The organism is Candidatus Gracilibacteria bacterium (assembly GCA_010119145.1).
Classification (GTDB): domain Bacteria; phylum Patescibacteriota; class Gracilibacteria; order BD1-5; family UBA6164; genus JAACSU01.
On the sequence record JAACSU010000009.1, the window covers coordinates 57,672 to 98,280 of the forward strand.

The following is a 40,609-nucleotide window of genomic DNA, read 5'->3' on the forward strand; positions in this document are numbered from 1 at the left end:
TGGTGTAGCCATATGTGATTGTAATATTACAGAAAAAAGCTTCTAGAGAATCCTAGAAGTATAAATGTGGTGTGATATACTTATAATTTCGTATATAGTTTTTAATTGAATTTGAGAAATACTATCTCTTTTTCGTGATGTATTCTATGAAAAACGTCTAAAAATGCAAGAGATTTTTTTTGAATTCTCTATTTTAAATTATGCTTTTTTGCTGTTTGTAATAGTTCAGAATATTTTACAAGAGCCTGAGAATCTCACTGGTTAATTTTTTGTTTATATTTTTCTGTGAGTTGTTTATAAAAAATTCTATTTACTTGCAGTATAGCAGAGTGTAGGGCTCAGAGCATATCCTCTGGATTCGTGTATTTTTGAGAGTTTTGAAAGTTTAATGCTTTGAGTGTTTCTTTTTTTTGTAAGTCAAGTGAAGAGAAAAATTTTTCAGGATTCTCAAGTGCTGATTCAAGTACAGAGCTTTTGGCTTCAGGGAATAGTAGTCAGTTTGTTACTATTTCAGCAGCATCATAATTGTCATATACGAAACTCAGAAGTATTTCATCTGTAGAAAGTTGTATTTTTGGAGCTTTTTCTGCGACCTCCTTTTGAGTATTTCCTCTTTTTTTATACATCTCATAAATAAGAGCAAGGGGAGTTTTACTCAGTTTTGATATTTCTTGGAGGTACATATCTTGTTCTATAGAATCAGAATAACTCGAAATAGTTTCAAATATTTCACTCAAAAACTTCTTCTTTTCGTCTATACTTTCTAAATTATAGCTTGTTTTTTGAATGAGATATTGAATTGGAGTTATTGCTGAATCTATAAGTATTTGGAAATTTCATCCTCATTCTAAAAATTCATCTGGATCTTTTGCTCAAGATATTTCTATTATTTTGACCTCTAGTCCTTTGTTTTTTAGGAGCTCGAGAGATAATTTAGTTGCTTGTTCACCAGCTTTGTCATTATCAAAGCAGAGATAAATTTTATGCGTGAGTCGTTTAATAATGGTGATGTGTTTTTCTGTGAGTGCGGTTCCTGAAACGGCTACGGTTTGTAAAAAGTTGTATCTATGAAGCGCTATAGTATCCATGTATCATTCAGTCACTATGATTTGATCTGATGTGGAGATAGCTTTTCTTGCTTTGTAGAGACCATATAAAATAGACGATTTATCATAAATATCACTGGCTGGTGAATTGAGATACTTAGGTTCTCACGATCAAATAATTCTCCCAGCAAAAGCAACAGTATCACCTCTGAGATTTTCAATTGGGAAAATAACTCTTCCTATAAATTTATCCTTTTTTTGTCTGATATCGAGAAATATATGTGATTGCTCGATTTGTTCATCCTGATATCATTTGTCTTTGAGATAGTTATAGAGGGACACTCAAGAATCTGCGTATCAAAAAGCAAAATTTATTATATCATCTTCACTGAGACCTCTGTCCATGAGGTATTTTTTTATTTCCGGATTTTCTTTGAGTGACTTTTGATAATACACACTCGCATCTTTATACAGTGAGTAGAGGTTTTTTTTGATTTGGATAACTTCTTTACTTTCAGTAAATCACTGTATTTCTCTTCCCGTGATATTTCATAGGATTTGAACAGCTTCACGAAACTCAGTTGCTTCCATATCCATAATAAACTTTACTGGTCACCCTCATCTGTGACACCCAAAACAATAGGCTATTTGTTTTACAGGACTTACCACAAAACTCGGAGTTTTCTCGCTATGACCAGGAAAAGGACAATGAGCTTTGTAACTTGCTCCTGCCTTTTTAAGTCTCGTATATCTCCCAACAAGATCGACGATATCTATACTTTGTTCTAAATCATCTACGAAACTCAATAGCTAATTTTAAATATTATTTTTTCTATTTTATAGATATATTGAAGATTGTAAACCTCTAAAATATTGCGAATATAAAACTTTTGTATATATTTTGAGTATATAAATAAAAAATATATGAAAAATATATGAAAAAAATATGAGATGAAGGGGAAATTATTGCCATTAAATATCTACAAAAACATGGATTTGTTATAAAAGACACCAATTTCAAGTTCGGAAGATTTTGAGAAGTTGATATTGTTGCAGAAAAATGATCGAGATATTATTTCATAGAAGTAAAATATAGATCACATACCTTATTTTGACTTCCAGAAGATGCAATAATAGCTCGAAAGTTGCGAAAATGTCTGAGAACCATGCAATTTTACTGCAAAATACATAAAGTACCTCTCGAAAATATACAGTTTGATGTTATCACTATACTCAGAGAAATAAGTTCGCACAAAATTACGCATTACAGAAATATAGAAATGTACTAATACAACATATGAGTTATTTCGCAATCAAACTTAGCAGTCATTATTACCTTTGAACCCAAAAATGTAGTAATATATCTTAAGTATTTAGCGATAACCACCAATATGAATAAATATTCTTCAAAAAAAGCAGTGACACTTTTAGAGCTCGTAGTCGTTATGACTATCTTTTCAATTTTATCTACCATTGGTTTCATTTCTTTTTCTAGATATACCTCTGAATCTAGAGATACCGCTCGTTTAAAAGATATATCTTCCGTCAATTCAACCTTGAATATATTTTTTGCACATTCTGGTTATTTTCCTGAGCCAACCGATGCAGTTGAAATAACATTTGATGGTGCTGTAGCATGGGTCCAATGAGTTTTTTGAAAAAAATCATGAGACGAAACGGGGAAAATTTTTGGTGACTTAAAAGATCCATTGTATGGGAACCAATATACATATTCAATTACTAAAAATAAAAAGGAATATCAAATAGCTTATGTTTTGGAATGATCGAAACAATCATGGATGGATTTGACACAGCAATCAACATTTAATTTTAAAGACATTGATCCACTTGTGTCTAAAACGTACGCAGCAGGATTTTATAACCCTGGATTATTAAATCCTACAATTTGGTTAGATGCTGATGATGTAAATGGAAATGGAGATACAACTGATAATCCTGCAGATGGCTCTGTGGTAACAACATGGGTAAACAAAGGTACCAAGGGTATCACGTGAAATCCGACAGTCACTCATGGGCAAGTAACGTATACGAAAGATTCAGTAAATAATATAAATGGTATATTTGTAGAAAAAGCAGATGGACTGCGATTTGATGGATCTAATATCTCACAATGAGAAGTCTATTATGTATTGCATGATTCTGGGGGAAAAGCTAGTGGTATAGCATTACAGGGTACCAATAAAGGTTATATAATTGGTTCATATTCCAATTATAGAAATGCTCTTAAAATTTGATCAACACCGTCGCATATCAATACAGCACCTGCCATTAAAAATACGAATAAAAGAGCTGCATTTTTCTATTCTTTTGTTACCGATGGGATAAATTATGAGTTTTTAAATAGTTGAAATTTAATATCTCAGTGAGCTACAAATCCAATCACAGGTGTTACTTGGGCACTTAATAAGGCTGGATGATATAATAAAAATAATGAGCTCGCTGATTGGGGAATTTGAGAAGTTATAATATTTGATACCACTCAATCAGATGATGTCAGATTTCAAATGGAAGGGTATCTTGCACATAAATGGGCTTTGGTAGATTATTTACCAGCTGATCACCCATATAAGAATGAAGCCCCAGTAAATAGTTGAACTGAACCAGTTCCAGTTTTACCGGAAATTGAATCAAGCGAATTTCCCAATAGCTCTGTTTTTGTACAGGGGAATTATAATAGACTCTTTACTCACGGACTTAATACGGCTGGAAATCATGTTGTTTTTACAACCCCATCTATCATTGCAAGTGATATCTCAAACACAGATTTTATCAATATCATACAAAATAATAAATTAGTATATACTTGATACAATAATGCTCCATCATCGTACACAGCGACAAATTTTAAAAGCTCTGGTTGATTTAATTTACATCTAGAGTCACCAATTGCTTTCTCTTGATCAAAAGACGATATCTCTTCCTATAAATGAATCAAAGAAATTGACGGAGTGCTAAGAACTTCGTATCAACACTCTTCAATTTATAAAGACTTTTCCAATTATTTTGATAATTATGGAACGTATTATGTTGAAAATCTTCTGTCAGAAGTAGTAGGTATAAATCCTATTAAACCGTATTTCTGTAGTGAAATACTCGATCAAAAACTTATTTATAATATTGCTCCCGAAGCATCAGTAGATGCGACTCCAACAAGCCCGGATTCTTGAGTGCAATGACCTGGTGGAATAAATAATCAAGTAAAACTTACTGAATGAAATCTCAACTTTGAGTATCAAGCCAATCAAAAAGGGTGATATATAGAATTGAGATGGGATAATGCAGTCCCTTTATGATTTTTAAGAATATATAATACGATATCAGATTTATCTTGAGATATGTCGAAAGCTGAAATTCAACTCTTTACGGAGTACAATGATCCAATACCAGTATATACTCATACTCTTTGGGATACATCAGAAGATTATATTATAGATTTAGACTTAGCTTGAATTGGAGAATTACATGATATAAAATTACTAAAGATTTTTGCTGCAAATTGAAAAACTATAACTATTAGAGAGATAGAAGCCTACGCATGAGGGGATATTAAATCTTGATCATATACTGTTGATAGTGATGGAATTGGTGGAAAATTACCATACAAGGTGTATTGTGATATGACTACTGATTGAGGATGATGGACAAAAGTGTGAGATAATTTTATAGACCACTGAGACTTTGCATTATTGCAAGACCCAAATAGTTTTGGATGATATGTATCTACTTGATCAGTTAACAATATTTTTGAAAACAGTGTACGAAGTGATCTTACTCCTCCAGCTACTACTCCAAACTCAAATATACTTCGACATGAATGATGAGTTAATTCATATTATGAACTAACTTTTGATGAAATTCCTTTTGTAGAAAGCGCTTCTGAAATCAGACTATCTGCATCCATTAAATGAACAACACAAACTCCATTTTATTATAGTATGAAGTATGAGGGGCAATCTGAGATAACATATCAGGCATTCTCTGATGCAAGCAATGGATCAGTTTGGAGAGATGATACATTACGAATCCCCATCACTGGTATTTTAGAAAGCTTCAGTTGGAAAATTTGAAGATGAATTAATGGGAGTACAACTCCAGTTGATTTTACAAATTTATGATTTGAATTATTTTATAAATAAAACATGAATAAAAAAGCATTCACACTCGTAGAACTTTTGGTTGTAATGACGGTACTGAGTATATTAGCAACCATATCTTTTATTTATTTTTTTAATAGTTTTGCAGAAACGAGAGATTCTTCACGACTTTCTGATTTAAATAATATGGTGACAAACTTAGAGTTGTATTATACTCAAGAGTCCAAACTTCCTATTCCTGATACTCCAGTTGAAATTGAATATCAATGATCAGTTGCTTGGACTCAATGATTATTTTGATCTGGAGTTGTGAACAAAATAAAAAATTTCTGACTCAATATACCAAAAGACCCAAAATTTGAAATTGAGTATGCATATTCAGTAACAAATAATGAGAAAGAATATCAAATTTGAGCACTATTTGAAAAGCTTAAATCTGATGATAGTCAGTCTTGAATAGCTCAAACAAATTCCAGCATCCCAACAGCTTTAGTTAAATGAAATTTTAATCAAGTAATGGTGAGAGCTATTGTTTGAAGTGATTATCACTATATTGCCAGCCCATCAATTATTGCAAGTGACTTATCCTCATTGAATATAAATGATATTATTACTCAAAGAAAATTGGTTTATAGTGAATTTTTTAATCTCCCAAGTAGTTATTTTTGATTAGTTGAGACAAATAATTGATTTAATTTTAATGTAAGTGATCCAATAATATATACAGGGAGTGTAAGTAATCCTAAGACCAAGGATGGACTTGATCAATTTGTAAATAAATTAAGATATATTTACGCTACTACTCCCACTGAGAGTTTTGATAAGTATATTTCATTTCTTCAAGAGGATTGAGTTAATAAAATAAAAAAGTTTTTAAAAAAGCAGTATAATGTTGATTTTCCATATTCATTTAGTTGTAATGGTTTATTACTATCTGGTGACGCTTTAGAAAACTGATTTTATAATATTGATCCTGATGGAGATGGCCCTCTGCCAGTGCAAGAAGTATATTGTGATATTTGAGATGATAATAAAGCGTGGACGAGAATTGACGGAAGTCACTTAGGTCCTGTAGATGGAACGTTTTGAACCTGAACTGACATATCTACGTATTACCATACACTTTACAACACCTATGGAGATACATCAATCATAAGTTTAGCAAATCCAAGCTCATCATGATTTGTGTGACATTTGGTATGAGACCAACTGAGTAACTACGAAGTCCATTTTGATGACTTCACGGTTGTAGATGCGTGAGATAAAATTCGTATGACTTTATGGGTGACAGATGAATCAGACGGTTGATGGTCCAACACTACCTCATTAAACCCAAAAGCTTCATACATGTTCCACAATCGAATATATTATACTGACGGAACATTCTCAATTAATTGAGTTGAAAAAGTTCTTGAAACAGTGAATATTTGATGAAAAGTTTGGAAAAAAATAAGAGTAGAACATATAGTGAAAAAAACACCTCAAAGTTTTGCGTGGTATATCTGATTAGATGCGGAGGATATAAAAGATTTATATTTTTCTTGAGTAGAATTAGAGCTCTATCGATTCTAATAATTATTAAAAAAAGTCCCGAATGAGTCGGGGCTTTTTTTAATAATTACTTTCAGAGATAGTAGAAATAGAGTAGATAATATAATCTTTCTCATCAAACTTTTTTTCTTGTAATTTATTTTTGAGTATTTCAATGAAATCAGAACCAGTGAGTATTTTAGGAGATATGTTTGGAAGAATCACAGCGAGTTTATCATAATCTCTTTTTATTGCTATCACTCAATACTTTACAGGATCTAGATTCATCATCTCTGATTCTGATATGACCTTTCTGTCCTCAATAATATCAAGTCGAAATTTGAGAGATTCAGCTTCCGTGAGCGTAAGTGGTTTAAAACGTTTGTCTGTTGTAAGTGCTTCTATTGTATTTTTATAAATATCTTGAGCCATAGTTCAAGATATTTCTTTTATGTTTCCAGCAGATCCATGCACATCTCAGCTTAAGTAGAGCGTAACAAAACTACATCACTTTTTTTCTATATCTATATTATGACTCAGAGTAAGTTCTTCAAAAAGAGGTTCTCTCATTTTTTTGAAATACAAAGAGAGGGTTTGTTCTACGATTTCTTTCATAGGAGGGTATTAGAGAGTATTTTTTTCTTCTTCAATTCGCATGTCTTCGGCTTCATTTTTTTCTATTTGGTAGAATATATCTCAAAGTTGATCAAGGTTTGAAAAGAGATAATACTTATAATATAAGAGCTCAAAGAGTCCTTTAAAAAATATCAGCAATGTGTTAATAATAGGGAGCAGTATAAGGAGAGACAAGAGTTTTGCGTATCCATTTTCAATATTTTGAAATATAAATACTACAATGATACTAGTAAAAAATAGTCCTACAAAACTTCCATAAAATCAAGTCAAAATGTATCTATAATTTGTCAGTATTTCCAGTAAAAGAGAAGTTCCAAAAGTAAGAAATATAGTATGGACGATAAATATTGTAAGAATATTTTGGTAATCAAGAAGCCCCATATAAATATAGAGAGGAGTGACACAGAGGTACATCAATATTCCAAAAAAAGCTATTTGTCCATAGATGACAGTATTTTTTTTATATCGTTCGTTATCTATGAGTGTGAGTATTTTTACCGTTAAAAATACCATTAACATCGTACTAATAAATGTTATAAAAGAGAGTATAAATGGGAAAAGAGGATTTGTATCAGATATGCCTATATTTGATGAAAATGCAGCAGGAATATTGATTACAGTCGATACAACAAATACTATAAATACAATTAGGATACTCGCTATAAATCCAGAGATAAGGGCTCAAAGAGAATTAAGTGCAATATCTTGTATTGTTATCTTTCTTGGTCAAAACGACATTTTTTAATAATTATGGAGTATACTTCCAGTAATAATACGCAAGTCATAGGGCTCACAAACTTATAAAACTATCAGCAAGATTAAATATAGCAAATCATTGGAGTGATATAAAATCAGTTACATAGCCAATAAATATTCTTTCCCATGCATTTCAAAGAGCTCAAGCAAAAATAAGAGCAAAAGAAAAATGTAGGAGGGTATTATCTTTGTGTGATTCGTACTTCCAATAATAGTAAAAAATTCAAAAAATCAAAGCAAGAGTCACTATTTTAAGCAAGATTCATTCTAATGGAATAGAAAAAGCTATTCCTGTATTTTGAGCATACACCAATGAAAGAATATTTGGTATAATCGTAATCTTTTGTTGCAAATAATACAGTGCATAATACTTTGTGAGGGCATCTAGAATCACTAAGACACATACTCATGGTATCAATACCGGTAGAATGTATTTATTTATATGAGAATTCATTGTATGATATTATTTCTTTGTAAAGTCCCTGATTCCAGTCTAAAATTCGTTTCATTTGCTTCGATATAATTCTCAGTCCAACCTGAGAATGTATCGCCTCTCACTTTTTCAACGAGTACTTGAAATCGTTTTCACTTCTCAGAGGCTAGGAAGTCACTTCTTACCGTGTCAGCAAGAGTCATAAGTTCCTGCATTCGTTGTTTTTTTATTTCATCTGAAACCTGATTTTTGAACTTCCCAGCTGGTACAGATTCTCACATAGTATGAGCTGAAAATGGAAAAGCGTGGACTTTTGTAATATTGAAATCCTTCACTAACTTATAGGTATCTGTAAAATCCTCTTCTGTTTCTCATGGGAATCATACTATGAGATCAGCTCAAATACTGATACTTACTCCATCGTCCCTTTTAATATCCTGAGTTTTTTGTAATAAATCTCGCATATAAGCTCAGTCATAGTGTCGAGCCATAGACCGTAACACATCTGTTGATCCACTTTGAATAGAAAAATGAAAATGAGGATAGATTCGAGTATTCCCCAGTATTTTTAACACTGCATCATCTACAAACTCAGGACCAAGAGAGGATATTCGTATTCTCGGAATACTTGTATTTTCTAATATGGCTTCAAGTAGTTTTGCAAACTGTGATCCTTGTCATTTTTGACCGTTTTTTTCTAAACTTTGAGAGAAATTTTTTGTTTCATGGGTATTTTGTAATCCCCAGGCTGAGAGATTCACTCACGTGAGGACGACTTCTTTTCCTCACTCTTGTTCATATTCAAGTATTTCATCTATTATATCCTCACTTGACCTATAGTAATGTCGACCTCTTTTTTGGACCGTAAGACAAAAGGTACAATAACTGTCACATCCTCATTGAATCAGAAGATATTTCCGAGTATAGATGCTTGAGTTTTGTAATTTCTTGAGTTTAGAGAGATCAATTTTTGTTGTAGATTTTGATGATTCGTCTCTTTTAATTTCCTCAGCTCGCAGTGACACTTCAGCAGAGTTTTCCTGCGGAGCTTCATCGAGAACTTCTATTTTTTCTTGAAATCCTGCTAAACTTGGATACAAATCAAAAAAATCATCTTGAGCCTTTCAATCTTTAAAAGCTCCACATCATGAGATATAGACTTTTTGCTCTGAATCAAGGATTTCTACTTCTTTTTTTACAAATCGTACCCACTTTCTCTTTGCACTATCTGTTACGACACAACTTGCTACAAAAGTTCCAGATTTATCACTGAGATACTCTGAATTCAGCCACTTATCAGTATAGTATTTGTTGACCTTGCAGCCAAAAACTTTGTATTGCATTTTTTTTCTTCTTATATCTAAAATCTATTTTCTCATAAATCTACTTTCGAGTAAACTTTTTGCTACTGTTCATTTCATTTTTATAACTCCAGCTGGAATATCTCAGATATATACTTGGTAATAGTTGTTATTATCTGAAATATTTTTACTTATAGAATCTATAATTCACTCAGTTTCTTGTCATTTGAAGAGGCTATCTATTTCTGAGTCACTCACTTTAATCGAATTTTTTGAAAATATTCAAAAATGGGTTCACAAGAAAAAGTTAGGTTCAAAGACTCCGTTATCTAGTTTCCCAATTTTTACTCCTACTTTGAATAAAAAGAAGTTTTCCCAGAAAAAGTCTATATTTTTTTCAGTATAATATATCTCATTTCTATAGGTATAAAACTTACCCGTAAGGAGTAATCCAAAAGTATGTAACAGGAAGGTCTCAATAATCTTAGAATCAGTATTTGAGACTCTTTCAAATCACTGGATATTTTTTTGAAGCTTTCTTTTTTTTGTTGTATCTGGAAAGGGAGTCTTTTTCCTCAATTTTACGACAAAAAATCATCAAGTTTTTTCCTTATGTGGCCACGCTCGGATGAGAGGTTTCGTCAAATCATCTGAGAGAGAGACAACGTTAAAATGTTCACCATATTTGCCAGTAAGCTTATTAATGATTTCTTCATTTTCAAGTCTATTAAGCGTACAGGTTGAATAGACGAGTTCTCCTCACACCTTAAGTGAAATCATTGCAGACTCAAGTAGTTGAAATTGGAGCTTTGCTATTTTTTTAATATTTTTAATATTCCAGTATTTGAGAGCATCATCAGATTTATAAGCTGTTCCTTCTCCACTGCAGGGAGCATCCAGTAATATTTTATCAAATAATTCTTCGTAATTTGCAAAGAATCTCCCGTCATAGTTTGTTACAAAGACATTTTTAGTACCAAGTCTGTCTGTATTTTCATGGAGTTGTCGCATTCGAGATTTATCTATCTCATTTGCGATTATAACTGAGTTAGGATAATACTCAGCGAGTTGAGTTGTCTTTCCTCCAGGGCTCGCTGACATATCCAGAATAGTATACTCAGTCTCATCTACTATATCATCACTCAGATAATAGGGTGAGCTTGAAGCTGCGAGTTCTTGGATATAGAAGTATCCTGTTATATGTTCGAGGGTATTTCAAAGAGCCAGTGAAGTATCCTCTCTATCTATATAAAATGTATTATTTCAAAGAGGAGTTTCTGAAAGTTGCCAATTATTTTTTAGAGCCAGAAGTTTGAAATCTGAAACAGATATTTTATTTATATTTACTCGGAGAGTTTTTTTAAGAGGCTGAGTTAAGGCACACGAAAACTCCGTCATTTCGGACGGAGAAAACTGGAATGTTTCTTGTATGTAATCGAGAAAGTCTTGTTTCATAGTTATTTTCTAAAACTTTCTAATATTTCTCTCGCTACTTCTTTTCAACCGATTCAAAATGCGAGTCAAAATGCTATGGTGATAGTAGTTATAAATCCTAGAAAGAGGGAATTAATAATAAACTGATCTACAATTTGTATGTAGTTGAGCATAATCATAAGTGTAAAAAACATAATGATTATTTTTGCTCACATTGCTATGATACTGCTTGTTTTTTGTTTTGTAAGCTCCATTGCTTGAAATATAATATCGTGAACAGAGTTTGCAAATCGTATCCCGAAGAATCATATGAGTATTCATATAAAGAGACTTGGGAGGTAGGCAAGTAAATCCTGCATAAATTGCTCAATTTCAGTAATTCCAAGTATCACAACGGCCCATCTGAAGAATAATAGAAAGATATAGTAAGAAAAAGATTTCGCTGTAATCTTGTCATACCTGATTTTTTGCTTATTTTGATTTATTTTATTAAGCTTTTCAATATTGTCATCTATATTTTTATCCACAATTTGAGTTGTTTGTTCCTCAAATCCAGCCCACATCCTATCAATGAGATCCATAATATGGAAATTTTTAAAGATGAGCATGGTTATTTTATATGTTGCGTACGCTATAACTCACCCAAGAGTCAGTACAATTATGGCAGCAATAATCTTAGGCCCAAGCTTATCGAGGTAGTACATCGTAGAAAATATAAACCTCTCAAAAATATTATAAATAAATTCAATACTCATAGTATGGTAACAATAACAAAGTAATCGCTTCTAATATAAGCTCTTTGAGGGAAAATGCAAAAAATAAATTTGACAGTTTTGGCTATAATTCATATACTCTTCACGCTTTAAATTTTTGCGGGGGTAACATAAAAGAGTGAGTGTACTAAGGCTTCAACCCTTGGGTGTGCCAGTTCAAACCTGGTCCCCCGCTCCAATATGATTTAGACATAAAAACTGCTTTAATTAGCAGTTTTTTTGATGTTAAAAAGCGATACCCCTAGCGAAGTTAGAACTCTTGCCTCATAATTAAAACTATGCTACAATATATCTACCATATTGTAGTTTTTTATATGCCATTTTGAATGAAGAAAACCTGAAAAATGCAGTAAGACAGAGCTTGTTTCTAAACATTACTATGAAACAGCAGATTTTAAAGTATTTTAAAAAGCTTTCGGAGAAACAAAAATGAGTTATAAGGCAAGGGATACAAGCAGAAAAATCTTTGATGTTGAATTTCTTGAAGCAACTCAAAAATAAACCTGAGATGAAAGTTAGTAGGATACAAGAATATTATAAAAAGCACTATTCAAGAATCAGAAAAGGTGAAGAACTTAGAGAGAAACTTCATAAACAAGAAGAACTTGAAAATTTATTATTAGAACTAGGAAACATATAATGGCTGGAGAAGCACTACATTCATCCTTAGATCAAGCTGTAGGTCTAGATACTCATCAAAAAACTGCTGATGAGATTTTATCAAAGCTTGATGATGATGCTATTGCAAGTCTAGCTGAAAGTTGAACAGTAGAAGATGTGAGAGAACAGTTTTCAAATTGAAATGATAATTCAACTCTTTGAAATGCAATGCAATATTTGAAATATAATTGACTTGAACATTCTGATTTACATGCAGCAAATTTTATGAGAGCAAGGGATGGAACTATATATATAATTGACTTTGGTAATGTAAATATAAAATAATATTATGAATACAGTAAATACTAATACATCATCACAATTCATTGAATGAATTGAAATAATTGAACCAGATAATATCTCTTCATCAGGTTATGTTGATGTTATTTTAGGACTAAATGGAAAATGAAGATATGCAGAGAGAGAAGTAGCAGATTTTTGAGTTTATTCAGTTTCTGAAATGGGTTCAGTATTTTTAGTAGAAAGCTCAAGTTATGAAGATATTGAAAATATAAGAAAATTTTGGGAAAATACATTTGAAGCAAAAAATGCTATTATTTCAGAACTAAAAAATGGGAGAGAAATTCCTAAATATTCAGGATATTTTCAAAAAGATGGAAAATATTATATTATGTGAGCATTATGCTATTCTTCTGATAAAAGAAATCTAGGAGAAGAAGAGGGTTCTTATAATGGTATTTTATGGAATCAAGAAATTTCACATACATCTCAAAAACAAGTAGATGATTGAGCTAATAAACTAAAGATATTTTAGGTTAAGAATAAAATAATATTAAAGATACATCATCTCAGTTCTCACTTCCTTCACTAGGGTGCTCCAATATAAAAGTAAACGAAAAAATCTCTAGATATAGGGATTTTTTTGATGGTAAAAAGTGACACCCTTACAATGGTGAGAACTCTTGCCTCAATATTAAAACTATGCTACAATATATCAACCATATTGTAGTTTTTTTATATGCCATTTTGAATGAAGAAAACCTGAAAAATGCAGTAAGACAATGCTTGTTTCTAAATATTACTATGAAACAGCAGATTTTAGAGTATTTTGAAAGGCTTTCGGAGAAACAAAAATGAGTTATAAGGCAAGGGATACAAGCAGAAAAATCTTTGATGTTGAATTTCTTGAAACAACTCAAAAATAAACCTGAAATAAAAGTTTCTCAGATACAAGAATATTACAAAAAACACTATGTAAATACCAGAAGAAACACTGAATGTACAGAAGAATTACAAAAACAAGAAGAACTAGAAAATTTATTACTAGAATTAGAAGACACTTTTTAAAACTATGCTAGAAGCTGCAGCAATTAGATGACCTGAAGAAACAGAGTGATTAGATACTCATCAAGAAACAGCTGATGAGATTTTATTAAGACTAGATGATGAGGCTATTGCTAGTTTAGCTGAAACAGGAACAGTGGAAGATGTAAGAGCAGTAGTTGAAATGCTTATAGAAGATAACCCAGAACTCAGACCCTACCTCATAGAATTTCAACAGGCTAATAGTGCTACTCTAGCAGCAGAGCTCCAAAGAGTAGCAGTTAATGATAATGAAGAAATAGGGGCTGATGATGAAGTACCAGAAGAAGAAAGCCGTGAACTTATACAGCAAGCTCAAAGCTACCTATATGAATCTCTAGATATAGATGAAAACCATGCAAATAATGGAGCTCTTACAAACTTTGCAAAAGGAATAGTAGATACCCTCATATTTGAAAATGTAGAGCTTGCAGTTGAGGTTATAGAAACCAGATGAGGAGTGATACTTGATGCCCTTAAACAAATCGCAACTTGGAAAGGGATAAAATGAGTTCTATCTGCACTATGAGAAAGTATCTGGGATTTATTTTCAGGAGATGCTTATGAGAAATGAAAATCAGTAGCAGACTTGGGAATAGTAGCTACCTGAATAGGAGTTGCAGCAACTGTTTGAAGAAAGGCTATAACAGCAGCAGTGAGACAAATGGATACCCCATCTCCAAATAATTTAGATAGAACTCTTATAGATGATATATCTAAACTTCCAGATACTGAGAGACTTGAGGCAGCAGGAGTATTCTTATGAAAGGATTTTATTAATAATCCAGATTTTGAAACTCAAAGACAAGCTATTTTAGATGCTCATAATTTCTGAGAAAGGCTAGATGATGGAAACTATTCACTCTGAGACCTCAGAGAAAAAACTAGAATTCTTAGAGAGGCTGGTCTCACGAGCTGAGAAATTAGAACCCTTTTTGATAATAATATCTGTGGAAAGGAATTTCCTGAGTTTCGAAATATATATGAAGACCCAAGATTTGATTATTTGGCTGAGTATAGAGATATACTCTGAGAAATTACAGAAGCAGATATTATTTCAGATAAATGAACTCAAGCAGTCATTATTCAACACCCTACAGATGAATGACAAATAATAAAAATTGCTAAACCATGAGAAGTTGATGATTTAAATATTGAATTTGAAAACCATCAAAGATTTTATGATATCTGGGAGCAAGGAGTAATAAATGGTGATATACCTAAAAATGTTATTATTCCTAAAGTTATTAAGTGAGATAGAGATTGATATTTTTATATGGATAAAATAGAATGACAAAGTTTATATTGAGTCACTCTAAGAGAAAAATATAGTCATGTTTTAGTTGATGAATCACCAGAATTTTTAAAAATGCTCTCTGATACACAGTTAGAGAGATTATTATTAGATGAATATAAACAGTATCCTTGATGAATACAATCTACTATTGATGATTGGTCAGGTGATTATTTGTGAGAAGCTTTATGAATGAGCTATAGTTACAGAATGGAACATTGAAGAACCTGAGGTACACCACTTCATATAGCTATAGAACACTTAAGAGAACAATGATTAGTACATAATGACATGCATCCATGAAACATCATGGTAGATAATTCTTGAAATTTCTATATAATAGATTTTTGAAGAGTAAGAATTACGGAATAATATAAATATTTTAATATAAAAAAATGAGTATTCATACTACAGATACTAGATCATTAACAGATATTGAACCTATAACTTTTCAGTGAAGGGAAATTATTTTTTATGATTTAAAAGTGACCTGAAATTTTGCTAAAGCAGTAGAGCAAATGGTAATGGGAAACTATTTTTTCACATGACCTAAAACTCAAAAAATAGAGTTTGATAATGGCAGAAATATTTTTGATATTTGAAATAATCATTTTGTAGTTGAGTATGCTAATGAAGATGAAAGAAATAGAGATATTTCTGTATTTCAAGATAGATTTCAGCAAGATGAAAAAACTACCCAATCTATTTCAGCAAGAGAGTGAAAACAAGAATATATTCCTGAATATGATGGAAAATTTGATTATAATGGAAAATTTTATAATTTTCTCCATGCTAGACACAAACTTTGAGAAACTGATACTGTTAATGGTATATATAGGTGAATGATAGTAAATACAGATTCATATTTTTCAGAGGAAGCTCAAAAACAGGTGAATATATGAGCTGATGCTGCAAAGAATATTCTAGATTGAGAAGTATAAATTATGACTATTATAAATACACTTAATACATGAACTTACACTCAAAACTTTTGATGAGTAGATATATATTGAACTCAAACATGTTTTTCTAGAAATATGTATGAAGCAATGGTTTGAGCAGCTCAAATTGATTTTAGTGTAGATTTTTGAGATGGGCTCAAATTACAGGACTGAGTTTGGAATCAGGAACTTTTATTAGAGTGTGATATTGATAACTTAGATAGATTAATACATGATATCCATAAAAGATTCAGTTTAGCATCAAATAAATATAATTCTAATTCAATTGACTCTGTAAGACAAGTATGAGAATATGCTGGAAGTTTTAGATATGAAGGGAAATGATATATTATATTATTTCCTAGAAACTGACTAACTGATGAAACACTTCTAGAAAAAGGTATATATAAATGAATAATTGTAAATCCTGAACTGTATTTTTCAGATGAAGCTCAAGACCAAGTAGATGATTGAGCTGATGCTGCAAAGAGAATTCTAGATTGAGAATAAAATAATATCTAAAGAGTCACTATCTCAGTTCTCACTTCCTTCACTAAGGTGCTCCAATATGAAAGCAAACGAAAAAGCTTCTCGAAAGAGGAGCTTTTTTTTGTGTTTAATAGACGTGAAAAATACTTTTATATTTATATTTGAAGTATTTGCTACATTGAATAAATAGCATTTATCAGTAAACTTTAAAAAAATTTAAGAAATTCAAAAATTATTGAATGTTACAATATTACAAATCCTGCACTCAGTGCCAATGACAAGGAAAAATAAAACTAAGTATCTGAAAGCGAGCTCGTCGTCGTCACGCGAAGCTTTTAGAACAAATTGAAGAGGGAGTGATCGAAATGACAAAAGTAAAACCACTCATTCCTCATATAGATAATTGTTCATATTGTGCTGGTACTGGGCTAGAGCAATCAGATAATTTCCCCGAAGTAGATACTATTAATTATCCTAATGTTGCGATAATTGGAGGATGAATAGGATGAATAGCTCTTGCTCTTGCCTGTCTTCACCGAGGAATTCCTTATACGCTCTATGAACGAGATGAGAGTTTTGATGCTCGTTCTCAAGGTTATGGCTTAACACTTCAACAAGCTAGTAAAGCTATAGAATGATTAGGAATTTTTGAACTAAAAGATGGTTTAATTTCAACAAGACATGTGGTTCATAATACTCAAGGGACAATTATCGGAGAATGGGGGAGGAGAAAGTTATGAGATATAGGTATTTTAAAACCATGAAAGCGAAGAAATGTACATATTTCAAGACAAGCTCTACGCTCTGAATTACTTGCGGGCTTGCATAATGATAGAGGAATAGCATGGGGGTATAATCTAAAAGAACTAACCTATAACTCTAAATCGCAGATTGAGTTAGAGTTTCAGGTAGGTGACAGGAAACTTATATCCATGGCTGATTTAGTGGTTGGAGCAGATGGTATACGCAGTCGGATACGGAGTGTAACAATAGGAGAAGATATATCACCACTCCACTATCTGGGTTGCATAGTTATATTAGGTATTTGTCCTCTAAAGTCACTGAGTAATCTAGAAAGTTCACTTCTGGACTCTGCAACAGTTTTTCAAACAGTGAATGGACATGAGCGAATATATATGATGCCATATGATAAAAATAATATTATGTGGCAAATGAGTTTCCCAATGACTGAAGCGGACGCAAAAGTATTGAGTAAAAATGGACCAGAAGCACTCAAAAAAGAAGGTATAAATAGACTCTGAGATTGGCATACTCCTATTCCTGAAATATTACATGCAACAGACGCTTCTAGAATTACAGGTTATCCGGTATATGATAGAGAAGTGCTTGAACCCGAATTTATGAAAAATTTCTGAAGTATAACCCTTCTTTGAGATGCAATGCATCCCATGAGTCCTTTCAAGTGACAATGAGCAAATCAGGCAATTCTCGATGCATTAGATTTGGCACGAGACATTACGTTAAAATGTGGTCCAGATTCGCAGTGGAGAGAAAAATGACTTAGAACAACTCTGCTGGAAGATTTTGAAAAGCAAATGATAGAACGAAGCGCTCTAAAGGTTCTAGATTCAGCTCTGGCAGCTAAGTTATTGCATTCTGAGTCTGTATTACATGATGGAGATATGCCAAGAGGACGTGGAATATAAGTGTCTAAAAGCATATTTAGTAAATTCTAGATATGCTTATTTTGTTTTCATTACACTATTTATACATAAAATAGTTAATATGAATGTATTTTATCTTCTGATTATTTTTTATGATTGAAGTTATAAAGTCTGTTTTTCAATATTTTCCCAATTTACTTCTAGCAGTTGTAGTTGGACTGGTTGGACTTCAATTACTATTGCGTATATTTGGAAAAAGATCTCTCGCAAAAATAGATTGAATAGATTTCGCTTCCACGATTGCCATTTGATCTGTCCTTGCAACCATGATGGTGAGTGAAACGACATCTGTATTACGATGAATCTCAGTTATTGCTATTATATTAGCTACTCAGTCGGCTATTTTGCTTATGTATAAGTATGTTCCAAGCATAAAGTCTATTTTTGCTAATTCTCCATATATGCTTATAGAAAATGGAAAAATACTACAATCAAACCTAGATTCATCAAATCTTACGAAAGAGAATCTCATGGAGCAATTAAGAATAGCATGAGTACGACATATCCATGATGTTGACGCGTGCGTATTTGAAACCACTGGTGATATTTCTGTCATCAAAAAATCTGATCAGTCATCTGATCTAATTGACGAAGAACTATTCAGTTGAGTAAAGAGATAATTTCAAATTCTTGTTTAGATCTAAGTATCTACTTACTAAAAAACACATAGAATAATTGGCTTAAATATAAATTAGGAATATAATATATATTCCTAATTTATGAGAACTCTATGATACAAAATATTAAAAAACTTCTTCTTTCACCTTTATTTTATCTCTGATTTATAGTCTGAGCTGCAATAATCCTGTTCCCAAGCTTGTATTTCACGAATTCAGAGCTCATTATTTGAAATTTGGGCTATAAATATTATATTACAGAAACTATTCTTACGTATACTATTGCCTTACTCTTTGGTATATTTTTCGGATCAACTCTCTATAAAATAAAAACATTTTCAGCTTGAAACTCTTGAGTGGGAGTTGTTGGATGATTCCTAGGTATACTTGTTGCTGGATGTCCCGCTTGTTCAATTACCTTGGCTTCTTATATTTGACTCGCTAGTATAGTCTCCGTATTTCCATTTTATGGTATGGAACTTAAATTTGCATCTATCCTATTCCTGCTCTACGCAAACTACTCTATAATAAAGGATTTAAGTGTATGTAAGATAAAAAAATAATATCTCAGTTGAGATATTATTTTTTTTATCTATTTTCAAATATATTATTGAGTCGTAATATCTTTCAGAAAAGCGAGTGCGTTGAGAAGATCGAGCTCAGAAGTTACTTCGTCTGCATATTCAATATACTGTATAACATTATTTTCATCAACAATCATAATAGATCGAGTCAGGAGTCCATAATCCTCCATGTAGAGACTATTTTGTTTCCCAAATTCTCGAGTCCGCGCGTCACTCATAACCTGGAGATTTTCTATTTTATTAGCAGCGCAAAATCTTTGTAGTGCAAAGGGAGTGTCATTAGAAATAACAATAAATGTCACATCCTCAAATTCTCCTGCAGCAAATTCTAATTGTTGAGTTTGTAAAGTACAAACAGGTGTATCTAGCGAAGGAACGGTTTCTATGAGTTTATAACCAGAGTAATCGTTGATGGATCCAGTTCATACTGTATCAAAAAAATCAGCTCGTTTGTCTAATGCTATGTCAGTAAGTACGTCTCATACAATGAGTTTGTCTCCACTGAGTTGTATCTCATTTCCATTTACGGTGATAGGATTTGAGTTATCAACTTGTGTAAATATAGCAGGTATCTCAAAACTCATAGTAGACTTAGATTCTACTACTTCATCAGTGCAAGCTATGAGACTTATACTTAGAAGTGATAATACGGCTACATGTTTCATCATCTATTAGTATTAGAGTGTAAATTTATAATATTGTAATGAGATTTATAAATACATAAAATTTAAAATTTACTTGAAGCTTACCGTGTTCTTATGTAAAAAATTACAGTTGATATTTGAAATACTCGGAATATAATATGGATATGAAAAAAATAATAACATCTTTGTTCACTCTTTGATTGTTCATGGCATTTCTCCTCGTGCCTATTTTTTTGATGTTACAAAGTGCTCATATGAATCATTGAGATGTAAATAACAACAATTGTATCTCGCATTGTCTTGTCTCAACAGATTCAATTCAAGAAAGTACAGTTAATAGCTTGTTTGTGTATCAAGAGTTTATAATCTCTGTTACAGTATTTCATTCTCTCTTGAAGCAAGATATTTTTATATCTGCTTTTCTTATATTTTTTCTCATCTTTGCCCCTCCAAATGTATGGAGAGTCATTAAAAACTATCAATATCACTCTTTAGTTTGAGTGGTTAAACTACTCAATTAAATATAATACTCAATTCATGCTATCCTTTTTAGAAGCGTATTTTTTAGGTATTATTTTTTAAATCAAGCGAAAATGAATAAAAATTATATATTATATTCTATAATTTGAGTATTAATACTTATTATAGGAGCGGGTGCAAGCTATATATTTATGTCACATATGAATATGAATATGGAAGGTATGGATATGGAAAATGGAATGAACATGTGAACTGACACATTTCCTTGATATGACCAAGGGATGGCAGATCATTGTGTTATGATGGCAGAAATGGCTGGATGTGAGCCATATAATGAACTAAGAAATAAAAATGCATCAGGAGATCCTATGAAAATGGATACTTCATTTATGGATATAGATCCAGCAACTCTTCCAGATGCTCGAAAAGTTGAAACCGTAGAACTCAAAGATGGAGATAGCTATAAAATGGAAGTGACACTTGTGAAAAAAGATATAGGAAACAATAGTGTTACCATGCTCGCTTATAATGGCTCAGTTCCTGGACCAATTCTCAAGGCTCCAACGGGTGCTAAAATAAATGTAGAGTTTGTAAATTCTGTTCCTTGACTTGAAACAACGCTGCATTCGCATGGATTACGATGAGATTACACGATGGATGGAGTACCAAAGGATATGGGTGGAACACAAGATGTTATGAATACGTGAGATAGTTTTACATACGTACTAGATTTTCCAGATACAGGAGTATTTTGGTACCACCCTCACGTTCGTGAAGATATGCAACAAGAACTTGGTTTATACGGAAATTTTATTGCTGAACCAACTTCAGCTGATTTTTATAATCCAGTCAATAAAGAATCTACTATCATCTTGGATGATATCCTTATGGAAAATGATAAAATAGCGAATCTACCAGATGATTTTGCGAACTATGCGATTATGGGAAGATTTGGAAATACTATGCTCATTAATGGTGAGACAGACTTCAAACTTCAAGCAAATGCTTGAGATGTGCAAAGACTCTATCTCACGAATGTTGCAAATACCAGAGTATTTAACTTTGAAATACCAGGCGCGAAGATGAAACTCGTTTGAGGAGATATTGGAAAATATGAAAAGGAAGTATTTATTGATTCAGTTATTATTGCTCCAGCTGAGAGATATATTGTAGAAGTATATTTTCCTAATAGTTGAAACTTTGATATGCAAAATACGAAACCAGAAAGTATTTCAAAACTGTGAACGGTAGTAGTTGCGGAGAACAAGACTTGAACTCCTAATACAAACATTGTTGCAGCATTTAATAACCTTAGAACGAATAATGACGTTGTTACAGATATTGATACCTATAGAAAGTTCTTTGATGGTCCAGTTGATAAAAAAATAGAGCTCGATATTGATATGATGGGTATGAATATGAATATGATGTGAGAAGATGATGATCATGGATGAATAGAATGGGAAGACAATATGGTTCAAATGAATAAAATGCATACTTCTGGAATGCTAGATTGGAAAATTATTGAACCATCTACTTGAAAAAGTAATATGGATATAAATTGGAACTTTAAAGTGTGAGATGTTGTAAAAGTCAGAATCCAAAATAATGCTGATGGAGATCATCCAATGCAACATCCGATTCATTTTCATGGTCAAAGATTTTTGGTGATAGATGAAAATGGAACAAAATCTAATAACTTAGTTTGGAAGGATACTGTTCTCGTAAAAAAAGGTGAGTATGTAGATATTCTTATTGATATGAGTAACCCAGGAAAATGGATGGCACACTGTCATATTGCTGAACATCTTTCATCTCGTATGATGATGAACTTTACCGTCAGTGAATAGTTTTTATTTACTAATAAAAAATATGAAGATATATAAAATTTTAATTATTTCTTTATTTCTCTTTCTGTTGTGATCTTGTAGTTTTGAAAAAGACACATCCAGTGAGAGTAAAAACGATATATGAAAAACTATTTCAAGTAACAATATAAGTGAAATAGTGAATGATAATATTTCTAAAAACAATTCCTCTGAGATTGAAATCTCACAGGATAATAGTTCTCAAAAAATTATAACATTAGATGCTACAAAGTGGCAGTACTCTAGTGATGAAATATATATAAATTCTGGAAATAACGTTACGATAAATGTGAACAATATTGATACACTTCATTGAATCGCAATTCCTGATTTAATGCTCGTATGAAAAGAAAATATAGAATTCCAGATTGATGAACCGTGAGAATATGTATATAGATGTGCTTATTATTGTTGAGATGGTCATGAAGATATGACCTGAGTGATCACTGTTGAATAATTTATTTTTATTAATCTAGATATGGAGAAAAAGATTTTTAGTGCTTCTTTTGAAGAATCAGCACTAGCGCCACTGTATGTTTTACTTATTATAATTTGAGTCCTCAGTATATTGTTAACATATTTATTCCCATCAAATACTTTTATGATGTATTTAATGGGAGTCTGGTTTTGAGCTTTTTGAGTAATGAAACTTTATAGTATTCAAGATTTTGTAAAAAACTTTAGTCAATATGATTTCATTGCCCAAAAAATACCTACATATTGATATGTGCATCCATTCATTGAAATTATTCTTTGAATAGTATACATCTTTGATACACAAATGAAGTATACTACGATAGCAAATATAGTGGGAATTATTATTTCTGGTTTATGAATTGCGAGTGCGCATCGAGTGGTAGCTTCAAGAAAAAATATATACTGTGCCTGTATGGGAACATACTGGAAACTCCCGATGACGAAGGTGACAATTATTGAAAATACTGTTATGCTTTGAATGATACTATCAATGATACTATTTCCTAGTCTCATGATGAACATGTAATACTTACTAAATAATGAAAATATTATGAATAAATATGGATACACAAGAGAAGTAAATATAAGTTTTGAAGAGGCGATAGATGGTCTTACACATACATTACAAGAACAAGGATTTTGAGTATTATCTCATATAGATATTCAAGAAAAAATGAAAGAAAAACTTTGAGAGAATATGGATAAATACGTTATTTTATGAGCTTGTAATCCAAAACTTGCATTTGAGGCTCTTAGTTCTGAAATTGAAATAGGACTCTTACTTCCATGTAATGTTATAGTCTATGAAAGTGACTCAAAAGTATTTATCTCTGCTATAGTTCCAAGTGTTGCACTCTCTGTAGTTGAAAATAATAATTTGCAAACGATGGCTGAAACAGCTGAAACAAAATTGAAACTCGCTGTAGATAATGTGTAGTGAAATTATGCTTCTAAAAATAAAAAAAAAAGATGAAAATATTTTCATCTTTTTTTTATTACTTATTTTCTAATTTTTGAATCAGTGCCTTCATTTCAGCTATTTCTTTTACCTGTGCTTTAATAATATCATCGGCCAGTTTTCGAACTTCGGGATCTTGGATATCAGCTCGTTCACTAGTGAGTATGGCAGAGGAGTGATGAGGAATCATCGCTTTCATATATTGTACATCTCAAACTGGAAATTGACTACGAAGTGCTAAGAATACAAGTGTAAATCAAACAACACAGCTTGCAATAATTGCTGCATTTATTTTTGAATTGTTATACATATCCTTCATGAAAAAGAGCATAATAAGAGCCATTGGCGCTATCATAAGCAGTGTCATATATACTCGAGTAATACTATTGTAGTAATGACTTATTTCAAAGATATTTAGAAACATAATGAAGTACATCGAAACAAATGATACGGCCATCATCACTGCGAAATTTCAATATTTATTTTTCATAATTTTATTTAAAATAATAATATAGTTTCACGTTACAGTTGGCATGTAAGAAAATAGTAAAATTTTGGTTTTCTTGTATTTAGAGAAAATCAAACTATAGTAAATATAATATTTTTTGAGTTATTTGTTGTGATACCTAATCAATTAGATTTTGTCATTCCGATGCTAGAGTCTTATGGAAATGTAATATATTTAGTCGTATATTTTGCTGCTTTTTTTGAACTTCTACTGGGGGTTTGATTTATATTTCCTGGTGCTGTCGTTGTATTTTTAATTTCATTTTTTTGAGTTCAAAATGGACTTCGTCCTGAAATGATATTTTTAGCAGCCTTTACTGGTGGAATGAGTGGGAGTTTGTTTGATTACTATCTGTGAAGAAGATTTTGATCTATGGTAGGATCATGAAAAAAACAACTTTGAAAATCTGTTTTTTTTAAATCAGTATCTACTTGAGTTCATAAAAGTTTATTTCAGTCTTTGGTTTTGGGGAGGTTTATTCCAGGTGTAAAAGAATTTGCTCCCAGTATTTGTGGGGCAAGTAGAGTTAATTTTAATACTTTTTTATATTACGCAGCACTTTGAAATCTCTTGTGGGTCAGTATATTTTTTTGATTTCCTTATATATTTTCATACTCACTTTCAATTTCAACAAAACTTGTAGATGCAGTAAGTTATTTTAGTGTCGTACTTTTTGTAATATTTATGGTGGCAGCAGTTCTGCAATATATTTTGATAGAATATGGAAAGAGAAGCCTTAGGCTATTTATGAGAAGTATATCAGTTTTATGAGACTATATTTGAAGTCTTTGATTTGTGAGAAAGCTTAGGTTAAAATATCCAAAAATTGAGTGATGGCTGATTCGTAGATTTAGTTCAGACTTATTTACAGGTCTCCCATTAACTATACTTGTTATCTTTTTTATATATCTAGTGAGCGCTTTTACGGGACTCTTGGAATTTGTTTTTGAGTCGCCTGCGAGTTTATTTCTTGATACAAATTTAGATTTATTTTTTCAGGCTATTAGAACTCCACTTTGAGTTGATATGTTTTTATGGATTACTTCACTTTCTCGTGCAGAGGTAATTATAGGGCTCTATTTAATATTCAGTGGATTTTTATTTTTATATGACAGAAAAAATGAAATAGTAGCATTTGGAATATCTATAGCTGGGGCAACAGCTTTTGCGCTTGGATTGAAAAATATATTTTCAATAGATCGTCCACTCTACCCAATTTATGTTGAATATAGTTTTAGTTTTCCAAGCTGACATGCGATGATGGCTGTATTATTTTATTGATTTATTGCCTGGATATTAATTCAAAGGACGCAGATTTGGAAGTATAAAGTTTGGATTACTTTTTATGCTCTGCTTGTTATCGGGATGATTGGTTTATCACGACTGTACTTATGAGTTCACTTTCTCAGTGATGTACTGGGTGGATATCTCATTGGAGCACTCTGGCTTGTCTTTGCTATTTGACTCAGTGAGTATCTTAATACAAAAAAACTGAGACATACTATCAAAAAAAAGGCTTCTTTATACACATTATTTTTACTAATCTGAGCAATAGTATTTTTTGTATTGTATGTACAAAATAATCCATATGAAAGAGTCTCCGTTCAAGAAGTCCAAAAGAGCCAACGAGTCGATTCTATTGAAGATGTATTTATAACAGACGAAATGAGATATACTCAAACGCTTATTTGAGAAAATGCAGAAAATATTCATTTCCTATTTTTAGCAGAATCAGATTCTACTTTGATTAATGCTTTTAAATCTGCAGGTTGGAGTCTATGAGATTTGTATAATTATGAATCATTTAAAAAAACTATATCAAATGTCTTATTTAAGACACCATACGAAAGTGCTCCTGTGACTCCTTTGTTTTGGAATAACACGACTCAGCAATTTGCGTTTCAGTTTCTCCCTGATGTAACTAATCTCCGAGAAAGGCATCATATACGAGTTTGGGAAACAGGGAAGCAAATAAGAGGTAAAAATGTATATGTGTGAGTATGAGTTTTTGATATTGGTCTCAAGTGGAATATAATCCATACTATTGATCCTGATATTAATGCTGAGAGAGATTATACACTTACTTCACTTGAAGATGCTTGAGTTGTGTCAAAGGTTTCAAAAATTCAATTTGTAGATTCCTATGTAGCTAAAAATGTTTTTTGAGATGATTTTTATAGTGATGGAATTCTTTATATAGTTGATTTACAAGCGCTGAATGAAAAAAAATAAAATACTCTTTGCTATTAGTTCATTAGGACTTTGACATGCAACACGTTCTCTCGTAATCGTTGAGTATTATCTCAAAAATTGATATGAGATTGATATTATGTGTTCAGGAAATGCGCTGATGTATTTAAAAGAGGAGCTCACATGAAAGCGTGTAAATTTTATAGAATATGAAGACTATCCAAAGTTAGAAAGAGGAGAAGGGTGAAAATATTATTATTTTCTCATGATGGATATATTGCTTATAAATGTATTGATTCGCAAAGAACGTAATTTTGTAAAAAAAATAGAAAAAAAATACGATTTTATATTCTCAGATGGAAAATATGGTGCCTATAGTCGAAAAATACCATGTTTTTTGTTAACTCATCAACTTTCTTTTGTTATGCCCAAAGGACTCCAAGTCTTTTCTAAGCCTGTTGATTTGTGAGATTTTTTGTATTTTAAGAATTTTGATTGTGTTTTTATACCTGATTATAGTTCTCAGAAAAAATCTCTTGCTGGAAATCTGTCACACCCGAGTTGGGTCAATATGCTGAAACATCATTATGTAGGAATTCTCTCATCTCTGTATGATTATTCAGGCGATGCACATGATGAAAAAATTGATTTTCTCTTTACTATTAGTGGTTACCTCCTTGAAAATAAGGATAGTTTTGTAAAAAAACTCTTAGCAGAAGCAGCAAGTCTCCCATGAAAAAAAGTATTTATTCTTGGTGATTCAAATTCATCAGAAATTTTAGAACTGGAAAATAATATAACGGTATATCCATCGGTATGTTGAGAACAAAGAAAGAATTTTTTTCATAGGGCTGAGGTTATCATTTCTCGAGCAGGGTATACTACTATTATGGATTGTGCAGAACTCAAAAAAAAGGCTATTTTTTTCCCTACTCCAGGTCAAACTGAACAGGAATATTTAGCCTTATCGCTCTCAGAAAAAAATAATTTTGTTTTTTGAGTAGAGCAAGACCCACTGAACTCTCTTATTATGCGACTAGATTATGTTGATGTATTAGAATTAAAAAATAGTACACAACATGCTATTAAAAAAATTCATACCATTATTTCTTCTCACCTATAAATGCTAGAATTTGCCCTTAATTTCTATATGCAGTATCAGTTTATATTTTATATACTCCTAGTTGTTGCAGTGGTTATTGAGTGACCTATTACTATTATTGCTCTGAGTCTGCTCGCTCCAAACTTATGAATTGGGTTTATATTTGTATATATTTTTTCATTTCTTGGAGACTTTATCTGAGATGTTGCCCATTTTTATTTTTGAAGAATATTTCAAGGTTTTAAAAAATCAAAAGACAATGACGCTAAAATACAAAAACTCAATAATTTTATAGATTCTCACCAGCTCATTGATACACTAGTATTAATTAAATATACTCCACCTCTCACAAGTATTGGACTCCTCTACCTTGGTTCGTATCTCAAAAAACCATATAATTTTTTAGTACTAGATGCGTTACTTGTTGCTACGAGCTCACTCATAATTACGACAATATGAATGTATTTTTGAAGTACTGTACACCAGTATCAGCATCCAGTTTATATAGTTGCAATTCTACTTTTTGCTTTTGCACTTATTTATTTTACTCTGAGAATCATAAGTCATTATTATTTAAAAGCGAGGAATGCAGTGAAATAAAATACCAAAAATAATACACTATTGCTGGTTTGGTTGAAAACCTAAGCCACAGAAAGTGCTCGACTGTATTGCTTCGTGGAAAAAATACTGTCCAGAGTATCAAATTTGGGAGTGGAATGAGCAAAATTTCGACCTCAAAAACCATAGCTATGCTCAGAAGTTTTATAAAAAAAAGAAATGGGCATTCGTTTCTGATTATGTACGAATGTACGCTCTGTATCACGAAGGATGAATATATGTAGATACAGATATTGAAATACTTAAAAATTTTGATTCTTTGAGAGAGAATGAATTTTTCACAGGATTCCAAGACATTTTTTCATTATGATGCTCTTGTATGTGAGCCAAGAAAAATAATGAAATCGTCAAAGAATTCTTAGAGTATTATCAGTATAAAAATACGAGAATTATTTTACCAAATCTTGTAAATACAATATTTAAAGGTCATTGAGTAACAAAATACACTTGAGAAATTATACAGTGAGATAATTATACACTTTATCCAAAAGAATATTTTTATCCTTATGCGTATTTTGAGCCGCAATGAGATATGTGTATTACAAAAAATACCTATACTATTCATTATTTTGATGCAAGTTGGCTTCCATATTGGATTCCAAAATTTATTTTTCCACTAATAGGATGGTATGCAGATTTTAAAAAAAATATCTAATGTGTCTTGTATGAATCAATAAATCAACTAAAATAGCATTGATAAAAGTAAATTTTTGGGTACAATCCTCACATAATTTAAAAAATAAAAGTAGTAAACATATGGCTAATAGTCACGGTCTTAAATCAAATATTGTAAAAAAACAAGCAGCAGCACGTAAGCTCTCTAAAGGGAAAAAGAAATCATTTCAGGTGTATATTGGAAATGAAAACCCACAAACTCGTAAGAATCAATCATACAAGGAGCGAACACATTATTTTGAAAATAAAAAAAGTTTTCCAAAGAAAAAGCTCTCAACTAAAAATCCTACTTCACTTATAGAACAGGGTATTATCGATGAACGTGGTTTTTTCCTCAAAGGAAAAAAGAAAAACTTTCTCACAAAATCTATGGTAGATACAACAGGGATGGATTTTTATGGTATGCCTAGATAACATCGTATGCAACGAATCTATCTCCAAAATACTAAATTTCTTAATGAGATTACTCTCACTGACAAAGAAATATATCACCAACTTACTCGAGTTATGCGTGCTCGAGTCGGTCAATCGGTGGTATTTTTTGATGGAGTACAAAAATTAGACTTTTTGTATCAAATAACTTGAATAGATAAAAGCTCTGTTGTATTAAGTCTTGTGAATACTATTCAAAAAAATACAGATAATTGAAATATTATACTCTATCAAGCTTTCCCAAATAAACTCAGTAAAATAGAATTTATCGTTCAAAAATGTGTTGAAATTTGATACCATAAAATTGTTTTTTTTGATTCGGATAATAGTCAAAAACTTGCTTTGACAGATAATAAGAAACAGAGATTGGAAAAAATCGCTGTCGAAGCAGTAGAACAATGTTGATGAAATCTCATTCCAGAGATCCAATACTTAGAAACTCCTTCAACTACAAATCTCATTTCTTTTGAACAAAACAACAGCTACAATATAGTATGTCATACTGATTGAAAAGACTCACTCAGCTTATCTAAAATAATTTTTTTGAATTATGATGCTGTAAATATATTCGTTGGTCCTGAAGGATGATTTTCTCAAAGAGAAATACAAGATTTTCTGAAAAGTAAGTATAATTTAGTTCATTTCGGAGACAGGATTTTGAGATGTGAAACAGTTTCAAGTGTTATATGATTTTATATACTTCAAACATAAAAAAAAGAGAACGATTCGTTCTCTTTTTTTAGTTTTATTTAAAAGAATCTACATCTTCAATAATCACTAACTCTTCATTTTTCAAAGGTGTATCTCCTTGAGGAGAGCGTATTTCTGTTCATATAGTATCTGTTATTGTTTCATTTTTAGTAATAGTTATTTTCTCACTTTTTACAGTTTGTTGTAACTTTTTTGTTCTACGAAATATTCTTGCGATTCAACTGAAAAATCCTGTAAAAAAGTTGTGAATATCATAGATATAAGGCATATGATACCCAAGTCTTGTATGATATCCAATTCCATAAAAAACTGGAATGGCCAATAGAACTAATAAATAACTATTTACTCAGAAAAATAGAATAATAAGTACAAAAATAAATGTAAGAGTGAGTCCATTTTTGATATGCACTTGCTCTCTTGAAGCAAAAAATCAGAGTCCAATTATATTTATAAAAGGAATATAAAATAAAAATGAGGGAACTGTACTTTCTTTTAAGAGAAGAAGTCTCTGAGTTTCTTGTAACTCTTTTTCTTTATATTGCGCGTATTTAGTATCAATGATGTGAGATAGAGATACAAAGGTTTTTTGAAAGAGCATATTATATACATACATAAACATAGATTTTTGTATTATATATTTTCTTTCTGGACTTGGCAATACACTGAGGTCTAAAGTAGTCATTTCATTTTGAGTTACAAGTCTGATTGACTGATAGACTGACCAAACTATATATGCAAGCATCAGGATACTAGCGAGTGATAGATATCAAAAAATAGAGAGAATGACAGCAAAGATTGTAATTAAGAGATTAAAAAACGTAATGTCTTCGAGTTTTTCTACTTCTCTATTTCTTCCGTATACAATATATCCAATAAAAGGAACATGTCCGAATATAAGATTACTTTTTGTTTCTTCAGAATACTCTGCATTTTTAGTCTCTGATAAAAAGTTTCTCTTCATTCCTGAAGTTTTGAATATTTCTCGACTGGTAACACTCTCTCATAAATGAGCTTTATAGGCTCCGTATCATAAACATCAAAAGAAGAATAAACAAAGAAGAATGGTAATTATCGTATTGAGAGAATATCACACGAGTATAATACTTCATCAGATTCCAAATCACATAATTATAAGACTCAACATAAGCAATGATTGTATTACAATAGCTGTTTTCACATGGTTTCTTACAAAGGGATGATTAATATTTGAGTTTTTACTCCATAAAAAACTGAGGCATATAAAAAACATAAAATACGCAGATATAGCGTTTCATATAGCTTTTTTATTTGTTTCCATAGATACATGTAATAATATATAATCTAATAATAGCATATATACTTGAGGAAAGCGAAATTAATACTATCCAAAATACAAAGCTATTGTATGAATTAGAATTGTATTATTTACTTTTTTTTGTAGGATAGGCTTGAAAAATAGTAATTATCATTCAATATGAAAATAGTAAGTTCAGAGTTTGTGAAATCTGTATCTATTCAAGACGAAAAAATATTCTTCGAGAAAAGAAACGAAGTAGTGTTTGTTGGACGTTCGAATGTTTGAAAATCTAGTCTTATGAACGCGCTCATGCAAAAAAAAGATCTTGTAAAAACCTCAAGTAAACCAGGGAAGACGCGAACAGCGAACATATTTTTTGTAAATGAAAAATACCACTTCACTGATCTCCCAGGGTATGGTTTTGCCAAAATGGGGCAAACGATGCGAGAAGATTTAGACTCTCTTATATCATGGTATCTTGAAGAAAAGAAACATACTATTAAACAAGTAGTACTTGTATGTGATGGAAAAATCTGACCTCAGCAAACAGATATAGATATGTACAAGTATATTACTGAGGATATTAAACTCCCAATCACGGTGGTTATGAGTAAGATTGATAAACTTTGAAAATGAGAAGTATCAAAAACAAAAGCCTTTACTCAAAGTGTATTTTTTTGAGCGAGAGTTATGACAATATCTTCTGTAAAAAAAGATGGAATAGATGACCTGAGAAAGGTGATATGAGAAGCTCTTTCACACAGAGAACAAAAAAAATAAACTCTCAAATTTGAGAATTTATTTATGGAGCTTTGAATGTTTTAGGATTAATTATTTCTCACTGGTAATATATATCTACTATTTTAGCAGTACCATATTTATCTATCTTTGCTAGCACCGTCATATCTCATCTGATACTCTCAATTTCTCTTCCAGTTCACTGGGGAACAAAATATTTTCCAATACCAGTTTCGATTCATGAGCTCCACCATGATTGCTCCTGGACTTTTGTTTGTATAAATATTCCAGAGTTTGGTTTTATTTCTGATACTCAAGAAACAGTTCATTTATTCTCTATATCTTTCAAAAAACTTATGTAGAGAACAGTTCCATCTTGCACATTATTTTGAATAATATAGTTCTCAACTTGTGCGTCATTTTCAAACGTATATCGTAAGGTAACATAGTCTCATCTTAGTAAATCTCTTGGATCTACGGGAGCCGTTTCTAAAAATATTTCTTCACCCGAATAGAGAGTGTATTCTTGAACTCATATAATGATTCAAAGAAACGCAATGATTCAGACAATAGTTACTATAAGTGCTTTTAGAGTTGGTTTAGTAGTGTTTTCCACAGGAAAATAATTTATGAAGTAGTATTATTTTTATTGAGAAATGTGTTTATTTTTATAAAGCTATAAACCAGTCATATTATAAATAATCCTGTTACAATAAAAAATATTCACGCTTGTAGGTATCAAGAGAATAGTTCTATATATTTTGCAAATATATAGATTCAAATCCAAATAAATGTCGTATGTCTGAGAAGAATTTCGTGATTTTTATTTGCCCACCACATAGTTCATCATACGACTCAAAGAAAGAGAATATTGTGAGATAGAACAGCTCAAAAACTTTCTCATAAGAACATAAACCAGTCATCCATTGTCCCTACAAAAAGTATTAAAAACAAAATTTTGAGTGAAATAATTCCTACTGGTGTAATTAAATAACTATATTTTCAATCTAGTATTTGAGAGAGTAAGTATGAAGCTATAGTCATTACTCCAGAAATTACGGCAAATACTGCAAGAATATATTTTTCATTTTGCCATCAGATGAAAATACCTTCTGTAGTATAATAAAATATTACTGAGTAAAATAAAGCTGTAGACAAAACAGCCAAAGTTTTGAGTTTGAATACAAACACAAGTGGGAGAGAAAGTATAAACCACATCAGAAGAAGGGAACCTACCGTTCAGTCGAAATTATATATTTGTCAGATAAGTGCAATAGTCGCTCAAATGAGTATTCAACCTAGAAGTGTAAACGCATTTCACAGTATTTTTAGTTCGCTTTGAACGTATGTGAAAAAATATCAAATACCAAGAGAAATAATAGGAATCATGATACTCAGGACGAGTTTTATAAACTTTGGAAACTCTGACCAGTTACTAGATATAATAAGTATTACTCCAATACCAACACATATTGCTCCAATAACAGACAGAATTTTCATAAATCCAACTCAAGAGCTTTCACTCTCCACGAGAGCAATAATTTCTTTCTTTTGAGAACTATCAATAATTCATTTCTCTTCACTCAACTTGAGATAGTGAGATAATTTATCTGTAAAACTCATATTTGAATATTAAAAAATACACATAGTACATACTCATAGTAAGGAAATTCAAAAAATGTAAACAAAATAAAAATCCCGTGAGGGATTTTTATTTTATATCTTAAGTGGCATAATTATATGTTTGAATTGTCCTGGCAGAGCTTTTTTAGCTCCTTCGTCTGGAACAGGAAGCAGGAGGATTGGAGCGAGTGGATTTTCAAATTGAAGAGATACGTGCGTTGTTTCGATAACTCAAAGTGCTTCTAGAAAGTAAGTGGAGTTGATTCAGATTATAGCATCTTCTCCTTCTACGCTTCAAACAAGTTGTACTTCACCTTCTCAAATTTGAGTTTCTGATGTCTCGAGGAGAATTCCATTTTCTGCTGAGAAACTCATTTTTATTGAGTAATTATTCTCTTTAGAGATGAGATTGATTTTTCTTAGAGCTTGCATGAGGTCATATCTATTTATCACTCATTTTGTAGTATATGAATTTGGAAAAAAGTTTTTATAGTCAGGGAATTTACCGTTTAAAAGTCTTGAATAAAACTTCACATTTCCGAAGAAAAATGCTATTTGATTTTCACCACTTACAATGGTAACATCCTCATCATCTCAAAGAATACTTTTGATTTCATAACAGGTTTTACTTGGGATGATTTGTGAGAATTTTGTATCTCATTTCGCTGTTTCTAATATTGTTTTATATTCAGAGAGTCTAAAACTGTCTGTTGATGCAAAGACTGCATCTGTCCCTGTAATCTGAACAAAGAGTCCAGCAAGTGTAGGTCGTATATTTCACTCAGCACTTGAGAAAAGTGTCTTTTCAATTGATCGCTTTACGACACTTCACTTCAGAGAAAGAGAGAGTTCTTCTTTAATATTTGGGATAACAGGGAATTCCTCTGCTGCAATTCCTTTGATTTTTGTTTTTCCACTTGCTGTTTTAACTTCAAGAGATCCATTTCAAACGAGTTCAATACTTACGGTGTCGTCACTCAGGAGTCCGATGTAACTCGAAAATAGTTTCGATGGCACAGAATAAGCTCATTCTGATTGAATGCTGACATCATCTTCGAGAATGTACTCAATTGCCATCTCTAAATTATTTGCTGTAAGTATGATACTTTTGTATTGTACTTTGATAAGTATATTTTCTAGGATAGGAGTGGTAGTGATTCAAGCAGTTGCGTGAGAAACTACAGAGAGTCACTTCTGAAGTGCTTTTGTAGATATTTCAAATTTCATGAAAAGTGGTGTAAATATAATAATATATAACTCTATTGTGTCTAAAATGATGTTAAAATCAAGACTCGAAAAATTTTAGTGTTAAAAACTTATTTAAGAAAAAATAACTGAGAGTTTTACTTCATGCAGTATTTGAGATTTTATATTTCATAACAGGAGTCTTGTATTTTTTCACTTAATAAGACAAGCTACGTGATACGAGTTATTTTTCTTAAAAGTGCTCGTTCAAGGGATTATAATATAGCTATTATCTTTGTTATATTCTCTCAGGGTGTGAGCGAGTTTTTTTATATAAGTAAGTGCTTTTTCTGCATCGGGATGTCGATACTCAAGTTTTACAACCTCACCAAATGGGGGATATGAAAATAATTTTCTCTCTGTAAGAGTTTGCATGAGAAAGTCTTTAAAATTACTTTCAACTAAACTACGTATCATCTCATTTTTAGGAATGAAACTTTGGAGTATTATTGTTGTTTCTTGTGATTTTCTATTTCATCGACCTATAAGCTGTTTGAGATTAGAGTAGGCTCGCTCAGTTGCGTCGTAATTTGGAGAACCTAATTCTTGCTCAACGAGTATCACTCCAATACATCCAATTTTTTCAAAATCAAATCAAGTAGTAATCATTTTTGTTCCTATAATGATATCTGCCTGGTCTAAGTCATTGAGAGCGTTTTTTTTGCTCGAGATATTTCTCATTGAATCTGAATCGAATCTATATATATTTTTCCCTACAAAATATTTACCTAGTGCTTCTTCGATTTGTTGGGTTCAAACTCCTATAGACATAAGTTTAACCCCTGCACATTTTGGACACTTCAGTGGCATATTTACTCGATTAGTACACAGATGACACAGTAAGTGGTTTGGATTATGATGCACCGATTGACTCGTATCACAATTTTGACACTCAAATAAATACTGACAATCTTGGCAAATCAGTGAATTATAGGCTCCACGCTTATTGAGATAAAGAAGTACTGATTCTCATTTTGAGAGGGTATTTTCTATTTCATCCAAGAGCGTGTTTGAAAGATACCGAGATATCTTGGAGCTATCTTGTCATAAATGAACCGTGGTATACATAGTTTATTTCTCTATATTTAAAAATTCTGATACGAGTTGTCTTGTTATTTGAAAGCCTAGAGTATTTTCAAAATAGGTGTAGCCATGAACTGCGTATGGAATATATACAAAAGTATTTTTTGTTCCTATTACATCGAGTTTTTGCTTGAGAGGTGAGAGTGTTTCACTTGGAATAAGTGTATCAGCAAGTCCATGGATTACCAGTGTTTCTGGAGCTCATAGTTTCGCGAGTTTTGCAGAATTTATCATATCATACTCATTCGGGAATTCTTCAGGAGAACCACCGACATATTTTCTTCAGACCTCACGTGAATTGATTCAAATAAAATCAGTGTCCAAATTCCAAAGAGCTTCCATATCAGTTGCTGGGAACAGAGCGATTATTTTTTGAACTACTGGAAGTTCTCATTGTATCTCAGCTGGGAAAATTGATTCTCAACCATAACTGGCTTGCAGAGCGAGAGAAGCTCCTGCGGATGAACCTACTATTACGAGACTGTCCATATCTAAATTGTACTGTGATGCATTGTTATTAATCCACACGAGTGCGGTATTTATATCTGTTGCAGCTTTATTGTAGGTGTGGTACTGGGGATTTGCAAGTCTGTATCATACATCAAAAACTGTATATCCTCTTTTTGTAAAATACTCAGTCCAAACTGGTTCTTCTCATCTCTCTCATGCTATAAATCATCCTCAATGTATAAGTACAAGAGCTTTATTTTTTGACTCGGATTGTGTAGATGGACTAATATCCATATGGAGTTTTTTACCATCTACTTCGTGATACACGACTGACTTAGAAGTATCAGGCTGAGATCGATTGAGAACTACATCCAGATTTTTTAAAAGTGAAATATTAGTTCACAGATCCTGAGATACTTTGAATACAGCAAATATCGGAATCAGAGTTCCTATGATATTAGCAATAGAAATAAGAACAATAATAGTTTGGAGCCAGGATTTTTGTTGGAGAAAGAGAGCCAATGCTCCTATGAATATAATTATACTTACAATGTGTAAATAAGCAGAAAAAAAACTCGCTATAATGCTTGCATAATCAGATATATATGGAATTCATCCAACAAAAACTCAAAGAGTTATAAGCGAGAAAAAAATACTTATTACAAGTAAAAATATAGAAAAGTATAGCATAATAGGTGTATTTACTTTTGACCCAAGTGGGCAATAACATTATAGTAATCAATATCATTGATTAATCTAGTATACTTTTTAAGTTTGTGATTATGGCTTTAGATAGTTTTAAAGAGTTTGATGATGCTTGGGAGCTACAGCATGCTGTAGAGATTGCATTTGACCAATGAAAAGTAAACTGGGAAGCAGTAACTCCGTATAACTTTGTCCCTGTTGTTGCGAGTGCTATAGTGTGAAGCACTTACAATACTATGCAAGTTCTCAATTGAAAAAAATAATTATATTCTAAAGTTTAACGTTATGGATAATACTAAAAGATTGTGAGAAGACTGAAGTAATCAATTACAACAAGGTTCATTAGAAAGTATCGAAAGGGTTGAACTTACAAAAGATAAAGCTGATAGAGTTTTACAGTTGTGAGAATGAGATAAAGAAGCTGTAGGTGCAGTTATATTTCGTGACTTTGCAAGTATATAAGAGCTTGCATTTTGAAAGAACTTTTTTATAATCCAGCATTGCTGGATTATTTTTACGTAACAATATTAAATACACAATGGCACAAAAAGATTATTACGACATACTATGAGTGGAGCGACATGCTGATGAAATCACTATTAAAAAATCATATAGATCACTTGCGATGAAGTATCATCCAGATAGAACTGGAGGTGATAAAGATGCTGAAATCAAATTTAAGGAGGTAAACGAAGCGTATACCGTGCTTTCTGATGCCTGAAAGAAACAGCAATATGACACTTATGGAAGTACTGGGTGAAGTGCCTCAGGTTTTTGAGGTGCATGATTTGCTGGAGAAGACATATCAGACATATTTAATTCATTTTTTGGATGAGGTTTTTCATCCGGATGATCAAGAACACAAGCAAGAAGAGAGACACGAGGTGAAGATCTTGAACATGATATCACGATAGATCTCAAAACAAGTATCTACTGAGGAAAACAAACTATAAAATTCAATAAACGAGTAGCGTGCGAAACATGTGACGGGGATGGAGGTTCATGAAAAAAAACCTGTTCTACTTGTCACGGAGCATGACAAGTGACGTATGCATCTCAGAGTCCATTTGGAAGAATTCAACAAACGAGAGCCTGCCCAGATTGTAACGGTTCATGAGAAATATTTGATGAAACATGTACTGAGTGTCATGGAGAAAAAAGAAATCTTAAAAAACATACTATAGACTTAGATATTCCTGCTGGAATAGATGATGGTATGGTTATTAAATTGACCTGAGAAGGAAATGACGGAGCTGGAACTAAAGCCTCATGAGACTTATTTGTTCGTTTTCATGTACAAACAGAAGAAAAAGGTCTTATTCGTGAATGAAACGATCTTCATTATGAAGTAGAAATAGATCTTATAGAAGCTATACTTGGAACAAAAAAAGATATAAATATTCCAATACTTTGAAAAAGAACACTCAAAGTTGAGGCCTGAACACAACTTGCGAGCACTATTAAATTATCCTGAGATGGTGTCAAGGACGTTCAAAGAGATATGAAATGAGACTTACTGATTCATATAAATATTCCAGTTCCTAAAAAACTTACAAAAACAGAACGAGAACTCTACGAATCATTAGCCCAAGAAAAGAAACTCAATGTAAACTCTAAAAAGGGAACGTTTGAAAAACTCTTTGGCTAAACTAGAACTTTTAATAATCACATAAATCGCTATAGTATGCATAATACTTATAGCGATTTTTTATGTCAGAGAAAATAACAGAACCAACAATTTTACGTAAAATAAGTAGATTTTTTAGTCCAATAAAAAGTAATTTATCCATTACTTTTTATTTAGTTATTTATTTTATAGCTCAATATTCATTTTGAATTATATTTATCTTTTTTGTAAAAGATGTGACATATTCATTTGAAGTTAAAAATCAGGAATTATTTCAACAGTTGCTTCTTCAGTATGGTTTATGATTTATAGTAATGTTTTTTATTGTCTTTTCCTTATATAAGTGATGGACCTATTCATATAATAGATATAGGATAAGTATTGAATCATACTATATACCAAGGTATATTGTTTTTGATAATACGGTACAAGAAAGAATATGAACAGGAAAATCAATCGCAATTATTTCAAAGTGAATTAAAATGTGGTCAACACTCATTGACAGAGTTTTAATAGAATGTATTAGTCTAATTATGTCAGTATGAATCAGCTTCTATTTATTGTCTCAAATAAATAATATCCTCATACTTATTTTAACTATCTTATTAACTTTTTGAGCGAGTTTAGGTCTTTATTTAAATTATAAAGTCTTATGACTCCGTAAAAAACGTATAATGTTAGATAATATATGGTCTAAAAATTTGGTCAAAATTATTATGTCTAAGATTGAAATTTTACAATCTAAGAAGATTTGAGAAGAGGTTAAAAAACTAAATGAACTACATGAGTGACAAATAGTTTATAATCAAAAAATGGCTATATTTTTAGTGCCATTTTTTCTTGTTTGAAGTTTTATTATAGCAATTTTATTATTTTTTGTATTTCATTACTTTTGAAAATTATATTTTTCTTGAGATATATCTCTATGATATATTGCAGGACTTACTTGAGCTTTACTAATGATGCAGAGTGTTTTTTTTAACTTTTTAGACTTCTTAAAAAACTTTTGAAAGGATTTTGCTGAAGTTCAAGTTTTCTGGGATTTTTTTGATACAACACCTCAAATTCAAGGCTATGAAGAATGAATTACTTTTAATCATAAAAATGGAACCATTGAACTTAAAAATTTGAGTTTTGGATATGATGAAAATAATCTTATTTTTAAAAACTTCTCATTGAAGCTTCAATGAGAAAATGTAACAGCTTTTGTTGGCCCAAGTGGGTGAGGGAAATCGACACTCATTAAACTTATTGCTGGTTATATAAGAGCGAATAGTTGAGAGATTATAATAGACGGACAAAAACTTTCTAAAACAAGTCTGAAAAGTTATTATAAAGATATTTGATATCTCACTCAAGAACCGAGTGTTTTTGATGGGACAGTCCGAGAAAATTTACTCTATGCTGTGAGTCAAGATATAGAAGAGACTGAAATTAAATCTATTATAACGCAGGCTCATGCTGATTTTGTATACGAACTTCCAAATTGACTAGATACTGAGATATGAGAACGCGGAGTGAAGCTTTCAGGTGGTCAAAAACAGAGACTGGCTATTGCAAAAATATTTTTGAAAAATCCTAA

44 protein-coding genes and 1 tRNA gene are annotated in these 40,609 nt (G+C 31.5%); 30 read left to right on the plus strand and 15 right to left on the minus strand.

Features of this window, described 5'->3' with window-relative positions; genetic code table 25:
- Positions 1-188: 188 nt before the first annotated feature.
- Positions 189-1,853: a DNA primase gene (gene dnaG, locus GW846_05430; protein NDK10187.1), complete on the minus strand. Its 1,665-nt coding sequence runs from the start codon at positions 1,851-1,853 to the stop codon at positions 189-191.
- Positions 1,854-1,981: 128 nt separating this feature from the next.
- On the opposite strand from dnaG, the gene GW846_05435 reads away from it, so the two are divergent.
- From GW846_05435 to GW846_05445, 3 genes are all read left to right on the plus strand, one after another.
- Positions 1,982-2,335, plus strand: coding sequence for a YraN family protein (locus tag GW846_05435; GenBank protein NDK10188.1), 354 nt, complete (start codon positions 1,982-1,984; stop codon positions 2,333-2,335).
- 102 nt (positions 2,336-2,437) lie between these two features.
- On the plus strand, positions 2,438-5,203 hold the full coding sequence (locus tag GW846_05440) for a prepilin-type N-terminal cleavage/methylation domain-containing protein (GenBank protein ID NDK10189.1): 2,766 nt from the start codon (positions 2,438-2,440) through the stop codon (positions 5,201-5,203).
- A 3-nt stretch (positions 5,204-5,206) separates the two neighbouring features.
- A complete protein-coding gene (locus GW846_05445; protein NDK10190.1) occupies positions 5,207-6,733 on the plus strand; it encodes a type II secretion system protein in 1,527 nt (508 codons plus the stop codon).
- Between the two features lie 39 nt (positions 6,734-6,772).
- On the opposite strand, the gene GW846_05450 is transcribed toward GW846_05445, so the two are convergent.
- The 6 genes from GW846_05450 to GW846_05475 are packed head-to-tail and all read right to left on the minus strand — an operon-like array spanning position 6,773 to position 12,006.
- On the minus strand, positions 6,773-7,306 hold the full coding sequence (locus tag GW846_05450) for an AMMECR1 domain-containing protein (protein NDK10191.1): 534 nt from the start codon (positions 7,304-7,306) through the stop codon (positions 6,773-6,775).
- A gap of 9 nt (positions 7,307-7,315) precedes the next feature.
- Positions 7,316-8,065 carry a hypothetical protein gene (locus tag GW846_05455; GenBank protein ID NDK10192.1) on the minus strand — a complete coding sequence of 250 codons (750 nt, stop codon included), beginning with the start codon at positions 8,063-8,065 and terminating at the stop codon, positions 7,316-7,318.
- 10 nt (positions 8,066-8,075) lie between these two features.
- Positions 8,076-8,537: a signal peptidase II gene (gene lspA, locus GW846_05460; protein NDK10193.1), complete on the minus strand. Its 462-nt coding sequence runs from the start codon at positions 8,535-8,537 to the stop codon at positions 8,076-8,078.
- Positions 8,522-9,859 (minus strand): radical SAM protein, encoded by a 1,338-nt coding sequence (locus GW846_05465; protein ID NDK10194.1) that lies wholly within the window; start codon positions 9,857-9,859, stop codon positions 8,522-8,524. Before GW846_05465 ends, lspA begins: the two co-directional genes overlap by 16 nt.
- A 24-nt stretch (positions 9,860-9,883) precedes the next feature.
- Positions 9,884-11,272 carry an NOL1/NOP2/sun family putative RNA methylase gene (locus GW846_05470; protein ID NDK10195.1) on the minus strand — a complete coding sequence of 463 codons (1,389 nt, stop codon included), beginning with the start codon at positions 11,270-11,272 and terminating at the stop codon, positions 9,884-9,886.
- Positions 11,273-11,274: 2 nt separating this feature from the next.
- Positions 11,275-12,006 (minus strand): hypothetical protein, encoded by a 732-nt coding sequence (locus tag GW846_05475; GenBank protein ID NDK10196.1) that lies wholly within the window; start codon positions 12,004-12,006, stop codon positions 11,275-11,277.
- 117 nt (positions 12,007-12,123) lie between these two features.
- On the opposite strand from GW846_05475, the gene GW846_05480 reads away from it, so the two are divergent.
- The 11 genes from GW846_05480 (at position 12,124) to GW846_05530 (ending at position 19,596) form a co-directional block, all read left to right on the plus strand.
- A tRNA-Gly gene (locus tag GW846_05480) sits at positions 12,124-12,202 on the plus strand.
- Between the two features lie 201 nt (positions 12,203-12,403).
- Positions 12,404-12,664 (plus strand): hypothetical protein, encoded by a 261-nt coding sequence (locus tag GW846_05485; GenBank protein NDK10197.1) that lies wholly within the window; start codon positions 12,404-12,406, stop codon positions 12,662-12,664.
- Entirely contained in the window at positions 12,664-12,969 is a 306-nt protein-coding gene (locus tag GW846_05490) for a hypothetical protein (GenBank protein NDK10198.1), read from the plus strand. The genes GW846_05485 and GW846_05490 overlap by 1 nt, the downstream gene beginning before the upstream one ends.
- A 4-nt stretch (positions 12,970-12,973) precedes the next feature.
- Positions 12,974-13,459 carry a hypothetical protein gene (locus GW846_05495; protein NDK10199.1) on the plus strand — a complete coding sequence of 162 codons (486 nt, stop codon included), beginning with the start codon at positions 12,974-12,976 and terminating at the stop codon, positions 13,457-13,459.
- A 167-nt stretch (positions 13,460-13,626) separates the two neighbouring features.
- Positions 13,627-13,992, plus strand: a complete 366-nt coding sequence (locus GW846_05500) for a hypothetical protein (GenBank protein ID NDK10200.1) — start codon at positions 13,627-13,629, stop codon at positions 13,990-13,992.
- A gap of 4 nt (positions 13,993-13,996) precedes the next feature.
- Entirely contained in the window at positions 13,997-15,673 is a 1,677-nt protein-coding gene (locus GW846_05505; protein NDK10201.1) for a phosphotransferase, read from the plus strand.
- A 23-nt stretch (positions 15,674-15,696) separates the two neighbouring features.
- Positions 15,697-16,242 (plus strand): hypothetical protein, encoded by a 546-nt coding sequence (locus GW846_05510; protein ID NDK10202.1) that lies wholly within the window; start codon positions 15,697-15,699, stop codon positions 16,240-16,242.
- A gap of 3 nt (positions 16,243-16,245) precedes the next feature.
- Positions 16,246-16,752, plus strand: a complete 507-nt coding sequence (locus GW846_05515; GenBank protein ID NDK10203.1) for a hypothetical protein — start codon at positions 16,246-16,248, stop codon at positions 16,750-16,752.
- A gap of 218 nt (positions 16,753-16,970) precedes the next feature.
- Positions 16,971-18,398: an FAD-dependent monooxygenase gene (locus GW846_05520; GenBank protein NDK10204.1), complete on the plus strand. Its 1,428-nt coding sequence runs from the start codon at positions 16,971-16,973 to the stop codon at positions 18,396-18,398.
- Positions 18,399-18,508: 110 nt separating this feature from the next.
- A complete protein-coding gene (locus tag GW846_05525; GenBank protein ID NDK10205.1) occupies positions 18,509-19,036 on the plus strand; it encodes a DUF421 domain-containing protein in 528 nt (175 codons plus the stop codon).
- Between the two features lie 110 nt (positions 19,037-19,146).
- On the plus strand, positions 19,147-19,596 hold the full coding sequence (locus GW846_05530) for a hypothetical protein (GenBank protein ID NDK10206.1): 450 nt from the start codon (positions 19,147-19,149) through the stop codon (positions 19,594-19,596).
- 44 nt (positions 19,597-19,640) lie between these two features.
- Here GW846_05530 and tpx read toward each other — a convergent pair whose 3' ends face one another.
- Positions 19,641-20,285, minus strand: a complete 645-nt coding sequence (gene tpx, locus GW846_05535) for a thiol peroxidase (protein ID NDK10207.1) — start codon at positions 20,283-20,285, stop codon at positions 19,641-19,643.
- Positions 20,286-20,425: 140 nt separating this feature from the next.
- Here tpx and GW846_05540 point away from each other — a divergent pair, with 140 nt between their 5' ends.
- The 5 genes from GW846_05540 (at position 20,426) to GW846_05560 (ending at position 24,023) form a co-directional block, all read left to right on the plus strand.
- On the plus strand, positions 20,426-20,782 hold the full coding sequence (locus tag GW846_05540; GenBank protein ID NDK10208.1) for a hypothetical protein: 357 nt from the start codon (positions 20,426-20,428) through the stop codon (positions 20,780-20,782).
- Between the two features lie 72 nt (positions 20,783-20,854).
- Positions 20,855-22,591, plus strand: coding sequence for a multicopper oxidase family protein (locus tag GW846_05545; GenBank protein NDK10209.1), 1,737 nt, complete (start codon positions 20,855-20,857; stop codon positions 22,589-22,591).
- A 22-nt stretch (positions 22,592-22,613) separates the two neighbouring features.
- Positions 22,614-23,066, plus strand: a complete 453-nt coding sequence (locus GW846_05550) for a hypothetical protein (protein NDK10210.1) — start codon at positions 22,614-22,616, stop codon at positions 23,064-23,066.
- Positions 23,067-23,087: 21 nt separating this feature from the next.
- Positions 23,088-23,612, plus strand: coding sequence for a hypothetical protein (locus GW846_05555; GenBank protein ID NDK10211.1), 525 nt, complete (start codon positions 23,088-23,090; stop codon positions 23,610-23,612).
- A 24-nt stretch (positions 23,613-23,636) separates the two neighbouring features.
- Positions 23,637-24,023, plus strand: a complete 387-nt coding sequence (locus GW846_05560) for a DUF302 domain-containing protein (protein ID NDK10212.1) — start codon at positions 23,637-23,639, stop codon at positions 24,021-24,023.
- Positions 24,024-24,081: 58 nt separating this feature from the next.
- Here GW846_05560 and GW846_05565 read toward each other — a convergent pair whose 3' ends face one another.
- Entirely contained in the window at positions 24,082-24,534 is a 453-nt protein-coding gene (locus tag GW846_05565; protein NDK10213.1) for a DUF305 domain-containing protein, read from the minus strand.
- A gap of 129 nt (positions 24,535-24,663) precedes the next feature.
- Here GW846_05565 and GW846_05570 point away from each other — a divergent pair, with 129 nt between their 5' ends.
- From GW846_05570 to GW846_05595, 6 genes are all read left to right on the plus strand, one after another.
- Positions 24,664-26,784 (plus strand): phosphatase PAP2 family protein, encoded by a 2,121-nt coding sequence (locus tag GW846_05570; protein NDK10214.1) that lies wholly within the window; start codon positions 24,664-24,666, stop codon positions 26,782-26,784.
- Positions 26,771-27,865, plus strand: coding sequence for a hypothetical protein (locus GW846_05575; GenBank protein NDK10215.1), 1,095 nt, complete (start codon positions 26,771-26,773; stop codon positions 27,863-27,865). The genes GW846_05570 and GW846_05575 overlap by 14 nt, the downstream gene beginning before the upstream one ends.
- Complete coding sequence (locus tag GW846_05580) at positions 27,866-28,444, plus strand: hypothetical protein (GenBank protein ID NDK10216.1); 579 nt, start codon at positions 27,866-27,868, stop codon at positions 28,442-28,444. It begins immediately after the preceding gene.
- Positions 28,431-29,117, plus strand: a complete 687-nt coding sequence (locus GW846_05585) for a glycosyl transferase (protein NDK10217.1) — start codon at positions 28,431-28,433, stop codon at positions 29,115-29,117. Before GW846_05580 ends, GW846_05585 begins: the two co-directional genes overlap by 14 nt.
- Positions 29,118-29,218: 101 nt before the next feature.
- A complete protein-coding gene (locus GW846_05590; protein ID NDK10218.1) occupies positions 29,219-29,551 on the plus strand; it encodes a hypothetical protein in 333 nt (110 codons plus the stop codon).
- 6 nt (positions 29,552-29,557) lie between these two features.
- Positions 29,558-30,280, plus strand: coding sequence for a 16S rRNA (uracil(1498)-N(3))-methyltransferase (locus GW846_05595; protein NDK10219.1), 723 nt, complete (start codon positions 29,558-29,560; stop codon positions 30,278-30,280).
- Between the two features lie 34 nt (positions 30,281-30,314).
- Here the strand turns inward: GW846_05595 and GW846_05600 are convergent, their stop codons facing one another.
- Positions 30,315-31,577: a hypothetical protein gene (locus GW846_05600; protein ID NDK10220.1), complete on the minus strand. Its 1,263-nt coding sequence runs from the start codon at positions 31,575-31,577 to the stop codon at positions 30,315-30,317.
- A 156-nt stretch (positions 31,578-31,733) separates the two neighbouring features.
- Between GW846_05600 and GW846_05605 the strand changes: the two genes are divergently transcribed.
- Complete coding sequence (locus tag GW846_05605) at positions 31,734-32,336, plus strand: YihA family ribosome biogenesis GTP-binding protein (protein NDK10221.1); 603 nt, start codon at positions 31,734-31,736, stop codon at positions 32,334-32,336.
- 22 nt (positions 32,337-32,358) lie between these two features.
- Here GW846_05605 and GW846_05610 read toward each other — a convergent pair whose 3' ends face one another.
- The 5 genes from GW846_05610 to GW846_05630 all read right to left on the minus strand — a co-directional run bounded on the left by GW846_05610 (position 32,359) and on the right by GW846_05630 (position 37,385).
- Positions 32,359-32,910 (minus strand): GDYXXLXY domain-containing protein, encoded by a 552-nt coding sequence (locus tag GW846_05610; GenBank protein ID NDK10222.1) that lies wholly within the window; start codon positions 32,908-32,910, stop codon positions 32,359-32,361.
- Positions 32,911-32,921: 11 nt separating this feature from the next.
- Positions 32,922-33,917: a DUF2157 domain-containing protein gene (locus tag GW846_05615; GenBank protein NDK10223.1), complete on the minus strand. Its 996-nt coding sequence runs from the start codon at positions 33,915-33,917 to the stop codon at positions 32,922-32,924.
- 93 nt (positions 33,918-34,010) lie between these two features.
- Positions 34,011-35,144: a DNA polymerase III subunit beta gene (dnaN, locus tag GW846_05620; GenBank protein ID NDK10224.1), complete on the minus strand. Its 1,134-nt coding sequence runs from the start codon at positions 35,142-35,144 to the stop codon at positions 34,011-34,013.
- Positions 35,145-35,237: 93 nt separating this feature from the next.
- Positions 35,238-36,230, minus strand: a complete 993-nt coding sequence (priA, locus tag GW846_05625; protein NDK10225.1) for a primosomal protein N' — start codon at positions 36,228-36,230, stop codon at positions 35,238-35,240.
- Positions 36,231-36,233: 3 nt separating this feature from the next.
- Positions 36,234-37,385 carry an alpha/beta hydrolase gene (locus GW846_05630; protein ID NDK10226.1) on the minus strand — a complete coding sequence of 384 codons (1,152 nt, stop codon included), beginning with the start codon at positions 37,383-37,385 and terminating at the stop codon, positions 36,234-36,236.
- A 92-nt stretch (positions 37,386-37,477) separates the two neighbouring features.
- Between GW846_05630 and GW846_05635 the strand changes: the two genes are divergently transcribed.
- The 4 genes from GW846_05635 to GW846_05650 all read left to right on the plus strand — a co-directional run.
- Positions 37,478-37,663, plus strand: coding sequence for a hypothetical protein (locus GW846_05635; GenBank protein NDK10227.1), 186 nt, complete (start codon positions 37,478-37,480; stop codon positions 37,661-37,663).
- Between the two features lie 22 nt (positions 37,664-37,685).
- Complete coding sequence (locus GW846_05640; GenBank protein ID NDK10228.1) at positions 37,686-37,862, plus strand: hypothetical protein; 177 nt, start codon at positions 37,686-37,688, stop codon at positions 37,860-37,862.
- A 76-nt stretch (positions 37,863-37,938) separates the two neighbouring features.
- Complete coding sequence (gene dnaJ / locus GW846_05645; protein NDK10229.1) at positions 37,939-39,048, plus strand: molecular chaperone DnaJ; 1,110 nt, start codon at positions 37,939-37,941, stop codon at positions 39,046-39,048.
- Positions 39,049-39,110: 62 nt separating this feature from the next.
- Positions 39,111-40,609: ABC transporter ATP-binding protein (locus GW846_05650; GenBank protein ID NDK10230.1), on the plus strand; the 1,499-nt coding region annotated here is incomplete at its 3' end.